This window comes from Curtobacterium sp. KBS0715, from assembly GCF_005938005.2.
GTDB lineage: Bacteria > Actinomycetota > Actinomycetes > Actinomycetales > Microbacteriaceae > Curtobacterium > Curtobacterium flaccumfaciens.
Window position 1 is genome coordinate 57,672 of sequence record NZ_VCCA02000002.1, and the last position, 43,788, is coordinate 101,459.

A 43,788-nucleotide genomic window follows, 5' to 3' on the forward strand; every position below is an offset into this window, starting at 1 on the left:
GAGCTCGCCGCCGTCGTGGCCGTCCTGCAGCGCCAGGCCGACGAAGCCGCAGCGGCCGGACGCGCCGCCGTGGTCGTCGAGCCCCGCACGGGGTGGGACGCGGCGGCCCGCGGACTGCGCCGCCCGCTCGACCACGGGCCGGGCGCCTGGGGCCGATCGCTCCGCTGATGTACCCCTGGTGCGCACGCGACCGGAACGGTTGCAGGGCGCACTTCCCGGTCGGCATCCCCTCACTCGGGGGACACGTTCAGCGGATACGGACCGGAACTGCCGGAATTGTCCCCCATAATGACGACTGACACGCAGCTCGTGCGTGGGCATAGTAGTTGGTGTTCGGTGTCCTTCAACGAAAGACATCGCAGGACGGTGGCCGACTAGGGTACGAAGCCACCGCCCGCTGCGAGGCAGGGCGACATTCGGGTTGTCGCTCAGCCTCGGGTCGTGAACGGGCCGGTCGGTATCCGACCGGCCCGTTCCCCGTTTCCGGGGCGTGTGGCGGGTGCTGCGGCGGTTGCGGGGGCGACACCGAGCCGATGCAGAACGACATGGTCGACGTCGGACGACAGCGACGTGGTCGCTTCCACGCACGCGCCAGCCCGGCGCACCCACGTGACGGCCGGGAGGCCCGTGCCGGGGCCGCCACGGGCCTCCCGGCTGTCCCCCATCGCGTCCACCGCCGCCCGCACGCCCGGCGCACCACGCGCGTCCGCAGCACCGTGCGCACCACGTTCGCGACGATCCACCTGTCGATCACGTGGTGCATCGTCGCAACACGCGCGCAGCGTGCCGCGCTCAGCGTGCGCTACGCCGGCTCGTGCCGCGGGATCTCCAGCCAGAGTGCGACGGAGTCGTCCTCGTCACCGTCGTCGTCGTCCAGCCCCGCTCCGAGCGCCGCGGACTCGCTGGCCGCGCCGTCGAGGCGGAGTCCGACGACGGTCACCGCGGAGTCGGACCCCTCGCCGACCGTCCGCACGATGACGTTGTCGGCGTCACGGGCCTGCCGGAGCGCCTCGGCGACGCGGGCGTGGATGCGGCGGATGTCCGGGGCGTCCAGGTCGTCGAGCCCGCCGTCGTCGTGCAGCTGGACGGTCGCGCCGCGGCGACGCAGGCGCATCACCTCGTCGCGGACGTCGTCGGACAACAGGGACCGGCCCCGGATCTCGTCGCGGATGGCCTGCTCGAGGTGCAGGCACTCGGCACGGTCGGCGTCGTCGAGGTCGCCGCAGGAGTCGATGATGCGCTGCAGCATCGGCAGGGCCATCCGGGTGGTCTGGCTCAGCCGGAACTGCCGCTCGAACACGTGGGCGTCCTGCGCGGCCTGCCAGTCGGCGGTCTCCTGCTCGGCGAGGACGAGCTCACGGGTGTTCCGGGTGGCGCGGCTCATCGCGGCGGCGAAGACCGTGGCGATCGCGACCCAGGCGACGCTGCCGACCACGCCGAGCCCACCGAGCGAGCCGAGACCGGCCCAGGCGACGGTGTAGACGGTCAGGAACAGCACGCCGGCCCATGCGAAGGGTCCGCGGCCGCGCACGACGAGCACCACCATGAGCGTGCCGATGGCCGCGATCCACCAGGTGGCGGAGCCCGGACCGCGACCCTCGACGAGGACGGGGGCGGCGATCACCGGCATCACGATCGCGGTGGCGAGCGAGAAGCAGGCCGTCCAGACAGGCAGGACCCTGCCGGGGACGAACAGTGCGAGGCCGGTGGCCGCGGCGTACAGGACCATGCAGGCGATGATCGGGGCGACCTGGTCGACGCGCGGCAGCGTGGCCGCGGCGAGGACCAGGTGGTAGACGGAGAACAGCGACGCCAGGCCGAGGGCGATGCTCGCCGGCAGGGAGACCTTCATGCGGTCGTCCTCGCGGCCGGCGACCACGTCAGTACGATGCGGGTGCCCTCGCCCGGTGCGGTGTGCACCTCGGCGCGACCGTCGACGGTCGCGACCCGCTCCACGATGGAGCGACGGACACCGAGCCGTTCGGCGGGGATGGCCGCGACGTCGAACCCGCGCCCGTCGTCACCGACCTCGACGAGCACCCCCTGGCCCTGCTGCTCGATGCGGACCCAGCGGGAGACGTCAGCGTCGCCGGCGTGCTGCACGCTGTTCACCGCGGCCTGCAGCGCCGCCGAGGCCAGCGCGTCGGCGACCGACGCGGGCAGGCGGACCGACCCGGTCGGCGTCGGGACGAGGCGGACCGGGGCGGGCAACGCACCCACCCCCTCGCGGATGCGCGCCCGGAGTTCCCCGAGGGCGACCGGCGCGACGTCGCCGGGACCGTCGGTGGCCGCGGCCTCGAGGTGGTCGATCGCGTTCCGGGCCATCCGCGCGGCGAGGGTCTTGGCCTCGAGCGTGTCGGCACGGGCGGCGGAGAGCAGCGTCGTGAGCACGCTGTCGTGCACGATGGCGTCCACCTGGACCCGCTCGACCTCGGTCGCGTGTTCCCGGATGGCGAGCGAGTATCGTCGCACGGCCGTGGACTGCGCCGTGTCGACCGACGTGGCCGCACGCCGCAGCACCACGGCGATGACGAGCACCGCACCGCTGAGCAGCGCCGTGTAGACGCCGTCGAGCAGGACGGCGAGGACCCCGACGTCGCCGCCGAGCGGGCTGAGCCGGATGACGACGTACACCGCCGGAACGAGCGCGGTGTAGACCGTCGCACGCCACGTGGCGAAGCCCATCGCCGCCGCCGTGCAGCCGACCGTGCAGAACCACCACGGCCACGGCTGCTGCGCCGACGGGATGGGCTCCTGCACGGTCGCCGTCCACGTCACGAGCACGACGAGGAACAGCAGCGCGCAGACGATCTGCGCCAGCTGCGCGACCCGCTGCGCGAAGGCCGAGACCCCGATGAACACGAACGACGCCGCGAGGGCGAGCATCAGCGTCGGCCCCCAGAACGGGTCGAGGTACGGCAGCTGCTGCAGGACCGCGGGCGCGTCGACGATGCCGAGGCCGATCGCCGCCATCGCGAGGAGGATCGCGAACGCGCGCTCGACCGACGCCTGCGTGATCGAGGCGCGGACGCTGCGCGCCGGATCGGCGCCGAACGGCGCCGGTTCGACGACCGTCCGCGCCGACTCAGCCGCGGTCGCCATCCGTGTCAGCGACCGTCACCGTCGGGGTCGATGCCCGAGTCGAGCCCGGGGAGGATCCCGTCCTCGACGGCTCGACGCAGCAGGTCGACCTTCGTCGGGGCCGGGCGACCGACCTCGACGTACTTCACGCGGATCCGGTCGAGGTACTCACGGGCCGTCGAGTAGCCGATGCCGAGCTGCTGGGCGGCGAGCTTGAGCGGGAGACCCGAGGCGTAGAGGTGCAGGATCTCGCGCTCGCGGCGGCCGAGCTGGGCTTTGGCGAAGTCGCGGTCGGCGTCGATGGCGCTCGCCCACTCGAGGTTGTTGAGCACGTCACCGCGTGCGACGGTGGCGACCGCGGCCATCACGGTCTTGGTGGCCGAGGACTTCGGGATGACGCCAGCAGCCCCTGCTGCGAGCGCCTCACGCACGTTGGCGACACGGTCCGCGATGGAGTGCACGAGCACCGCCGATCCCGTCCCCTGCACGCCCTTGACGTTCTCCGTCACGGTCGAGCCGTCACCGAGGGACAGGTCGAGGACGACGACGTCGACCTCTCGCCCGTCGAGGTTCTGGACGTACTCGGGCACGCTCGCGGCGGTGAGCACCACCTCGAACCCCTCGTTCTGGCACGCCGCCTGGATCCCGAGTCGGACGGACTCGTGGTCGTCGACGATCGCGACCCGGACCGGCCTGGTGGCCGCCCCTGACGTCTCGGTGCTGGTGGTTGTCGTTCCTGCTGCCACAGTGGCCTCTCGTTCCGATGCGCGACGCCGGCCCCTGAAACCGGAGTGCCATCAACGACCCAGGATACCCAGCCCGGACTCAGGTGCGGGGCTTCTCCGCCGCGCCACGCTGGCCGGTCCGCCGATTGGTGGACACCCCGACACGCAAGGACACGTGGTTGCGCGACCACCCGACCTCAGCGTGCGGGGACCAGGCGCGCGACGGCTTCCAGGTGGTGGGTGTGCGGGAACAGGTCGAAGGCCCGCAGTGCTTCGAGCCGGTAGCCGAGGTCGGCGAACGTCGCGACGTCGCGGGCGAGCGCCACCGGGTCGCACGCCACGTAGACGACCTGCTCAGGCTGGAGCGCGGCGATCTGCACGACCACGTCACGACCGGCACCGGCGCGGGGCGGGTCGAGCACGATCGTGCCGGCGCGGAAGCGGTCCTTCTCGGCGCGCGAGGCGTTCGCCACCGTGTTCGTCAGCCAGCGGTCCACGCGGCCGGTCTCCGCGCGGGCGCCGAGCCACTCGGACAGGTTCTCCTGCGCGTACTCGGTGGCACGGGCGGCGCTCTCGACGCTCGTGATGCGGGCCTTCGGGCCGACCAGGTCGCCGAGGGCGGCGGCGAGCAGGCCGACACCGCCGTACAGGTCCAGGTGGGTGCCCTCGGGGTCGAGGCGGTCGCGGTCGACCAGGTCCTGCACGGCCGCGGTGAGCACGGTCGCCGCGGCGCGGTGCACCTGCCAGAACCCGTTGTCGTCGACCTGGAACGTGCGCTCCCCGACGACCTCGGTCACCACGGTGGGCTTCTGGTCGTCGATGACGAGCCGCGCGCCCTCGGAGCCACTCGGCGCGAGGACGTCGATGACCGAGGAGCCCGGCAGCGCACCGCGGCCGAGCGGAGCACTCTGCTGCACGACGGCGGTCGCGAGCGGCAGGCCGGTCACCGGGATGACGGAGTGGGACCGGGCCGCGAACGGGCCGGCGGTGCCCTGCTCGTCGACGTGCAGCCGGACGCGGGTGCGCCAGCCGAGGCCGTTCGCCGCGTCGTCGCCGGGCGCGGCCTCGACGACGACGTCGTGGCCGAGCACCTCGGCGAGGTCCATCCGTGCGAACCGCGCGAACGAGTCGACGAGGACGTCGTGCTTGAGCGTGCGCTGGTGTGCGAGGGCGATGTGCCCGAACTCGGCACCACCCGGGCGAGTCTCGGGGTCACGCTCGAGCGCGGCCTCGGGCCAGACGTGGTCGACGCGGTGCTCGCTCGGCGTGATGACGCTGACCGTGTCGGCGCGCCAGAACGACTTCTTGCGGTCCTCGGTCACCCGGGCGACGACGCGCTCCCCGGGGATCGCGTCCGAGACGAAGACCACCCGTCCTTCGTGTCGTGCCACCGAGATGCCGCCGTGGGCGATCCCGGTGACGTCGAGTTCGAGCAGCGTGCCGACGGATTCACCCATGGTGAGATGGTCCCATGCGTCTGTACCTCGCGAGTACATCCCCCGCCCGCCGAGCACTCCTCGCCCAGTCCGGGATCGAACCCGTGCTCGTGTCCCCCGGGGTCGACGAGGACGCCGTCGGCGCCGCCGCCGCGGCATCGCTCGGCCGCGCCCTGACCGGGCCGGAGCTCGTCTCACTGCTCGCCGTCGCCAAGGCGTCCGCAGTCGCCGACTCCGCGGTCGCCGGGTCACCGGTCGACGGGGTCGTGTTCGGCGGCGACTCCGCGTTCGAGGTCGACGGGCAGCTGTACGGCAAGCCGCACGACCCCGCGGTCGCCCGGGAGCGCTGGCGGCAGATGCTCGCCGCCGGCGGCGGGACGCTGTGGAGCGGACACTGCGTGATCGATCGACGACGCGACGACCGACACCGGGACCCGGAACCGGCCACGGGACGGCCTGGAGGCGCGGCACCGGCCCGCACCGTGCCTCCCGTCCGGTCCCTGGTCACGTCCACCGCCGGCGTCCCGCAGCTGGGCGACGTCGCGCCCGGCGGGTCGGCGCTGGCCGCCGGCGGCGACCGCGTGGTCGCGGTCGACAGCGCGGTGCTGACCTTCGCCGACGACGTGTCCGTCGACGAGATCGACGCGTACGTCGCGACCGGGGAGCCGCTCGAGGTGGCGGGTGCCTTCACCATCGACGGTCGGGCCGCGGCGTACATCACGCGGATCGACGGAGCACCGTCCGCCGTGATCGGGATGTCGCTGCCGGTGCTGCGATCAATGCTCCTCCGGGGCTTCGGCATCGCCTGGCACGACCTCTGGGCACTGTAGACATCCGCACCTGTTCCGGGTGGTTCTTTGTGGGTGCCAGTCAAAACGCACTCCCGCCGCACGAATACGCTGATGTGTCATGCCCCGTATCAGCAAGGTCCTCATCGCGAACCGCGGCGAGATCGCCGTCCGCATCATCCGCGCGGCCCGCGACGCGGGCAAGGCATCGGTCGCGGTCTACGCCGACCAGGACCGCGATGCCCTGCACGCCCGCCTCGCCGACGAGGCCTACGCGCTGAACGGCACCACGAGCGCCGACACGTACCTCGTCATCGACAAGATCATCTCGGTCGCCCGCCGCTCCGGCGCGGACGCCGTGCACCCCGGCTACGGGTTCCTCGCCGAGAACGCCGACTTCGCCCGCGCCGTCATCGATGCCGGGCTCGTCTGGATCGGCCCGTCGCCGGCGTCGATCGAGCGCCTCGGCGACAAGGTCTCCGCGCGCCACGTCGCCGAGAAGGTGGGCGCGCCGCTCGCCCCCGGCACCATCGAGCCCGTGCAGGACGTCTCCGAGGTCTTCGACTTCGTCGACCAGGTCGGTCTGCCCGTCGCGATCAAGGCGGCGTTCGGCGGTGGCGGTCGTGGTCTGAAGGTCGTCCGCGACCGTGCCTCGGTCGAGGAGCTCTTCGAGTCCGCCACGCGTGAGGCGATCGCCGCGTTCGGTCGGGGCGAGTGCTTCGTCGAGAAGTACCTGGACAAGCCGCGCCACGTCGAGACCCAGTGCCTGGCGGACGAGCACGGCAACGTCGTCGTCGTCTCCACCCGCGACTGCTCGCTGCAGCGTCGCCACCAGAAGCTCGTCGAGGAAGCCCCGGCGCCCTACCTGACGCCCGAGCAGCAGACCGCGCTGTACGAGTCGTCGAAGGCGATCCTGCGCGAGGTCGGCTACGTCGGTGCCGGCACCTGCGAGTTCCTCATCGGCGCCGACGGCACCGTGTCGTTCCTCGAGGTGAACACCCGCCTGCAGGTCGAGCACTGCGTCTCCGAAGAGGTCACCGGCATCGACCTGGTGCGCGAGCAGTTCCGCATCGCCGAGGGTGGCGTGCTCGACTACTCGGACCCCACGCCGCGGGGGCACTCGTTCGAGTTCCGCATCAACGGCGAGGACCCGGGTCGCAACTTCTTCCCCGCGCCCGGCCCCGTGCACGCCTTCAACGCACCGTCCGGCCCCGGTGTCCGTGTCGACTCGGGCGTCGTCTCCGGTGACGTCGTGTCCGGCTCGTTCGACTCGATGCTCGCAAAGCTGATCGTCACCGGCGCGACCCGTGCCGAGGCGCTGGAGCGTTCGCGTCGTGCACTCGCCGAGTTCGAGGTCACCGGTCTGCCGACCGTGCTCCCCTTCCACCGTGCCGTGGTGTCGGACCCGGCGTTCGCGACGGCCGACGACGAGCCGTTCAGCATCTACACGCAGTGGATCGAGACCGACTTCGTCAACGACATCCCGGCGTGGAGCGGCTCCCCCGAGGAACTTCCGGCCCCGGCTGCGCGCGAGAGCGTCGTCGTCGAGGTGCAGGGCAAGCGCATCGAGGTCACCATGCCGTCGATCGTCGGTGGCGGTGCTGCCGGTGCCGGTCTCGCCGGTCGTCGTCCCGCCGGCCCCACCGCTCCCCCGAAGCGCCGTTCGTCGGCCGTCCGCGGGGGCCTGGCGAAGTCGGGGTCGTCCGTCGCGTCGCCGATGCAGGCCACCGTGGTGAAGCTCGCGGTCGCCGAGGGTGACACCGTGGTGAAGGGCGACCTGCTCGTCGTGCTCGAGGCCATGAAGATGGAGCAGCCCGTGCAGGCCCACAAGGACGGCGTCGTCACCGGCCTGAACGCCCCGGTCGGCCAGACGGTCTCGTCCGGTCACGTGCTGCTCGAGCTCGCGTAGCGCGGGCGCTTCTTCTCGCAAAACACCGGTGTTCGCCGGTTGAACACGCGCACACCGCGGTTCGACTCGTGAACACCGGTGTTTTGCTTCATCGAACACGATGCACTCCGGCTGCCTCGAGTGCCACGGGGCCGTTGCCGCCCGGCTCGACATCCGGCCACGTCACGCGGACGACCCTTCGGACGGAGCGGTGCGCACGGAGCCGGTCCTCTCGGAGCTTCTCGTCGATGACGACGCGCTCAGGGGTCCGACCAGCGCGCATCGTCCGGTCGCGGTACTTGACCAGCCCGTCGAACTCCACGACCACGCCGGCGTCCTCGAACCAGAAGTCCACCCGGCCGATCAGGCCGGCCGCATCGCGGAACTCCTGCTGCAGCACCGGCGCCGGGAACCCCGCTTCTGCCCAACACAGCCGCGCCACTGATTCACCCGGCGAGTCAGCAGCCGCGTCCGCGAACTCGATCGCCCGTCGTGCGCGGGTGGACGCTCGCGGACGAGGCTCCCGACTGCGTAGTTCAGCGAGCAGCGCTTCCGGCGACACTCCTCGGGCCAGCACCGCGTCCAACACGACCACCGCAGTGCGGAACGACGCTCGGAGCGCGACGTCGACCCCGGTGACCACGAGGGTCGTGACGGGCAGGCCGCCGACGCTCGCACAAGCGATCGGACGACCCGCCCCTCCGACCTTCTGCAGATGGGCGCGACGTTGGCCGGTGGCTCGACGCGGATCGGTGGCGACGACGTGCTCGGGGAACTCTCCGAGCCACGGGAGTCCGAGCATCGCCACAGCCGACTCGTGGGAGATCACGAGGGCGGGGTGGATGTTCGGCGCGACCGCTTCGACCCGTGCACGATGGCGCTCCGCTGCAGTCGCTGCTTCGAACGCGTCTCGGTCGACGTACCGGCCGGCCGTGAGGCGGATGAGGGTCCCTCGGCGTGCGGCCTCCGCGAGCCGTCGGTGCGCTCTCGGATCGGGATCGCCCGGAGCCGCGCCGAACACCGTGATGTGAGCCATGGCCCCACCGTCACGGCTCTCGCACGGCCCACACGACGACGACCCGCTCTTTGTGATCAGCCCTCGCTCCCCCACCCCCTGTGGAGGAACAGCAAAACACCGGTGTTCGCGCTCTGCACCGCGTTGTGCGGGTGTTCAGAGCGCGAACACCGGTGTTTTGCGGACCGGTGCCCTACGACACCAGGGGGCGCACCGCGGCGGCGAGGGCGTCGACCAGGCGCTGGGCCTCGGCGGGGGTGTCCGCGACCGTGTCGATGTAGACCTTCACCTTGGGCTCGGTGCCGCTCGGACGGACGATCACCCGGGCGGCGCCGGACAGGTCGTAGCGCAGGATGTCCGAGGGCGGGAAGCCCGCCACCCCGTCGGCGTAGTCCGTCACCGTCTGCACGGACAGTCCGCCGAGCGAGGTCGGCGGCGTGGCCCGGAGCGACGCCATGATCTCGCCGATGCGCGACAGGTCGTCGACGCGCGTCGCGACCTGCCCCGAGGCGAACGCTCCGAACTCGGCAGCGAAGGCCTCGAGGTGGTCGGCGATCGTCGAGCCCGACGCGGCGAGCTCGTCGGCGAGGGACAGCAGCTCCAGCGCAGCCGAGATGCCGTCCTTGTCCCGCACGACCGACGGGTCGACCAGGTACCCCAGGGCCTCCTCGTACCCGAACAGCAGCCCGGGCACCCGCGACACCCACTTGAAGCCGGTCAGGGTGTCGCGGTACTCCAGCCCGTGGCGTGCAGCCACCCGGGACAACGCCGGCGACGAGACGATCGACGCGGCGAGGGTGCCGGTCGCGCCGGACTCCGACGCCCGTGCGGCGGCCCGCCACCCGAGCAGCCAGCCGACCTCGTTGCCCGACAGTCGACGGTAGGAACCGGAACCGTCCGGGATCGCGAGTGCGAGCCGGTCGGCGTCGGGGTCGTTCGCGATCACCAGGTCGGCGCCGACGGCGAGGCCGCGGGCGATCGCCAGGTCCATCGCGCCGGGCTCCTCGGGGTTCGGGAACGACACCGTCGGGAACGCACCGTCCGGCTCGATCTGCTCCGGCACGACCGCCGGCTCGGCGAACCCGGCCGCCGCGAACACCGCGCGAGCGGTCTCCCACCCGACGCCGTGCATGGCCGTGTAGACGACCTTCGGCTGCGCATCGCCCGCGAGTGCGGGAGCGGGCACGATCGCGGCCGTGGCAGCCACGTAGGCGTCGACCAGTGCCGACGTCGCGACGGTGTAGTCCGTGCCGCGCGGCAGGTCCGTGACGGACCCTGCGGCGACGGCGTCGATGGCGTCCGCGATCTCGCCGTCGACGGGCGGCACGATCTGCGAGCCGTCGTCGTCCTGACCGAGGTAGACCTTGTACCCGTTGTCCCGCGGCGGGTTGTGGCTCGCCGTGACCATGACGCCGGCACCGACGTCGAGGTGCCGGACGGCGAACGCGAGCACCGGCGTCGGCAGGGCCGAGGGCAGCAGGGTGACCTCGAGCCCGAGGCCGCGCATGACCTCGGCCGAATCACGTGCGAAGACGTCCGAGTTCACCCGGCCGTCGTACCCGATCACGACGCTGCGCGAGCGCCCGGTGTCGATGAGGAACCGTGCGAGCCCCGCAGCAGCCTGAGTCACGACGACCCGGTTCATGCGGAGCGGGCCCCAGCCGAGCTCCGCGCGGAGTCCGGCGGTGCCGAACTGCAGCCTGCCGTCGAACCGCTCGGCGAGCGCCCGGACAGCGGGACCGTCACCGTCGGCCGCCGCGTCGATCGCCGCGGTCAGCTCGTCGCGGGTCTCCGGGTCGGGGTCCTGCGCCAGCCACGCCCGCGCGATGCCGAGCACCTGGTCGAGGTCGAGCTTCACGACGCCGGCTGCCCGAGTGCGGCGACCACGCGTGCGAGCAGGTCGGCGATCACCGGCTCGGCCTGCTTGCCGGCCTCGAGGACCTCGGTGTGCGACAACGGGGTCTTCTGGATGCCCGCGGCGAGGTTCGTGATGAGCGAGAACCCGAGGACCTCCATGCCGGCCTGGCGGGCGGCGATGGCCTCGAGCGCCGTGGACATGCCCACGATGTGCCCACCGATGGTCTTCGCCATCTGGACCTCGGCCGGGGTCTCGTAGTGCGGGCCGCGGAACTGCGTGTACACGCCCTCGTCGAGCGACGGGTCGACCGTCCGGGCCAGCTCGCGCAGCCGCGCCGAGTACAGGTCGGTGAGGTCGATGAACGTCGCGCCCTCGAGCGGGCTGTCCGCGGTCAGGTTGATGTGGTCGCTGATGAGCACCGGCGTGCCCGGGGTCCAGTGCTCCTTGATGCCGCCGGCACCGTTGGTGAGCACCATGATCGAGGCACCGGTCGCCGCCGCCGTGCGGACGCTGTGCACGACCCGACGGACCCCGTGGCCCTCGTAGTAGTGGGTGCGGGCACCGATGACGAGCGCGTGGCGGCCGTCGTCGAGGCGGATCGACCGGATCGTGCCGGAGTGTCCGGGGACGGCCGAGGCGCTGAACCCGGGGACCTGCTCGGCCGGGATCTCGGAAACGGTCTCACCGATGATGTCGGCGGCCTTGCCCCAGCCCGAGCCGAGGGTCAGGGCGATGTCGTGCCGCTCGATGCCGGACTGTTCGGCGATGGCGGCTGCGGCGTCCCGCGCGACCTCGAATGGGTCAGCAGCGGGGTCGTTCAGCGGGTTCTCGGTGCTCATGCCCCAACTCTAAAGGGCGGACGCCCGCCCCAGCGGCCGCCGCCGCGCCCGCCTCAGTGCTCGCCGAGCGCCCGGTCCACCGCCGCCGTGATCTCGCCCTGGTCGAAGTGGTTCGCGATGACGATGACCTCGGCGTAGGTGTCGCCGATCGCCTCGACGAACTCCTGACTCGTCAGGATCACGTTGGCGTCGTCGGAGACGTCCCGCACGGACGCGACGTCCGCTGCGACGACGGACGCCGAGAGCCCGAGGGCGTCGAGCGCCTTCTCGGCGTTCACCTTGAGGATGCCGCTCGAACCGATGCCGGCGCCGCAGATGGTCACGATCTTCACGCGGAGACCCCCATGATCGCGCGGACCTCGTCCGCCGTGGTCGCCGCCGCGATCCGCCCGGTCACGGTGGCGTCGTTGAACAGGTTCGCGATCTCGCCGATCGACTCCAGGTGGGTGCCGACCTCGGCCACCGCGAGCCCGAGCACCACACGGACGGGGTCGTTGTGCGGGTGGCCGAACGCCACCGGAGCAGCCAGCGTCACGATCGCGAGTCCGTCCCGCACGACGGCACCACCCGGCCGGGCGTGCGCGAACGCGAGCCCCGGCGAGATGACGATGTACGGCCCGTGCTCCTCCACCATGCCGATCATGGCGTCGGTGTACTCGTCGGTGGTGGCGCCCGAGGCGACGAGCGCACCGCCGACCAGTCGCATCGCGTCACGCCACGCGGGCGCGTCCGCACCGAGGAGGACGGCGGTGTCCGGCAGCGGTGGCAGTCCCATGCGTCAGGCCTCCTGGTACCCGGCCGTGATGGTGGCGATGATCTCCTCGCGGTCCTCGAGCGGCAGGAACGACCCGAGCGCGGCGTTGATCTGGAACGCGGCCAGGTCGTCGAGGTCGTAGCCGAACGTGCCCGCGAGCAGCGCGAGCTCCTTCGACAGCGAGGTCCCGCTCATCAGGCGGTTGTCGGTGTTCACCGTGACGCGGAAGCCGAGCTGGTAGAGCACGTCGAACGGGTGGTCGGCGAGGTCGTCGCCCCACGCGGCGATCGCACCGGTCTGCAGGTTGGACGACGGCGAGACCTCGAGCGGGATCTCGCGGTCACGGACCCACGAGGCGACCTCGCCCAGGGAGGCCAGCGTCGAGCCGTCCCCGGCGTCGGACAGGGCGACGTCCTCGAAGATGCGGACGCCGTGCCCGAGGCGGAGCGCCCGGCCGTCGACGAGGGCGGACCGGATGGAGGCGAGCCCGTCGGCCTCGCCCGCGTGCACGGTGACGGGGAACAGTTCGGAGGCCAGGTAGTCGAAGGCGGCGCGGTGGTTCGAGGCGGGGAACCCGGCTTCGGCACCGGCGATGTCGAAGCCGACGACCCCGGCGTCACGGTGGCGGACGGCGAGCTCGGCGATCTCGAGCGACCGGTCGGCGTGCCGCATCGCGGTGACGAGCTGGCCGACGCGGATGCGCCCGCCGGCGGCGTCGACGGCTTCCTCGATGCCGGCCTGCACGGCCTCGACCGTCTGGTCGAGGGTCAGTCCGCCCTGCAGGTGCTGCTCCGGCGCCCAGCGGACCTCGCCGTAGACGACGCCGTCGGCGACCAGGTCCTCGACGAACTCGCGGGCGATCCGGGTGAGCTGCGGTGCGGTCTGCATCACCGACGTGGTGACGTCGAACGTCTTCAGGTACTCGACCAGCGAGCCGGAGTTCGACTGGTCGGCGAACCACTGCCCGAGCTCGGCCGGGTCGGTGGTGGGGAGCGACACACCCGCCGCCGCTGCGAGCTCGATGATGGTCGCGGGACGCAGGCCGCCGTCGAGGTGGTCGTGCAGCGAGACCTTCGGCAGGTCGTTGATGACCGCCCCGGCGTCGGGCAGGCGGTAGGTCGGGGCGTCGGCGCTCATGCCCCCAGGCTATCGGTGGTCACGGCCGCCGCGCAGGCACCTGTGCACAACCCACAACCGAAGACACTGGAGGCTCCCCACAGCTGTGCAGGGAGCCTCCGGTCGGTCGGGTCGCCGGGTTCAGGACCCGATGCGCTCGCGCACGATCGGCCCACGTGCCGCGGCAGCGGAGCCCGCCGGGCCGATGGTCCACGCACCCTCGAGCGACTCCAGCGCGCGCGGGATCCGAGACGCGTCGTCGGAGTGCAGCGTCCAGAGCGGCTGTCCCTCGGTCACGGTGTCCCCCGGCTTGACGTGGAGCTCGATGCCCGCACCTGCCTGCACCGGGTCCTGCGCGCGGGCACGGCCGGCCCCGAGCCGCCAGGCCGAGACGCCGAACGGCAGCGCGTCCTGCTGCGTGAGGACCCCCGACGTCCCAGCGGTGACGACGTGCTGTTCGCGGGCCACGGGCAACGCGGCGGACGGGTCCCCGCCCTGCGCCTCGATCATCCGACGCCAGGTGTCCATGGCGCGGCCGTCCGCGAGCGCCGCTGCGGGGTCGGCGTCGGGCAGTCCGGCCAGCGTGAGCATCTCGGTCGCGAGCGCCACGGTGAGCTCGACGACGTCGGCGGGGCCGCCGCCGGCGAGCACCTCGACCGACTCCCGCACCTCGAGCGCGTTGCCGATCGTCAGCCCGAGCGGGACCTCCATGTCGGTCAGCAGCGCCGAGGTCGCGACCCCGGCGTCGTTGCCGAGGTCGACCATGGTCTGCGCGAGCTCCCTGGACGCCTCGTAGGTCGGCATGAACGCGCCGGACCCGAACTTGACGTCGAGCACGAGCGCACCGGTGCCCTCGGCGATCTTCTTCGACATGATGCTCGACGCGATCAGCGGGATGCACTCGACCGTGCCGGTGATGTCGCGGAGCGCGTAGAGCTTCTTGTCCGCGGGGGCCAGCCCGGACCCGGCGGCGCAGATGACCGCGCCGACGTCCTGCAGCACCTGCATCATGCGGTCGTTCGAGATGGACGCCTGCCACCCGGGGATCGACTCGAGCTTGTCGAGCGTGCCGCCGGTGTGGCCGAGTCCGCGGCCGGACAGCTGCGGCACCGCGACGCCGAACGACGCCACCAGGGGTGCCAACGGCAGGGTGATCTTGTCGCCGACCCCGCCGGTGGAGTGCTTGTCGACCGTCGTCTTGCCGAGCGACGAGAACGACATCCGCTCCCCCGACGCGATCATCGCGAGCGTGAGGTCCTTGATCTCACGCCGCTCCATCCCGTTCAGGAAGATCGCCATCGCCATCGCGGCCATCTGCGGGTCCTCGACGTAGCCGCGGGTGTACGCGTCGACGAGCCAGTCGACCTCGGCGGTGCTCAGGGCCCCGCCGGAGCGCTTCGTGCGGATGAGGTCGACGGTGTCGAACGGCTCGACGGCCATGTCAGTGCTCCTGCTGGTAGGTGGCGAGGGTCCGCGGCCCGAAGGCGTCCGGCAGGACCTCGTCGATGGTGCGGATGCCGGAGAGCGTCTCGAGGAGCATGCCCTCGGTCGAGTGCTCGAACAGCAGCTGGCGGCAGCGGCCGCACGGCATCAGGGTGGCCCCGTCTCCGTCGACGCACGTGAACGCGACGAGCTTGCCGCCCCCGGTCATGTGCAGCTGCGACACGAGGGAGCACTCCGCGCAGAGCGTCACCCCGTAGCTCGCGTTCTCGATGTTGCAGCCGGAGACGATCCGCCCGTCGTCGGTGAGCGCCGCGGCGCCCACCGGGAACGACGAGTACGGCGCGTAGGCGCGCCGCATGGCGGCCGTGGCGGCGTCCCGCAGGACGCCCCAGTCAACGTCGTCGGCCGGGAGGCCCGTGGCGGCGTCCGTCGGGTCGGTGGCGGTGACCGCCTGGTCACCTGGTTGCTGCGTGTCGGTCATGTGTCGTGCCTCCAGGCCGTCAGCTCTTGATGTAGGGCTTGCCGGACGCGGCGGGGCCGCGCGACTGCCCGACCAGGCCGGCCACGGCGAAGATCGTCACCACGTACGGCAGCATCAGCAGGAACTCGCTGGGCACGGGTGAGTCGATCGCTCCGAGCGTGTTCTGCAGGTTCGACGCGAAGCCGAACAGCAGCGCCGCGAGCGTCGCCTTGATCGGGTCCCACCGGCCGAAGATGACGGCGGCCAGCGCGATGTAGCCGGCGCCCGCGGTCATGTCCTTCGTGAACGGCCCGACCGCGTCGAGGGTGAAGTACGCCCCACCGAGACCGGCGATCGCACCGGCGAGGGAGACGTTCCAGAACCGGGTGCTCGTGACGTTGATGCCCACCGTGTCGGCGGCCTGCGGGTGCTCGCCGACGGCGCGGAGGCGCAGGCCCCAGCGGGTCTTGAACAGCCCGAAGGTGACGACCGCCACGGCGATGTAGGCCAGGTAGACGACGACCGTCTGCTCGAAGAACACCGGACCGATGACCGGGATCTGGTGCAGCAGCGGGATCTCGACCTTCGGGAACCGGATGCCGATGTTGAGGGTCTCCTCGTTCGGGGAGAGCACCTGCGAGTACAGGAAGCCGGTCAGGCCGGAGATGAACGCGTTGATGACGACACCGACGATGACCTGGTCGACCAGGTACTTGATGCTGAACGCCGCGAGGACGAACGACACGAGCATGCCGGCGACGAGTGCGGCGACGAGGCCGACCCAGGGCGACCCGGTGATCGACGCGACCATCGCGGAGCTGAACGCACCGGCGAGGAACTGGCCCTCGATCGCGATGTTCACCACGCCGACCCGCTCGGAGATGACGCCGCCGAGGGCACCGAACACGAGCGGGACGCTCAGGCTCAGCGCGCCGAGCAGCAGGCCGGGGATCGGCAGGGACGAGCCGGCCGCGGCCCAGGTCAGGAACCCGATGACGAAGACGACCGCGAACACCGACGTGACCCACAGCGGGACCCGGCGGAGTGCCCGCGTCTCGATGAACGCGTACACGGTCAGGATCGCGAGCAGGACGATGACGACGATGCCCGTCCCGAGCGCGGGCAGCGGGACGTTCGGCAGCGCGAAGAAGTCACCGGCGTTCGCGAGACGGAACGTGGTGGTGCCGGAGCGCGGCAGCAGGCCGAACAGCACGATCGCGATGAGCGTGAACACGCCGTACCCGATCGGGAGCTTCCAGCTCCTGGTGGTCTCGACCGGACGGTCCGCGAGCGGCGACGCGGGGGCCGCGGTGGGGCTGATGGTGCTCATGCGGCGACCGCCTTCTTGCTGGTCTTGCTCGTCTTCGTGCGCTTGCGTGCACCCGGCTGCGGGATCCGGAAGATCGCGCGGACGAGCGGCGGCGCCGCGATGAAGAGGACGATGAGGGCCTGGATGACCCCGACGATGTCGATCGGGATGCCGTTGGCGGCCTGCATGGCGTAGCCACCGTTCTTCAGCACGCCGAACAGGATGGCCGCCCAGAACACACCCCAGGGCTTGGAGCGGCCGAGCAGGGCCACGGTGATGGCGTCGAAGCCGATGCCGGCGTCGATGCCCGAGGTGAAGCCCGAGGTGACGGCGCCCTGCACCTGGTAGGCGCCGGCGATGCCGACCAGGGCACCGGAGATCAGCATCACCCAGATGGTCAGCGACGGGACGCTCATGCCGGCCACACGCGCGGCACGGGGGTTCTCACCGATGGTGCGGAACCGGAAGCCGAGCGACGACTTGTTGACGAGCCACCAGACGACGACGACCGCGATGATCGCGACGATGAACCCGAGGTCCACGCCGTACCGCACGCCGAAGAGCTGCGGCAGCAGGGCGCTCTCCTTCGTGGCGGGCGAGATCGGGTTGCTGCTGCCCGGGGCCTGCAGCAGGCCCGGGGTGCGGAGCAGGTAGCTGACCAGGTAGAGCGCGACGTAGTTGAGCATGATCGTGACGACCACCTCGTTCGCACCCGTCCGGGCCTTGAGCACCCCGACGATGCCGCCCCAGACCGCGCCGCCGACGATGCCGGCGAGGATCGTGAGCGGGATGTGGATCGCGGCGGGCCCGTCGAACGAGAACCCGACCCAACCGGCGGCAGCGGCGCCCATCAGGATCTGGCCCTGGCCGCCGATGTTGAACAGCCCGGCGCGGAACGACAGCGCGATCCCGAGCCCGGCGGCGATGAGCGGCACCGAGTAGTCGACGGAGCGCGTGAGCGGCCCGATCGCCTGCTGGAACGAGTCCGCGCCGAAGTTGAACACCGAGCCCTGGAACAGCGAGGCGTACGCGCCGCCGACCGCGGTGCCGACCGCCTGGAGCATGTCCGTCGGGCGGGCGAAGAAGTACCCGGCCGTGGCACGGACGTTCTCGTCCGTCACCGCGATGAGGATGCCGCAGGCGACCAGCGCGAGGACGACGGCGAGCACCGTGACGAGCACGGAGCCGTTCAGGATCCCCTGCAGGGCGGCCTGCCAGCGGTCACCACCGGCACCGTTGCGGCGCTCGGTGTCCTCCGCCGAGTCCGTCATCAGGTGCGGGGTCGACTCGACCTCCTGCAGACGGTCGTCGGTGAGCGGGGCGTCCGCGGTGCCGTGCGCAGCCGGGGTCGGCTGCTGCGTGTTGTCTGGCGGTGGGGTGGTCACGCGGCCAGCTCCGTTCCTTCTGGGATCTCCCCGGCCATCATGAGGCCGAGGACGTCGCGGGGGGTGGTCGCGGGGACGATGCCGACGATGCCGCCGCGGTACATCACGGCGATGCGGTCGGCCAGGGCGACGACCTCGTCGAGCTCGGTGGAGACGACGATGACCGGCACCCCGGTGTCGCGGGTGGCGACGATGCGCTTGTGGACGAACTCGATCGAGCCCACGTCGATGCCGCGGGTGGGCTGCGCGGCGACGAACAGCCGCAGTTCACGGCTCAGTTCGCGCGCCAGGACGATCTTCTGCTGGTTCCCGCCGGACAGCCGACCGGCCGCGGTGGTGCGACCGGGCGTGCGGATGTCGAACTCCGCGATCTTCTCGTCGGCGAAGGCGTCGCGTTCCGCCGACCGGATCGTGCCGGCGCGGACGAACTCGGCGTGGTCGGCCCGGTCGAGCATCAGGTTCTCGGCGATGGTGAACTCGCCGACCAGGCCGTCCTCCTTGCGGTCCTCGGGGACGAAGCCGACGCCCGCGTCGAGCACCTGCTTGACGCTCCGGCCGGTGAGTTCCCTGCCGTCCAGGGTGATCCGGCCGGCGTGGGCGGGCTCGAGGCCCATGATCGCCTCGGTGAGCTCGGTCTGGCCGTTGCCCTGCACCCCGGCGATCGCCAGGACCTCGCCGCGACGCACCGTGAAGGAGACGTCGTCGACGAGCACGATGCCGGACGGGTCCGTGACGGTGAGGTGCTCGACGACCAGGGCGTCGTCGCCACCGGTCGAGGGTTCCTTGTCGACCACGAGCGAGACGGCACGGCCGACCATCAGCGCGGCCAGCTCGTTGTTCGTGGCGGTCGGCGAGGCTTCGCCGACGACCTTGCCGAGACGGATGACCGTGATGCGGTCGGCGACCTCGCGCACCTCGCGCAGCTTGTGGGTGATGAAGACGATCGCGGTGCCGGCTTCGCGGAGCTGGCGCATGATGCCCATCAGCTCGTCGGTCTCCTGCGGGGTGAGGACGGCCGTCGGCTCGTCGAACACCAGGACGGAGGCGTCGCGGGACAGCGCCTTGATGATCTCGACGCGCTGCTGCACGCCGACGGGCAGGTCCTCGACCTTGGCGTCGGGGTCGACGTCGAACCCGAAGCGGTCGGAGATCTCCTGCACGCGCTTGCGGGCACCGGCCAGGTCGAGCCGCCCGCCGAAGGTGGTCTGCTCCTGCCCCAGCATCACGTTCTCGGCGACCGTGAACACGGGCACGAGCATGAAGTGCTGGTGCACCATGCCGATGCCGGCGCGCATGGCGTCACCGGGGCCGTCGAAGTCCTGCACCACGTCGTCGAGCAGGATCTCGCCCTCGTCGGCGTCGTACAGGCCGTACAGGACGTTCATCAGGGTGGACTTGCCGGCGCCGTTCTCACCCAGGAGGCAGTGGACCTCACCCGGCTCGACGGTGAGCGAGATGTGGTCGTTGGCGACCAGGGCGCCGAACCGCTTGGTGATGCCGCGGAGTTCGAGCTTCATGTTCGGGAGTCTATTTCTGTCTCGCGCGCGCCACGCGGGCGCACGGTGTCGCGTGCACCCCGCGGATGCACGATGTGGTGTGCGCCACCCGGGCGCACGAGAACGCGGGCGAGGGATGTTCCCCCGCCCGCGTTCGCCGGGTCAGGACTGGGTCTTGACCTTGATCGAGCCGTCGATGATGCCGGCCTTCACGTCGTCGAGCTCGCCCTGCAGGCCCTTGTCGACCTTGGACTCGAAGTCGTGGAACGGCGCGATGCCGACACCGTCGTTCTCGAGGGTGCCCACGTACGGGTCCTTCGAGAACTTGTCGTCAGCCGCCTGCTCGACGACGTCCTTCACGGCCGGGCGCATGCCCTTCTCGACCGAGGTGAAGGCGATGTCCTTGTAGCGGGGGTCGGCCTCGTAGAGGTCGCTGTCCGCACCGATCAGGACGGAGCCGTTGTCGGCGTCCTTGATGGCCTCGGCAGCGGACTGGTAGATCGGGCCACCGACGGGCAGGATGACGTCGGCGTCCTGGTCGAGGAGCGTCTGCGCGACCGACTTGGCCTGCGTGCCGGCCTCGAAGCCACCGGTGAAGGAGCCCTTGCCGGTGTCGACGTTCCAGCCGACGACCTTGACGTCCTTGTCCTTCTGCTCGTTGTAGTACTTCACGCCGTCCGCGAAGCCGTCCATGAAGATGGTGACGGTCGGGATCTGCATGCCGCCGAAGGTGCCGACGACGCCGGTCTTCGAGTAGGACGCCGCCGCGTAGCCGGCGAGGAACGCCGCCTGCGAGGTGTCGAACGTGATCGGCTTGACGTTCTTCGCGTCGATCGAGTTGTCGTCGATGATCGCGAAGTCGGTGTCGGGGTTCGCAGCGGCCTGCTTCTTCGTGGCGTCGGCCAGGTTGAAGCCGACGGTCACGACGAGGTTGCAGTTCTGGCCGATGAGCTGCTCGATGTTCGAGTCGTAGACGGTGGCGTCCTTCGACTCGGCCTCCTTGTAGGTGGCACCGAGGTCCTTGGCGGCGTCCTTCATGCCCTCGTAGCCGAGCTGGTTGAACGACTTGTCGTCGAACCCACCGGCGTCGGAGACCATGCAGGGGCGGAAGTCGGTCTTCTTCGCCGAGTCGGTGGTGGACGGCGCCGAGGCGCAGCCGGCCAGGACGGCGACGGTGCCGGCGAGCGCGAGGCCGCTGAGGACGACCTGTCGGGTACGAGATGTCACGGGTTGGTTCCTCCGGGGAGCGTGCCCGGACCACGTGCGTTCCGGGCGATCGTGGCGACAGTACACGACCGTCGGGCCGGTACAGGACCCGTTGCGGGGGTCCTGCGGATCGGTTACGGGATCGCGACCCCGCCGAAACGCGCCCGTAACGCAGGGTCGCACACAGACCCCCAGTTCGAGGGGTTTGTCGGTGGAGCGCTACAGGACGTCGCCCCTGCCGCTGATCTTCAGGGCATCCACGACACCCTTCACCCGCTGCGCGTTCGCGCTGGTGGTGACGAGCAGGGCGTCCGGGGTGTCCACGACGACGATGTCCTCGACGCCGATGAGCGAGATGAGTCGCTGACTGTGCGAGATCACGATGCCGCTCGACGAGTCCGCCAGGATGCGGGCACCGTCCCCGAGCACGGCGAGGTTGTTCGGCCGCCCGCCGGACTGCAGCTTGGCGAGGGAGGCGAAGTCCCCCACGTCGTCCCAGTCGAAGTCACCGGGGACGACCGCCATGCGTCCGGCCGCGGCGGCGGGTTCGGCGACCGTGTAGTCGATCGCGATCTTCTCGAGCATCGGCCAGACGGCGTCGACGACGGCGCCGCGGGCCGAGGTGTCCCAGGCGTCGGCGAGTTCGTTGATGCCCGCCAGCAGTTCGGGCTTCGTGCGGCCGATCTCGGCGAGCAGCACGTCGGCGCGCGCGATGAACATGCCGGCGTTCCAGAGGTAGTTGCCCTGCTCGACGTACGAGCGAGCGGTGTCGAGGTCGGGCTTCTCGACGAACGACTTCACCGCGTGTGCGGTCGGAGCACCCTCGATGCCGAGCGCGACGGTGTCGGCGTTGATGTACCCGAAGCCGATCGCGGGTTCCGTCGGGGTGATGCCGATGGTCGTGACGTAGCCGGCGCGGGCGACGGCGACGGCTTCACGGACCGAGCGGCGGAAACCGCGTGCGTCGCCGATGACGTGGTCGGCGGCGAACGAGCCGATGACGACGTCGGGCTCGCGGCGCACCAGGATCGCCGCGGCCAGGCCGATGGCGGCCGTGGAGTCCTTCGGCTCGCTCTCGAGCACCACGTTGTGGTCCTCGACGCCGGGCAGCTGCGACTCCACCGCGACCCGGTGCGCACGGCCGGTGACGACCATGATCCGCTGGTCGCCGGCGAGCGGCGCCAGGCGGTCCCAGGTCTGCCGCAGCAGCGAGGTGCCGGAACCCGTCAGGTCGTGCAGGAACTTGGGTGCGTCCGCGCGCGACAACGGCCACAGGCGCGATCCGATGCCCCCTGCGGGGATGATCGCGTAGAAGTCTTCGAGAGCGTCAGCCACGCGCTCACCGTACCGGTCCCACCGGGCGGATCCTGGGTGGTCTCCGCACGATTCCCGCATGCGGGCTCCCGCAGCGTTGTTCACCCGGCGCGCGCGTCCCGTTCACGTCGTCGGCCCCGCCGGGTCACGTCACGCCCGGAGCATGGGCAGCACCATGAGCGCACGCAGCGTGGAGCGCGGCACGTCCCCCCGGACCGTCGCCGTCGTGACCGAGAGCTTCCTGCCCACCCTCAACGGCGTGACCACCAGTGTCCTGGCGGTCCTCGACCACCTGGAACGACGGGGTCACCGCGCGGTCGTGATCGCCCCGGACACCCCGGGCCTCGCGCAGTTCCGGTCGCGCAGCGCCGTCGAGCGCTACCGCTCCTTCGACGTCCACCGCATCCCCGCCGTCGCCTACCGGCAGTTCCCGGTGGCACTCCCCCACCCGGTGCTCGACACGATCCTCGCCGCCTCCGGCGCCGACGTGCTCCACGCCGCCAGTCCGTTCCTGTTGGGTGGGCGCGCGATCACGGCAGCCGGGAGGCTCGGCATCCCCTCCGTCGCCGTCTTCCAGACCGACGTGGCCGGTTTCGCCCGCCGCAACGGCCTGACCGCGACCGTCCCGTTGGTGCGGAAGATCCTCGGACGCATCCACGCCGGCGCCTCGCTGACGCTCGCCCCGTCGAGCGCGACGGCCGCGATGCTCGCCGAGGAGGGCGTGCCCCGCGTCGCCCGCTGGGGCCGCGGCGTCGACACCGAGCTGTTCCACCCCGCGCGCCGGTCGACCGGGCACGTGCGGGCACTCCGCCGCCGCCTGGCCCCGAACGGCGAGACCATCGTCGGCTACGTCGGACGCCTGGCCCCGGAGAAGGAGGTCGAGCGGCTCGCCGAACTCGGCGGTGTCCCCGGCATCCGGGTCGTCGTGGCCGGAGGGGGTCCGTCGCGGGCGATGCTCGAACGTCGGCTCCGGCACCTCGACGTCACCTTCACCGGCCCCCTGCGCGGCGACGCCCTCGCCGATGCATACGCCGCGCTCGACCTGTTCGTGCACACCGGTCCGGCCGAGACGTTCGGGCAGACCCTGCAGGAGGCCCACGCCTCCGGCCTGCCCGTGATCGCGCCGGCGTCCGGCGGCCCGCTCGACCTGGTGGCCCCGGGACTCGACGGCGAGCTCTACGACGCCGATGCCCCGCAGGCCCTGCGGCACGCGGTCCTGCGGCTGCACCACGACCGCGCGCTGGCGGAGCGGATGGGTTCCGCCGGTCGGCTCCGGGTCGAGGGAACCACCTGGGAGGCCGTCGGCGACCAGCTCCTCGACCACCACGACACGGCCCGCACCATCGGCGCGCCGCCCGTCGGACGGGGCCTCCGGGCCGGTCGGGACGAGAAGGTCAGCGCCCGCGCATAGGATGGGTCGTGTTCCACACGAACACGAACGGCAAGGGCTCGCCGATCGGGCGAGCCCGTCCTATGGAAGGACGAGCTCATGGCTGAGCACACCGGCGGGGGTACGGCGACCGCGGTGCCCGACGTCTCGATCGAAGCCCCGCGGGCTTCTCGGACGCCACAGGGCACGCTCTACCGCGGTTCGATCGGGATGTGGTCGTGGGTCCTCCACCGCATCACCGGGGTCGCGATCTACTTCTTCCTGCTCGTGCACATCCTCGACACGGCGCTCGTGCGGCTCTCCCCTGAGGCGTACAACGCGGTCATCGGCACGTACAAGACCCCGATCATGAACCTCGGCGAGATCGCGCTCGTCATGGCCATCGTGTTCCACGCCTTCAACGGCCTGCGGATCATCCTGATCGACTTCTGGTCGAAGGGCCCGAAGTACCAGCGGGCCATGTTCTGGATCGTCATGGTCCTGTGGGCGGTGGCGATCGCGGGCTTCCTGCCCCGCCAGCTCATGAACCTCGTCGCGGACTTCAACTGAGGGGCACGAACATGACCACGCAGATCGTCGAACCTCCCCGCTCGGCCGCAGCCGCCCGCAGCACCACCAACTGGGAGAAGTGGGGCTGGATCTACATGCGCGCCTCGGGCGTGCTGCTCGTCGTGCTGATCTTCGGCCACCTCTTCGTCAACATGGTGGCGGGCGAGGGCGTCAAGCAGATCGACTTCGCCTTCGTCGCCGGCAAGTGGGCGAACCCCTTCTGGCAGGTCTGGGACTCGCTCATGCTGGTCCTCGCGCTCATCCACGGCTCGAACGGCATGCGCACGATCGTCAACGACTACGTGTCGAAGCCCGGCATCCGCAGGACGCTCCTCGTCGCGATCCTGGCCGCCTGCGTCGTGCTGATCGTGCTCGGGCTCCTCGTCTGCTGGACCTTCGACCCGTGCCCCGCCGGCGCCGCTGCCGCCGACCTGCCGTCCTTCTGCCCGGCGCAGTAGCACCACCACCGTTGCTGCCCGCGTTCCCACCGTCTACGGAAAGACCCCTGTGACCGAGACCACCGTCCACCACCACCAGTTCGACATCGTCATCATCGGCGCCGGAGGCGCGGGCATGCGAGCCGCGATCGAAGCCGGCCCGAAGGCGAAGACGGCCGTCATCTCGAAGCTCTACCCCACCCGGTCGCACACCGGTGCGGCCCAGGGCGGGATGGCCGCGGCCCTCGCGAACGTCGAAGAGGACTCATGGGAGTGGCACACCTTCGACACGATCAAGGGCGGCGACTACCTGGTCGACCAGGACGCCGCCGAGATCCTGGCGAAAGAGGCGATCGACGCCGTCATCGACCTCGAGAACATGGGCCTGCCGTTCAACCGCACGCCCGAGGGAAAGATCGACCAGCGCCGTTTCGGTGGGCACACCCGCGACCACGGCAAGTCCCCGGTCCGCCGGGCCTGCTACGCCGCCGACCGCACCGGGCACATGATCCTGCAGACGCTGTTCCAGAACTGCGTGAAGCTCGGCGTCGAGTTCTACAACGAGTTCTACGCGCTCGACCTCATCATGGTCGACGTCGTCGGTGACGACGGTGTCACCCGCCAGCAGCCGGCCGGCGTCGTCGCGTTCGAGCTCGCGACCGGTGAGCTGCACGTCTTCCACGCCAAGGCGATGATCTTCGCGACCGGCGGCTTCGGCAAGATGTACAAGACCACCTCGAACGCGCACACCCTGACCGGCGACGGCGTCGGCATCGTGTGGCGCAAGGGCCTGCCGCTCGAGGACATGGAGTTCTTCCAGTTCCACCCAACCGGGCTCGCCGGGCTCGGCATCCTGCTGACCGAGGGCGCCCGCGGCGAGGGCGCAATCCTCCGGAACGCCTCGGGTGAGCGCTTCATGGAGCGGTACGCCCCCACCATCAAGGACCTCGCACCGCGTGACATCGTCGCGCGCTGCATGGTGCAGGAAGTCGCCGAGGGCCGGGGTGCCGGACCGAACAAGGACTACGTGCTGCTCGACTGCACGCACCTGGGTGCCGAGGTCCTCGAGACGAAGCTGCCGGACATCACCGAGTTCGCCCGCACCTACCTCGGCGTCGACCCCGTCGTCGAACCGGTGCCCGTGATGCCGACCGCGCACTACGCGATGGGCGGGATCCCGACGAACGTCAAGGCCGAGGTCCTGTACGACAACACCACCGTCGTCCCGGGCCTGTACGCCGCCGGCGAGTGCGCCTGCGTCTCCGTGCACGGTTCCAACCGCCTCGGCACCAATTCGCTGCTCGACATCAACGTCTTCGGCAAGCGCTCGGGCAACAACGCCGCCGAGTGGGTCCAGACCGCCGAGTTCCTCCCCCTGCCGGAAGACCCGGCGGCCGGCGTCCGCGGCATGCTCGACCAGCTCCGTGCCTCGACCGGCACCGAGCGCGTCTCCGCCCTCCGCAAGGAGCTGCAGGAGGAGATGGACAAGAACGCGCAGGTGTTCCGCACGGACGAGTCACTCGCCCGGGTCACCGAGACCCTGCACACGCTCCGCAACCGCTTCATGCAGGTCTCCGTGCAGGACAAGGGCAAGCGGTTCAACACCGACCTGCTCGAGGCCGTCGAGCTCGGGTTCCTGCTCGACCTGGCCGAGGTCGTCGTCTACTCCGCGCGCAACCGCAAGGAGAGCCGTGGCGGCCACATGCGCGACGACTACCCGAAGCGCGACGACGAGAACTACATGCAGCACACCATGGCGTACCTGACGGGCGACCCGCACTCGTCACTCGCCGACGACCACATCACGCTCGACTGGAAGCCCGTCGTCATCACGCGGTACCAGCCGATGGAGAGGAAGTACTGAGATGACCGACACCCTGGTCTCCGACGCACCCCGCACCGACACCGTGCAGGACGCTCCTCCCGGATCCTTCTCCGTCACGGTCATCGTCCGTCGCTTCGATCCCGACGTCGACGACGAGCCCCGCTGGCAGGACTTCGACGTCATGATGCTGCCGACCGACCGCATCCTCGACGCCCTGCACAAGATCAAGTGGGAGCAGGACGGGTCCCTGACCTTCCGCCGCTCGTGCGCACACGGCGTCTGCGGGTCCGACGCCATGCGCATCAACGGCCGCAACCGCCTGGCGTGCAAGACCCTCATCAAGGACCTCGACGTCTCGAAGCCGATCTACGTCGAGGCGATCAAGGGCCTGCCGCTCGAGAAGGATCTCGTCGTCGACATGGAGCCCTTCTTCCAGAGCTACCGCGAGGTGCAGCCGTTCCTGCAGTCCTCGTCGGCCCCGACGCCCGGCAAGGAGCGCGTGCAGTCCGTCGCCGACCGTGCCCGCTTCGACGACACCACGAAGTGCATCCTCTGCGCCGCGTGCACGTCGTCCTGCCCGGTGTTCTGGACCGACGGGCAGTACTTCGGCCCCGCCGCGATCGTGAACGCACACCGGTTCATCTTCGACTCCCGCGACGACGCCGCGAACGTCCGCCTCGACATCCTCAACGACAAGGAAGGCGTCTGGCGCTGCCGCACGACCTTCAACTGCACCGACGCGTGCCCCCGTGGCATCCAGGTGACGAAGGCGATCTCCGAGGTCAAGCAAGCGATCATGCGCGGCCGGGCGTAGTCCCGGCTCCGTCCAAGGCCCAGCACCACGCCGACCGATAGGCTCCCGACCATGACGTTCGCGGACACCCGCCCCATCCTCGACCAGCTCGGCTATACGACCCGGTACGTGCAGCTCCCCGGCGAGACCCTGCACGAACCGCCGGTCGAGGGGGCGCTCCGCATCGTCCAGACCGACGCCTCCGGCTACGCGCTCGAGGTCGTCGACTACGGCACGGCTCGTCGTCTCGCGCAGGCCACGGGCGAGGACGACGCGGTCGAGATGCTGCGCCGGTTCCTGAACCGTCCGTTCCCGGAGCCGCGCGACATCCCCCGCCACGAGCTCGAGGGGCTCCGCGACCGCGCGGCGTCGACCTACCCGCAGCTCGCGCAGCAGGTCGCACAGGCCGGCGAGCAGGGGCTGACCATCCAGATCCCGGCCGGCGTCCCCGTCGACCGCATCGGTGGCCCGGACGGCTACCTGCTGCACCCGCTCGACACCCCGCTGCCCAGCCGGTCGCTGCCCCCGCACGTGACCTCGTCGCCGGAGACCCACCGGTACGTCGTCGACCGGCCGTTCCTGGTGAACGTCCGCTTCGTCCAGCCGTGGTTCGAGCAGCCGGGCGGGGCCCTGCGCTTCCAGATCGCCGACCCGTCGGCCACCGTGCGTGACCTGGTCGTCGACGGTGCGCTCGTCCGTCTCCGGGTGGTCTGAGCCCTCCGACACACGAACAGCCCGCCCCACGCTCGACGCGTGGGGCGGGCTGTTCTGGTCCGTGGAACTACCGCAGGTCGGGGCGGTCGTACTGCGCGCCGGCCGGGCTCGACGGCAGGCAGCCGAACACGATCGCGGCGGCGCTGACGAAGAGCGCGATGAGCCAGAACGGGCCTGCCAGGTTCGCATCGTGCACGCGACGCCAGCCCAGGGCGATGCCCGGCACGATCGTGGCGAGCCACCAGAGGAAGTAGAGCCCGAGCAGCACGAAGGCGAACGGCGACGGCGCGCTGCTCCCCGTGGGGTTGCCGTACTCGTCGACGGCGCCATTCGCCCCGACCGTCGCGAAGAGGACGGCGTAGAACCCGCCGAACAGCACGATGGTCACGATGGCGTTCGCGAGCACCGCGTACCAGAACTCACTCCGGCTGGCGCGGCCGTCGAACCGGGCGTACTTCTTGAAGAACCGGGTGAACGCGTCGAGGAACCCGATGCCGTACCACGGTGCCCAGAGCGGCGGGACCCCGTCGGGACCGAGCGGGATCGGCTGCGCGAACTGCGGGTACGGGTCGGCGTACGGCTGCTGGTACGGCTGCTGTCCGGAGCCCGGCTGCTGCCCGTACTGCGGCTGTTGCCCGTACTGCGGCTGCTGCCCGTATCCCGGCTGCTGCCCGTACCCAGGCTGCTGCCCGTGGCCCGGCTGCCCCTGCGACTGGTCGCCGTCCGGCTGGCCCCACTGGGGCAACCCGCCGTTGCTCATCGGTTCGTCTCCGGCCGGTCGTACCGTGCGCCCTGCGGGTTCGACGGCAGCAGGCCGAAGACGATGCCGGCGACGCCGATGAACAGCGCGATGATCCAGAGTGCCCCGGAGAGGTTCGCATCGTGCAGGCGTCGCCAGCCGAGGGCGAGCGACGGCACCAGGGTCGCGAGGCCCCAGAGCGCCAGCAGGACGAGCAGGACCCAGAAGACCGGCGGGACCGGATCGACCACGGTGATCTCGTTGCCGTAGTAGTCGACGGTCCGGCTGTTGAGCGTGGCGAGGCGGATGACGGTGCCGATGGCCACGAGTGCGCCGGTGACGATCGTGTTCGCCAGGAACCACCACCAGAACTCGCTCCGGCTCGCACGGCCGCTGAACGTGGCGTACTTCGCGAAGAAGCGCGCAACTGCCTTCGGGAACGAGATCCCGTACCACGGGGCCCATCGCGGCGGCGTCCCCGCGGCGTCGGTCTGCCGACCGGGCTGCTGCGGGGGCGCCCACTGCTGCGTGCTCTCGGTCATCGGGCGCCCTGCGGACGGTCGAAGCGCGCACCCTGCGGGTTCGAGGGCAGCAGGCCGAAGACGATGCCGACGATGCCGACGAAGATCGCGATGATCCACAGCGCGCCCGTCAGGTTCGCGTCGTGCAGGCGGCGCCAGCCGAGGGCGAGCGTCGGGACGATGATCGCGAGGCCCCAGAGCAGGAACAGGATGCCCGAGATGACGAACAGCGCGGACGGCTCGGTGACGGTGGACTGGACGCTGGCCGACGTCGAGGACGACATCGACACGGTCGAGCGCTCGGACGTCGCGAAGCCGATGCCGTACAGGATGCTGAGGACGATGCCGACGATCGCGTTGGCGAGGTACCACCACCAGAACTCACTCCGGCTGGCACGACCGCTGAACGTCGCGTACTTCTTGAAGAAGCGGCCGACGGCCTTGCCGAACGAGATCCCGTACCACGGTGCCCAGAGCGGCGGTTCGCCGTTCGGTCCGGTCGGCGGCTGCTGGCCGTACTGCGGTGTTCCGCCGTACTGCGCTGCGCTGCCGAACTGGGCGTTCGGCTGGTTGTTCGGATCCTGCGGGTACTGGTCGCTCACGTGGTCCCCCTCGAGTGTTGGCCGATGTTCACGGTCAAGTGAACCAGAACTCCTGAGGGGCCGTCAGAACCGGTACCGCGCGTCAGCCCTGCAGCGGACGGTCGTACTGCTGCCCCTGCGGGTTCGACGACATCAGGCCGACGATCAGCGAGAACAGGATGCCGATCGGCGGGATGACGAACACCAGCGCGAGCAGGCCGCTGAGGTTCACGTCGTGCAGCCGTCGCACGGTCAACGCGATGAAGCCGAGCGCGCAGGCCAGGCTCCAGAGGCTGCCGAGACCGTCCGAACCGTCGTCGACGAACGGCAGCACGTTGAACCCGTTGCCGATGATGCCCGCTGCCACCGAACCGATGAGGTACCAGAGCGCCCAGAACCAGTACTCCGACTGGCTGGCCCGGCCGTCGAACCGCACGTACTTCTTCCAGAAGCGCACGAAGGCCTGGGGGAACGGGATGCCGTACCAGGGTGCCCAGAGCGGCGGCTCGGACCTGCCGCCGCTGGGCCGGCCCGGACCGGGCTGCGCGGACTGGGCGTACGGGTCCCGGGTCGGGTACTGGTCGCTCATCGGTGGGTTCCTTCCGGCTGTGGCTGTCGGTCCACACAGAGTGTGGCACTCCCCCGAGCCGGCGAGCGTCATCCGTGCGGACGACTCCTCTCCCGACCGTGCACCTGACCCGACCGTGCGGTCAGGGCAGGAGCGCGAGCTTGCCACCGGGGTGCCCGGACTCGAGCAGTTCCGCCGCCGCCTTCGCCTCAGCCAGCGGGAAGGTCCGCGCCACCGGGACCTCGAGCTGTCCGGCGCCGGCGAGGTCGATGAGCCGCTGCCGCACCGAGTCACGGAACGCCTTGCTGGCCGGCTGTGCGCCGCCCACCGCGGCGATGCCGTCCGATGCGGCCCGCGCCTGCGCGGCGATCGTCACGATCCGTGACCGGTCCGCGACCAACGCGAGCGAGACGTCGACGGCCTCGTCGGTGCCGACGCAGTCCAGTGCCACGTCGATCCCGGACGGTGCGAGGTCACGGACACGCGCCTCCAGGCCGTCGCCGTACGCGACCCATTCGCCACCGAAGCGTCGCACGACGTCCGCACCACGTTCCGACGCGGTGCCGATGACGCGGGCGCCGAGCAGCCGCAGCTGCTGGAGCAGGCTGACGCCGACCGCGCCCGAGGCGCCGTGCACCAGGACGGTGTCGCGCCCCTCGGCGCGGGTGACGCGGAGCATGTCGGCGGCGGTCGAGCCGGCGAGGAGCAGGTTCGCGGCCTCCGGGAAGCCGAGCGACGCTGGTTTCGCGAAGACGTCGGCCGCGGGCACCGTGACCGACTCGGCCCAGCCACCGCTGATGCGGAACGCGAGGACCTCGTCACCGACCGCTCCCCCGCCGGACGCGATCTGCGTGTCGGGGCCGACGGCGGACAGGACGCCGGCGACCTCGTACCCGACGGCGATCGGCAGGTCCGCGGGGTCGCCCTGGCGGGTGTGCTTGGTGTCGGCCGGGTTCATGCCGGCGGCGCGGACGGCGATCGTGACCTCGCCGGGGCCGGGCGCCGGCACCTCGGTGTCGACGGACTCCAAGACTTCGCTGCCGCCGAACCGTGGGGCCACCCAGTGCTTCGTCATGCGGTCGACGGTACGCGTCGCGACCCCGGAACGGACAGGAGGCCCGTCACCAGCTGGTGACGGGCCTCCTGTTCGTGGGTGCTGACGTCGTCAGGCGCGCGCGGACCGAATCCGCTCGGTGAACGCGGCGTGCAGCGGGTGTTCCGCAGCGAGACCGGTGATCTGCGTGGCCACGTCCGCGTCGGACGCATCCGACGCCAGCAGCGCCTGCAGTTCGACGCTCTGCTCGTCGTCCGCGACGTCGAAGCGGAGCGCCGCGGCCATCGCGTCGAGGAGCGCCGTGGGCTCGGTGCCGTCCTCGGCCAGCGCGGCGGCGGGCGAGACGAACCGCTCGTCGCGCGACAGCTTGCGGAGCGGCTGGCGCCCGACGCGGGTCACCGTGTCGGGCAGGTGCGGGTTCTCGAACCGGCCGATGATCGCCTGCACGTACGCGCGGTGCACCTCGGGGTCGAGCTCGTGCCGGCGGATGAGCAGGTCGCTCGTCTCGGCGAGCACGGACTCGAGCTCGGAGCGCACGGCGGGGATCGCGATGGCGTCCGAGATCTTGTCGGCCCCGGCGACGAAGCCGTGGTACGCGACCGTGGCGTGCCCGGTGTTCACCGTGAAGAGCTTGCGCTCGATCGACGCGGCGAGGCCGTCGACGTAGTGCGCGCCGGGGATCTCCGGCTCGTTCCCACCGAACGGCGTGCGGTCGATGGCCCACTCGAAGTAGGTCTCGACGGTCACGTCGAGTCCGCCACCCTCGGGCTGCGCGGGCACGATGCGGTCGACGGCGGTGTTCGCGAAGACGGCCTTGGCCAGGGCGGCGTCGCGGCCGTCCTCGGGCAGGGCGGCGACGATGAACTCGCGCAGCCGGTCCGTGGCGTTCAGCGCGTTCTCGCACGCCATGACGGCGATCGGTGCGGCGTCCGCGTCACGGGCGACGAGCGCGCGCGCGATGACCGGGGCGATGAACTTCAGGACGTTCGGGCCGACGGCACACGTGACGATCGCTGCGGTCGCGATCTCGGCGACCACGCCGTCCTCGTCCTGCGCGCTGTTCAGTGCGCGGAAGTTCGTGACCTCGTGGTCCTGGGCACCGGCCCCGACCTCGTGCACGGTGTACGAGTCGGCCGCTGCCAGGGCATCGATGAGCGGGGCGGCGACGTCGGCGAAGACGACCTCGTACCCGGCCTCGTGGAGCAGGAGCCCGACGAAGCCGCGGCCGATGTTGCCGGCGCCGAAGTGGACGGCGGTGCTGGTGCTCACTCGTTGACCTCGCCGAGGATAGACAGGATCGCAGCGGTGTCGGCGGCGTCGGTGAGCTTCTGGACCTCGTCCTCGTCGGAGAACACGATCGCGATCTTCGACAGGATGTCGAGGTGCTCGTTGTTCACACCGGCGATGCCGACGACGAAGCGCACGGGGTTGCCGTCCCAGTCGATCGGGCTGGCGTAGCGGATGAACGACAGGGCGGACGACTTGATCGCGTCCTTCGCGTCGTTGGTGCCGTGCGGGATGGCGAGGAAGTTGCCCATGTAGGTGGACACGCTCTTCTCACGCTCGAGCATGGCCGGGTAGTAGTCGGCCGTGACCGCGCCCGCAGCCTCGAGGATCTCGGCCGCCTCCTTCATCGCTTCCGACTTGGTCGGCGCGGTGTCCTCGGTGTGGATGCGGATCTGGCTCTCCTGCAGGACGGGCATCGGGGGTTCTCCTTGTGTTGAGGACGAGATGGAGGGGACGGGTCAGCCCCGTCCCCTCCGATACTGCACTTCGTTACTGGTTGTGGCGTTACTGGTTCTTCAGCTGCTCGACGACCTGGTCGTACTGCGGAGCGTTCATGAAGTTGCCGACCGACACGTGCTGCGCGTTCGGGTTCTTCTGCTTCGCGCGGTCCGTCAGTTCTTCCTGCGTGATGATCAGGTCCTCGTCACCGGACAGGTTCGCAATCGCCTTGTTGGAGACCGTGACCCCTTCGATGCCCGCCTTCTTGATCTTGTTGCGCAGGACGCTGGCGCCCATCGCGCTCGAGCCCATGCCGGCGTCGCAGGCGAAGACCAGGTTCTGGACCTTCGTCGCCGTCGCCGTGCTCGCCGAGCCGACGCCGCCGAGGGAGGCCTCGGCCTCTTCCTCGTTGGCCGGGGAGTTGTTGCCGAGCAGGCCGGCGGTCGCCGCGTTGACGTCGCGGCCCTTGTTGGCCTGGAGCTTCGCCATGGCGGCGCTCATGTCTCCGTCGTTGCCTGCGGCGCGGTCGCGCTTGCGGGTGGCGAGGAGGAAGAACGCGGCGACCGCGAACGTCACCGCCGCCGAGAACACGACCGACAGGATGACGCCGACGAAGCTGTCACGGGGCGTGTTGCCGAGCACCGCGATGATCGAGCCCGGAGACGCCGGAGCGGTCAGGCCCGAGTTGAAGATGACGTTCGTCAGCACGCCGGTGCCACCACCGAGGATGACGGCGATGAACAGGACCGGCTTCTGCAGCACGTACGGGAAGTAGATCTCGTGGATGCCACCGAAGAACTGGATGATGATCGCGCCGGGAGCGGTCGAACGGGCGATGCCCATGCCGAAGAAGGAGAAGGCGAGCAGGATGCCGAGGCCCGGACCGGGGTTCGCCTCGAGCAGGAAGAGGATCGACTTGCCCGACTCCTTGACCTGGTCGACGCCGAGCTGGTCGAGCACACCGTGGTTGATGGCGTTGTTCAGGAAGAACACCTTGGCCGGCTCGATGAAGACACTGGCCAGGGGCAGGAGGGAGTGCGTGATGAGGAACTCCACCGCGACACCGAGCGCGTCGGCGATACCGGTGAAGACCTTCGACAGCCAGAAGAACCCGGCCAGGAACAACCCGAACCCGAGGATGCCCGCGGAGTAGTTGTTGACCAGCATCTCGAAGCCCGGCTTGATCTTGCCGTCCCACAGACGGTCCATCTGCTTGACCAGGTAGGCACCGAGGGGGCCACAGATCATCGCGCCGAGGATCATCGTCGTGCCGGAGCCGAGGATGACACCCATCGCGAAGATCGAACCGACGACGGCACCGCGGGTCTCGTAGACCATGCGGCCACCCTGGATCGCGATCGCGAGCGGGATGAGGTACGTCAGGATCGGGCCGACGACGCCGACGACGCTCCCGTCGCGGGAACCGCCGAGCGCCGCGACCGGCGTCCAGCCATCCGGGATGAAGAAGGCCGTGATGATGCCCCACGCGATGAAGATCGCGATGTTGGGCATGACCATGCCGGAGAGGAACGTGCCGAACTTCTGAACGGCGACGCGTGCGCCGCCCCGCGACTTCGCGGGTGCGTCGGGCGCTGCAACGGACGACGTTGTCATGTGCGGTGACTTTCTGTGTGGTGGAGCTGCTGCGTGGTGATGGGAGGGGTGGTGCTGGGGGTGGTGGCTCAGGCGGCGTGCACCGCGGACGCGGCAGCGGACTTCGCGGCCGCCGCCGTGCTCGCGGCGAGTGCCGCCGTCGCCATCTCGCGGGCCTGTTCGAGCGTGTAACGACCGAGTTCGGCGCGCACGTCGGCCAGAGCCGCGGGGGTCATCGACAGAGTGGTGGCGCCGAGACCGACCAGGACGACGGCGAGCAGCGGGTCGGCTGCTGCCTCACCGCAGATCCCGACGGCCTTGCCGGCGGTGGCGCCCGCGGTGCCGAGCTGCGCGACGAGGCGCAGGACGGCGGGGTGCCACGGGTCCTGGTAGGACGCGACGGTACCGAGCATGCGGTCGGCGGCCATCGTGTACTGGGTCAGGTCGTTCGTGCCGATCGACACGAAGTCCGCGTTCTGGAAGACCTGCTCGGCCATCAGCGCGAGCGACGGCACCTCGGCCATGACACCAGCGGTGCGGATACCGAGTTCGCGGGCGAGGGTGACGAAGTACTCGGTCTCCTCGGCGTCGGCGACCATCGGGGCCATGACCCAGAGGTCGGCCTCGGTCGCGGCGTCGGCCTGCGCGAGCGCGGTGAGCTGGTCACGCAGGACCTCGGGGTGGTTCCGCAGGGCACGCAGGCCGCGGCGCCCGAGGGCCGGGTTCTCCTCGTCCTTGTCGGTGAGGAACGGCAGGGGCTTGTCGGCGCCGGCGTCGAGCGCGCGCACGACGACCTTCTTGCCGGGGAACGCCGCGAGGAGTTGGCGGTACGACTCGGTCTGCTCGTCGACCGTGGGGGCCTTCGGCGAGTCGAGGAAGAGGAACTCGGTGCGGAAGAGCCCCACGCCCTCCGCACCGAGAGCAACGGCGCCGGCGGCGTCGGCGGGGCTGCCGAGGTTCGCGAGCAGGGGCACGACGTGGCCGTCGGCGAGCGCACCCGCGGTGAGCGGTGCTGCTGCGGCGGCGAGGCGGTCGGCGATGCGCTGGTCGACCTCGGCCACGAGCGCGTCGGACGGGTCGGTCGAGACGGTGCCGGCCACGGCGTCGACGACGACGTGGACGCCGTCGGCCAGGTCGTCGGCGCCGGTCACACCGACGATGGCGGTGATGCCCTTTGCACGGGCGAGGATCGCGGTGTGCGAGGTCGGGCCGCCGTCACGGGTGACGAGCGCCAGGACCTTCTCGAGGTCGAGCAGCGCGGTGTCCGCCGGGGCGAGGTCGCGGGCGACGAGGACGAAGGGGGTGTCCGACTCGGGGACACCGGGGGCGTGCACGCCGCGGAGCTTGGCGATGATGCGCTGGGCGACGTCGTCGAGGTCGGCCGCGCGCTCCCCCATGTAGCCGCCCATGCCGACGAGCAGTTCGCGGAACTGGGCGAACGCCTCGTACACGGCGCGCTCGGCGTTGGTGCCGCCGTCGATGCGGGTGTGCACGTCGTCGAGGAGCGTCGGGTCCTGCGCCATGAGCGCCTGGGCCTCGAGCACGGCCTGTGCGTCGCCACCGGCCAGCTGCCCGCGCTTGTTGAGGTCGTCCGCCACGGCGGCCAGCGCGTCGTGCACGGCCTGCTTCGCGTCGTCGGCCGAGCCCACCAGGGCGTCCTTCGACGGTTCGCCGAGCGGGTCAGCCATCCGGAGCACGGGGCCGTGGGCAACGCCACGGCCGACGCCGGTGCCGAGCAGTTCGGACATTCGAGACTCCTTCATCTCACACGCGCTTGCGGTGGGGTGGATCGTTCGGTGCACACGACACGGGAACGGACCACGCCCGTGCGGCTGAGCAGCACACTACCCCGCTTCGCGTTGACAAACAAACACATCCGGGGATAAAAATACAGAAACAGATGCCCGTTTGCGTCTGGCGGATCGAACGCAGGGGACGACATCGCGGATGTCGTGCCCGAGCTTGTCCGTTCCGTTCCGACCCGAGACGACGAGGTCCGATGTACGCACCAGAACGCCACCAGCGCATCGTCGAGCAGGCGCGCGCGCATGGCCGGGTGGACGTCAAGGACCTGGCCGAGTTGCTCGCCGTCACGCCCGAGACCATCCGCCGCGACCTGACGAGCCTCGAGCGCCGCGGCCTCGTCCGTCGTGCGCACGGCGGTGCGATCCCCGTCGAGCGGATCACCCTGCACCCCGGCGTCGGCGACCGTGGCGGCATCAACCAGACCGAGAAGATGGTCATCGCCGAGGCCGCCCTGGCGGAACTGCCGGAGAACGGCTCGATCATGATCGATGCCGGCACCTCGACCATCTGCCTGGCCGAGCTGCTGCCGACCGACCGCGGGCTGACCGTCGTCACGCACTCGCTCCCCGTCGCCACCGCCGTCGCGAACCGCCCGGGCATCGACCTGCACCTGCTCGGCGGCAACATCCGCAGCGACTCCCTGGCCGGCGTCGGCACCTGGACGCACCAGCTCATCGGCATGGTCAGCGTCGACGTCGCCTTCATCAGCATCAACGGCATCACGCCGGAGCGCGGCCTGACGACCCACAACATGGCCGAGGCCGCCGTGAAGAGCGCGATGATCAAGTCCGCACGACGGAGCATCCTGCTCGCCGACCACACCAAGTTCGGCCGCGAGGAGTTCGGTCGCGTCGCCCCGCTCGCCGCGATCGACACGATCATCACCGACCCCGCCGTCAACCTCGACCTGGTCCGCGAGGTCGAGGCCGCCGGCACCGAGGTCTTCTGGCCCGGCCGACCCTGACCGCACCCCGTTCCCGCCCACCCAGCGCTCGCTAGCATGAGCCAACCACCCATCGACAGGAGTACATCGATGTCCGAAGCCACCCGCACCGTGACCGTCGCCAGCGCATCCGGCCTGCACGCTCGCCCCGCATCCCTCTTCGTCCAGACCGTGACGGCGTCGGGGCACCAGGTCACGATCGCCAAGGGCGACAAGTCCGGGAACGCCGGCAGCATCCTCGCCCTGCTCGGGCTCGGCATCGAGAACGGCGACGAGGTCACCCTCACCGTGTCGGGCGACGACGCCGAGACCACGGCGGACAGCCTCGTCGAGTTCCTCAAGACGGACCACGACGCGGCCTGATCGCGCAGGTCGCGTCCTGCACGCGACCACAGAGCGGACGGGAGGCACGGTGCCAGCTGGCACCGTGCCTCCCGTCCGTCCTTGGGGGCGTCCAGGGCTGTCGGCACCCGCCGATAAGGTGTTCTGCATGACACGCCTGCGCCTCGCATCCGTCAACGTGAACGGCGTCCGCGCCGCCTTCCGCAAGGGCATGGGCGACTGGCTCGCCACCCGCGACGTCGACGTGCTCGCCCTGCAGGAGGTCCGCGCGTCGAGCGACGACCTCGCCGGTCTGCTCGGTGACGAGTGGGACGTCGTGCACGACCCGGCGACCGCGAAGGGCCGGGCCGGGGTGGCGATCGCCTCGCGGCACTCCGCGCAGATCCACCGCGTCGCACTGGGCGCCGACGACTTCGACTCCGCCGGCCGCTGGCTCGAGGCCGACTACGAGATCGGCGGGACGACCGTCACGGTGGTCTCCACGTACGTGCACTCGGGCGAGGTCGACACCCCCAAGCAGGACGAGAAGTGGAAGTTCCTCGACGCGATGACCGAGCGGCTGCCGGCGCTCCGCGAACACAACCCGCTCGCCGTCGTCGTCGGGGACCTGAACGTCGGGCACGACGAGCGCGACATCAAGAACTGGAAGGGCAACGTCAAGCGAGCCGGCTTCCTGCCGCGTGAGCGCGCCTACTTCTCGCGGTTCTTCGGCGCCGACGGCGAACCGGTCGAGGGTGCCGACGGCTCCACGGGCCCCGGGCTCGGATGGGTCGACGTGGGCCGCGCCCAGGCCGGCGACGTCGACGGTCCGTTCACGTGGTGGTCGTGGCGCGGTCAGGCGTTCGACAACGACACCGGCTGGCGCATCGACTACCAGATGGCGACGCCCGACCTGGCCGCCAAGGTCACGGAGTACACGGTCGACCGCGCCGCGGCGTACGACCAGCGATGGTCCGACCACGCCCCCGTGGTCGTCGACTACGAACTCTGACCCTCTTCTCTCGCTTCACCTGACGCACCGGAGCACCACCATGACCAAGACCCGCATCTTCTCGGGCATCCAGCCGTCCGCCGGATCGCTGCACCTCGGCAACTACGTCGGGGCGCTCATGCAGTGGAGGACCCTGCTCGACGACTACGACGCCATCTACTGCGTCGTCGACATGCACGCGATCACCTCACCCCAGGACCCGGCCGAGCTCCGCGCGAACACCCGGGCCACCGCTGCGCAGTACATCGCGTCGGGCATCGACCCGTCCAAGGCGACGCTCTTCGTGCAGTCGCACGTGCCCGCGCACGCCGAACTCGCCTGGGTGCTGAACACCCTGACCGGCTTCGGCGAGGCGAGCCGGATGACCCAGTTCAAGGACAAGTCGGCACGCCAGGGTGCCGAGGCCGCGTCGGTCGGGCTCTTCACATACCCGATCCTGATGGCCGCGGACATCCTGCTCTACGACACCAGGGTCGTGCCGGTCGGCGACGACCAGCGCCAGCACGTCGAGCTCACGCGTGACCTGGCCGGACGCTTCAACTCGCGGTTCGGTGACACCTTCGTCACGCCCGAGGCACGGATCCTGACCGAGACCGCGCGCATCTACGACCTGCAGGACCCGACCAGCAAGATGAGCAAGTCCGCAGTGTCGGACAACGGCCTCATCCGCCTGCTCGACGACCCGAAGCGCACCGCCAAGAAGATCAAGTCGGCCGTCACCGACGCCGAGCGCGAGATCCGGGCCGACCGCCAGGCCAAGCCCGGCGTGACGAACCTGCTGTCGATCCTGTCGGCGTTCACCGGCACCTCGATCGCCGCGCTCGAGGAATCGTTCGCCGGCAAGGGCTACGGCGACCTGAAGGGCGAGGTCGCCGACGCCGTCGTGGCCGAGCTCGAACCGGTCCGCGCCCGCACACTCGAACTCCTCGACGACCCGGCGGAGCTCGACCGGCTGCTCGCCGTCGGCGCCGATCGCGCCGAATCGATCGCGCAGGAGACCCTGGCCCGCGTCTACGACCGCATCGGGTTCGTCCCGCGGTCGCGCGGCTGACCGTGCAGCCCGTCACGCTCGAGTCGGCGCGGGTCCGGCTCGACCTCCCCACCCGCGCCGACACCGCGGCGATCACCGAGGCCTGCCAGGACCCGGAGATCGTCCGGTGGACAACGGTGCCGACGCCGTACCGCGAGCAGGACGCCCGCACCTTCGTCGACGCCCTGGTCGGACCGGGGTGGGCCTCGGACCGCGAGTACACGTGGGCGATCCGACCGGCCGGTTCGACGTGGCTGGCGGGCATCATCAGCTACCGCACGGCCGGTCGTGACCTCGGGTTCTGGCTCGCACCGTCCGCGCGCGGTGCCGGGCTCATGCACGACGCCGTCCGGCTCGTGGTCGACTGGGCGTTCGAGCAGGGCGCGCCGGACGTCTACTGGGAGTGCTACGAGGGCAACACGGCCTCGGCGGCGGTCGCCCGCGCGGCCGGGTTCTCGTACACCGGCCTCGGCGCAGCCCGGGTGCCGGACCGGGACGGCGGCCCGACCACGGCGTGGACCGCACTGCGACGCGCCGACGGTGTTCCCACCTCCGAGCTCCCGTGGCCCAGCGCCTGAACGCGCTCACAACCGTGGTGACGTGTCACCCAACCACCGCCGGTAGGCTCGGCCCGTGAGCGACACGGCACGACCCACCGAGGTCCGGGCGATGCGCCGCGGGCTCGAACTCGCGGCCCTCGGGCCCGCCGTCGGCGACCACGCCCGCGTCGGCGCAGTGATCCTCTCGCCCACCGGTGAGGTTCTCGCCGAGGGGTGGCACAAGGGCGCCGGCACCCCGCACGCCGAGGTCGACGCGATGGCCAAGGTCGATCCGGCACTGCTGCGCGGCGCGACGGCGGTCGTCACCCTCGAACCCTGCAACCACGTCGGGCGCACCGGACCGTGCGCCGTGGCACTGCTCGACGCCGGGATCGCCCGGGTCGTCTACGCGATCGACGACCCCGGAGCCGACGTGCACGGCGGCGCCGACCGACTCCGCGCCGCCGGGGTGCAGGTCGTCTCCGGCGTCCTGGCCGACCAGGCCGAGGCGTTCCTCGAACGGTGGCTGCTCTCGGTCCGGCTCGGCCGACCGTGGGTCACCGTGAAGTGGGCCTCCAGCCTCGACGGGCGCGCCGCCGCTGCCGACGGCACGAGCAAGTGGATCACCGGCGCCGCCGCACGACAGCACGTCCACGAACAGCGCGCCGCCCACGACGCGATCCTCGTCGGCACCGGCACCGTCCTGGCCGACGACCCGAGCCTGACCGCCCGCGGGGACGCCGGCGAACTGCTCGCCGACCAGCCGCTCGCCGTGGTGCTCGGTGACCGCCCGGTGCCGGCCGACGCCGCGGTCCGTCGGCACCCGCGCGGGCTCGTCACCCTGCCCGGACACGACCTGGCCACCTCGCTCGGTGCGCTGCGCGGGCACGGCGTGCACTCGGTGTTCGTCGAGGGTGGCCCCACGGTCGCCTCGGCGCTCATCGCCGCCGGACTCGTCGACGAGTACCTGGTGTACCTCGCCCCGGTGCTGCTCGGCGGACCCCGTGTCGCCCTCGACGACCTGGGGGTGGGAAGCATCTCCGACCGTCGGCGGTTGGACGTACTATCGACCACCAGCCTCGGCCCCGACCTGCTGGTACGAGCCCGACCGCACCGTCCGCAGCACCAGAACCAGCACCAGCACGACCGCCAGCAGCAGCACGACGCGACACCCGGGCTCGGGAACGACGGGCCCACGAACGACCGGAGCACCCCATGACCGATGCGCTGACCTCGCCCACGCCGGGAAGCCCGGTCAAGTTCGAGGTGTCGACGAACGTGCCGACCACCCACGGCACCTTCCAGATGCGCGCCTACCGCGACCTCGTGACGAGCGCGGAGCACGTCGCGATCATCGGCACCCTGCCGGACGGCTCGATGCCGACCGACGGCGCGCTCGTCCGGGTGCACTCCGAGTGCCTGACCGGTGAGGCCTTCGGGTCGCTCAAGTGCGAGTGCGGCCCCCAGCTCGACGCCGCGCTCGACACGATCGCGGCCGAGGGCGGTGTGGTCATCTACCTGCGCGGGCAAGAGGGCCGCGGCATCGGTCTCATCAACAAGCTCAAGGCCTACCGCCTGCAAGAGGACGGTCTCGACACCCTCGACGCCAACCTCGCGCTCGGCCTGCCCGCCGACTCCCGCGCCTACGGCGGCGCCGCGGGCATCCTCGCCGACCTCGGGATCACCCGCGTCCGGCTGCTGTCCAACAACCCGGAGAAGCGCCGCCAGCTCGAGGAGCACGGCATCACCGTCGACTCCCTCGTGCCGCTCGTCGTCGGCATCTCGGCACAGAACGCCGGGTACCTCGACACCAAGCGCGACCGGATGGGCCACCAGCTGCCCGAGCACCTCGAAGCGGGTGCCGGCGCGGGCGCCTGAGCACGCGCCGGCAACGGACGCTGCAGCCAGCTGACTCTGGGCTGATTCGCAGGCAGACGACATCTGTCGTATGATCGGGCTTCCGTCACAAGCGGCCCCCCCTCAGCCGAACGCACCCGATCGGTGCCCGCGCCACCCCGCGCGAACCGATCGGTGTCCGCCGTTTCGGATCCTCGTGTTCCCCGTCGGGAGCACGCAGCACGGAAGACCCCGCACTGTCATGACCGCCGCCCCGGCACCCGCAACCCCCACCTCCGCTCCGGCACCCGCCGGCAACCCGCGCTCCCGCGTCGTCATCGCAAGCCTCGTCGGCACGTCGATCGAGTTCTACGACTTCTACGTCTACGCGACCGCCGCGGTGCTCGTCTTCCCGACGCTGTTCTTCCCGAACGAGGACCCGACGGCCTCGCAGCTGTCCTCCTTCGTCACGTTCGCCCTGGCGTTCTTCGCCCGGCCGGTCGGGTCGATCGTCTTCGGACACTTCGGCGACCGGATCGGCCGCAAGACCACCCTCGTCGCATCGTTGCTCGTGATGGGCACCGCCACGTTCCTGATCGGCTGCCTGCCGACGTTCGACACCATCGGGGTCTGGGCCCCGGTCCTGCTCGCCGTGATGCGCTTCGCCCAGGGCGTCGGGCTCGGCGGCGAGTGGTCCGGCGCGGCCCTGCTCGCGACCGAGAACGCGCCGAAGGGCAAGCGCGGCGTGTTCGGCTCGATGCCGCAGCTCGGTGCCCCGATCGGCTTCCTGCTCGCGAACGGCCTGTTCATCGCGATCAACGCGGCGATGCCCGCCGGCGCAGACGGGACCCCGAACGCCGACTTCCAGGCGTGGGGCTGGCGCATCCCGTTCCTGCTCTCCGCCGTGCTCGTCATCATCGGCCTCTACGTGCGCTTCAAGCTCGTCGAGTCGCCGGTGTTCCGCGGTGTGCAGGAGTCCGGCACGGTCGCGAAGGTCCCGCTCGGCCGGGTGTTCCGCACCTCGTGGCGGGCGGTCATCATCGGCACCTTCGGCATGGTCGCCACCTACGTGCTCTTCTACTTCCTGACGACCTTCACCCTGCAGTACGGCACCACCGGCACCGAGAACAGCCCGCTCGTCCCGAAGGTCGGCCTCGGCTACACCCGTGGCGAGTTCCTGACGCTGCTCATGATCGGCGTCGTGTTCTTCGGCATCTTCACCCCGATCGCCGGGCTGCTCGCCGACAGGTTCGGCCGCCGCAAGACCCTCATCCCGACCACGATCGGCATCGCGCTGTTCGGCCTGACGTTCCAGTTCTGGTTCGCGGCGTCGAGTGGGCCGATCACCGTGGTGACGTTCCTCGTCGTCGGGCTCTCGCTGATGGGGCTGACCTTCGGTCCGATGGGTGCGCTGCTGCCCGAGCTGTTCCCGACGAACGTCCGGTACACCGGCTCGGCCATCGCGTACAACGTCGCGTCGATCCTCGGTGCGTCACTCGCCCCGACCATCGCGTTGGCACTCTGGAAGCCGGACGGCAACATCTTCCTGGTCGGCCTGTACCTGACGATCGCCGCGGTCGTGACCCTGGTCGCGCTGCTCTTCGTGCGCGAGACGAAGTCGAAGGACTTCGCCGACGCCTGATCGGCGACCACCTGACGGACGGGAGGCCCGGTGCCAGCTGGCGCCGGGCCTCCCGTC

The 43,788-nt window shown here is 70.8% G+C and carries 42 protein-coding genes and 1 pseudogene (1 of these 43 cut by a window edge); 17 read left to right on the top strand and 26 right to left on the bottom strand.

Annotation, left to right across the window (positions count from 1 at the left end):
• On the top strand, window positions 1-168 hold the 3' portion of the coding sequence (locus FFG40_RS16720) for an acyl-CoA carboxylase subunit epsilon (protein ID WP_051596908.1). It extends 87 nt beyond the left edge of the window; only the last 168 of its 255 coding nucleotides appear in the window; the start codon falls outside the window, past its left edge; it ends in the stop codon at window positions 166-168.
• 634 nt (window positions 169-802) lie between these two features.
• On the opposite strand, the gene FFG40_RS16725 is transcribed toward FFG40_RS16720, so the two are convergent.
• The 4 genes from FFG40_RS16725 to FFG40_RS16740 all read right to left on the bottom strand — a co-directional run bounded on the left by FFG40_RS16725 (window position 803) and on the right by FFG40_RS16740 (window position 5,263).
• Window positions 803-1,852 carry a hypothetical protein gene (locus FFG40_RS16725; RefSeq protein WP_138804025.1) on the bottom strand — a complete coding sequence of 350 codons (1,050 nt, stop codon included), beginning with the start codon at window positions 1,850-1,852 and terminating at the stop codon, window positions 803-805.
• Entirely contained in the window at window positions 1,849-3,102 is a 1,254-nt protein-coding gene (locus tag FFG40_RS16730) for a sensor histidine kinase (protein ID WP_138803770.1), read from the bottom strand. Before FFG40_RS16730 ends, FFG40_RS16725 begins: the two co-directional genes overlap by 4 nt.
• Before the next feature lie 5 nt (window positions 3,103-3,107).
• Window positions 3,108-3,827, bottom strand: coding sequence for a response regulator transcription factor (locus tag FFG40_RS16735; protein WP_017888757.1), 720 nt, complete (start codon window positions 3,825-3,827; stop codon window positions 3,108-3,110).
• 176 nt (window positions 3,828-4,003) lie between these two features.
• Window positions 4,004-5,263: a class I SAM-dependent RNA methyltransferase gene (locus tag FFG40_RS16740; RefSeq protein WP_138803771.1), complete on the bottom strand. Its 1,260-nt coding sequence runs from the start codon at window positions 5,261-5,263 to the stop codon at window positions 4,004-4,006.
• A gap of 14 nt (window positions 5,264-5,277) precedes the next feature.
• Here FFG40_RS16740 and FFG40_RS16745 point away from each other — a divergent pair, with 14 nt between their 5' ends.
• On the top strand, window positions 5,278-6,072 hold the full coding sequence (locus FFG40_RS16745; RefSeq protein WP_138803772.1) for a nucleoside triphosphate pyrophosphatase: 795 nt from the start codon (window positions 5,278-5,280) through the stop codon (window positions 6,070-6,072).
• A gap of 79 nt (window positions 6,073-6,151) precedes the next feature.
• Entirely contained in the window at window positions 6,152-7,939 is a 1,788-nt protein-coding gene (locus tag FFG40_RS16750; RefSeq protein ID WP_138803773.1) for a biotin carboxylase N-terminal domain-containing protein, read from the top strand.
• Between the two features lie 88 nt (window positions 7,940-8,027).
• On the opposite strand, the gene FFG40_RS16755 is transcribed toward FFG40_RS16750, so the two are convergent.
• From FFG40_RS16755 to FFG40_RS16815, 13 genes are all read right to left on the bottom strand, one after another.
• Window positions 8,028-8,954 carry a hypothetical protein gene (locus tag FFG40_RS16755; protein WP_138803774.1) on the bottom strand — a complete coding sequence of 309 codons (927 nt, stop codon included), beginning with the start codon at window positions 8,952-8,954 and terminating at the stop codon, window positions 8,028-8,030.
• 172 nt (window positions 8,955-9,126) lie between these two features.
• Window positions 9,127-10,791 carry a phospho-sugar mutase gene (locus tag FFG40_RS16760; RefSeq protein ID WP_138803775.1) on the bottom strand — a complete coding sequence of 555 codons (1,665 nt, stop codon included), beginning with the start codon at window positions 10,789-10,791 and terminating at the stop codon, window positions 9,127-9,129.
• Complete coding sequence (locus tag FFG40_RS16765) at window positions 10,788-11,630, bottom strand: purine-nucleoside phosphorylase (protein WP_111056107.1); 843 nt, start codon at window positions 11,628-11,630, stop codon at window positions 10,788-10,790. Before FFG40_RS16765 ends, FFG40_RS16760 begins: the two co-directional genes overlap by 4 nt.
• Window positions 11,631-11,683: 53 nt before the next feature.
• Window positions 11,684-11,962, bottom strand: coding sequence for a PTS sugar transporter subunit IIB (locus tag FFG40_RS16770; RefSeq protein WP_027466460.1), 279 nt, complete (start codon window positions 11,960-11,962; stop codon window positions 11,684-11,686).
• On the bottom strand, window positions 11,959-12,405 hold the full coding sequence (locus tag FFG40_RS16775; protein WP_138803776.1) for a PTS sugar transporter subunit IIA: 447 nt from the start codon (window positions 12,403-12,405) through the stop codon (window positions 11,959-11,961). Before FFG40_RS16775 ends, FFG40_RS16770 begins: the two co-directional genes overlap by 4 nt.
• 3 nt (window positions 12,406-12,408) lie before the next feature.
• Entirely contained in the window at window positions 12,409-13,521 is a 1,113-nt protein-coding gene (locus FFG40_RS16780; RefSeq protein ID WP_071244264.1) for an adenosine deaminase, read from the bottom strand.
• A 120-nt stretch (window positions 13,522-13,641) separates the two neighbouring features.
• The gene (locus FFG40_RS16785; RefSeq protein WP_138803777.1) at window positions 13,642-14,940 is read right to left on the bottom strand and encodes a thymidine phosphorylase; all 1,299 of its coding nucleotides are present in this window, start codon (window positions 14,938-14,940) and stop codon (window positions 13,642-13,644) included.
• Between the two features lies 1 nt (window position 14,941).
• Window positions 14,942-15,424 (bottom strand): cytidine deaminase, encoded by a 483-nt coding sequence (locus tag FFG40_RS16790; RefSeq protein WP_138803778.1) that lies wholly within the window; start codon window positions 15,422-15,424, stop codon window positions 14,942-14,944.
• 19 nt (window positions 15,425-15,443) lie between these two features.
• Window positions 15,444-16,733 (bottom strand): ABC transporter permease, encoded by a 1,290-nt coding sequence (locus tag FFG40_RS16795; protein ID WP_111056109.1) that lies wholly within the window; start codon window positions 16,731-16,733, stop codon window positions 15,444-15,446.
• Window positions 16,730-18,097 carry an ABC transporter permease gene (locus tag FFG40_RS16800; RefSeq protein WP_173034510.1) on the bottom strand — a complete coding sequence of 456 codons (1,368 nt, stop codon included), beginning with the start codon at window positions 18,095-18,097 and terminating at the stop codon, window positions 16,730-16,732. The genes FFG40_RS16795 and FFG40_RS16800 overlap by 4 nt, the downstream gene beginning before the upstream one ends.
• On the bottom strand, window positions 18,094-19,614 hold the full coding sequence (locus tag FFG40_RS16805; RefSeq protein ID WP_138803779.1) for an ABC transporter ATP-binding protein: 1,521 nt from the start codon (window positions 19,612-19,614) through the stop codon (window positions 18,094-18,096). Before FFG40_RS16805 ends, FFG40_RS16800 begins: the two co-directional genes overlap by 4 nt.
• A 141-nt stretch (window positions 19,615-19,755) precedes the next feature.
• Window positions 19,756-20,820, bottom strand: a complete 1,065-nt coding sequence (locus tag FFG40_RS16810; protein ID WP_027466452.1) for a BMP family protein — start codon at window positions 20,818-20,820, stop codon at window positions 19,756-19,758.
• Window positions 20,821-21,018: 198 nt separating this feature from the next.
• Window positions 21,019-22,134 (bottom strand): mannose-1-phosphate guanylyltransferase, encoded by a 1,116-nt coding sequence (locus FFG40_RS16815; RefSeq protein ID WP_138803780.1) that lies wholly within the window; start codon window positions 22,132-22,134, stop codon window positions 21,019-21,021.
• Window positions 22,135-22,288: 154 nt separating this feature from the next.
• Between FFG40_RS16815 and FFG40_RS16820 the strand changes: the two genes are divergently transcribed.
• The 6 genes from FFG40_RS16820 to FFG40_RS16845 all read left to right on the top strand — a co-directional run bounded on the left by FFG40_RS16820 (window position 22,289) and on the right by FFG40_RS16845 (window position 27,821).
• Window positions 22,289-23,524: a glycosyltransferase family 1 protein gene (locus tag FFG40_RS16820; RefSeq protein ID WP_231495703.1), complete on the top strand. Its 1,236-nt coding sequence runs from the start codon at window positions 22,289-22,291 to the stop codon at window positions 23,522-23,524.
• A 78-nt stretch (window positions 23,525-23,602) separates the two neighbouring features.
• Entirely contained in the window at window positions 23,603-24,052 is a 450-nt protein-coding gene (gene sdhC, locus FFG40_RS16825) for a succinate dehydrogenase, cytochrome b556 subunit (RefSeq protein WP_017888739.1), read from the top strand.
• An 11-nt stretch (window positions 24,053-24,063) separates the two neighbouring features.
• On the top strand, window positions 24,064-24,510 hold the full coding sequence (gene sdhD, locus FFG40_RS16830; protein WP_138803781.1) for a succinate dehydrogenase, hydrophobic membrane anchor protein: 447 nt from the start codon (window positions 24,064-24,066) through the stop codon (window positions 24,508-24,510).
• A gap of 49 nt (window positions 24,511-24,559) precedes the next feature.
• Entirely contained in the window at window positions 24,560-26,353 is a 1,794-nt protein-coding gene (gene sdhA, locus FFG40_RS16835; RefSeq protein ID WP_027466445.1) for a succinate dehydrogenase flavoprotein subunit, read from the top strand.
• Window position 26,354: 1 nt separating this feature from the next.
• On the top strand, window positions 26,355-27,128 hold the full coding sequence (locus tag FFG40_RS16840) for a succinate dehydrogenase iron-sulfur subunit (protein ID WP_071244286.1): 774 nt from the start codon (window positions 26,355-26,357) through the stop codon (window positions 27,126-27,128).
• A 51-nt stretch (window positions 27,129-27,179) separates the two neighbouring features.
• On the top strand, window positions 27,180-27,821 hold the full coding sequence (locus FFG40_RS16845) for a TNT domain-containing protein (RefSeq protein ID WP_071244287.1): 642 nt from the start codon (window positions 27,180-27,182) through the stop codon (window positions 27,819-27,821).
• 67 nt (window positions 27,822-27,888) lie between these two features.
• Here FFG40_RS16845 and FFG40_RS16850 read toward each other — a convergent pair whose 3' ends face one another.
• From FFG40_RS16850 to ptsP, 9 genes are all read right to left on the bottom strand, one after another.
• A complete protein-coding gene (locus FFG40_RS16850) occupies window positions 27,889-28,581 on the bottom strand; it encodes a DUF805 domain-containing protein (protein ID WP_138803782.1) in 693 nt (230 codons plus the stop codon).
• A complete protein-coding gene (locus FFG40_RS16855) occupies window positions 28,578-29,102 on the bottom strand; it encodes a DUF805 domain-containing protein (RefSeq protein WP_138803783.1) in 525 nt (174 codons plus the stop codon). Before FFG40_RS16855 ends, FFG40_RS16850 begins: the two co-directional genes overlap by 4 nt.
• Window positions 29,099-29,683: a DUF805 domain-containing protein gene (locus FFG40_RS16860; protein WP_138803784.1), complete on the bottom strand. Its 585-nt coding sequence runs from the start codon at window positions 29,681-29,683 to the stop codon at window positions 29,099-29,101. Before FFG40_RS16860 ends, FFG40_RS16855 begins: the two co-directional genes overlap by 4 nt.
• A gap of 82 nt (window positions 29,684-29,765) precedes the next feature.
• Window positions 29,766-30,251: a DUF805 domain-containing protein gene (locus FFG40_RS16865; RefSeq protein ID WP_138803785.1), complete on the bottom strand. Its 486-nt coding sequence runs from the start codon at window positions 30,249-30,251 to the stop codon at window positions 29,766-29,768.
• Between the two features lie 121 nt (window positions 30,252-30,372).
• On the bottom strand, window positions 30,373-31,305 hold the full coding sequence (locus tag FFG40_RS16870) for an NADP-dependent oxidoreductase (protein WP_138803786.1): 933 nt from the start codon (window positions 31,303-31,305) through the stop codon (window positions 30,373-30,375).
• 90 nt (window positions 31,306-31,395) lie between these two features.
• Window positions 31,396-32,553 carry a mannitol-1-phosphate 5-dehydrogenase gene (locus FFG40_RS16875; RefSeq protein ID WP_138803787.1) on the bottom strand — a complete coding sequence of 386 codons (1,158 nt, stop codon included), beginning with the start codon at window positions 32,551-32,553 and terminating at the stop codon, window positions 31,396-31,398.
• On the bottom strand, window positions 32,550-32,987 hold the full coding sequence (locus FFG40_RS16880; RefSeq protein WP_071244331.1) for a PTS sugar transporter subunit IIA: 438 nt from the start codon (window positions 32,985-32,987) through the stop codon (window positions 32,550-32,552). Before FFG40_RS16880 ends, FFG40_RS16875 begins: the two co-directional genes overlap by 4 nt.
• A gap of 88 nt (window positions 32,988-33,075) precedes the next feature.
• A complete protein-coding gene (locus FFG40_RS16885) occupies window positions 33,076-34,623 on the bottom strand; it encodes a PTS mannitol transporter subunit IICB (RefSeq protein WP_027466425.1) in 1,548 nt (515 codons plus the stop codon).
• 68 nt (window positions 34,624-34,691) lie between these two features.
• Window positions 34,692-36,350, bottom strand: a complete 1,659-nt coding sequence (gene ptsP / locus FFG40_RS16890) for a phosphoenolpyruvate--protein phosphotransferase (RefSeq protein ID WP_138803788.1) — start codon at window positions 36,348-36,350, stop codon at window positions 34,692-34,694.
• A gap of 251 nt (window positions 36,351-36,601) precedes the next feature.
• Here ptsP and FFG40_RS16895 point away from each other — a divergent pair, with 251 nt between their 5' ends.
• The 8 genes and pseudogenes from FFG40_RS16895 to FFG40_RS16930 all read left to right on the top strand — a co-directional run bounded on the left by FFG40_RS16895 (window position 36,602) and on the right by FFG40_RS16930 (window position 43,731).
• Window positions 36,602-37,372 (top strand): DeoR/GlpR family DNA-binding transcription regulator, encoded by a 771-nt coding sequence (locus FFG40_RS16895; protein ID WP_138803789.1) that lies wholly within the window; start codon window positions 36,602-36,604, stop codon window positions 37,370-37,372.
• Between the two features lie 69 nt (window positions 37,373-37,441).
• Window positions 37,442-37,714 (top strand): HPr family phosphocarrier protein, encoded by a 273-nt coding sequence (locus FFG40_RS16900; protein WP_022905912.1) that lies wholly within the window; start codon window positions 37,442-37,444, stop codon window positions 37,712-37,714.
• Window positions 37,715-37,841: 127 nt separating this feature from the next.
• Window positions 37,842-38,684, top strand: coding sequence for an exodeoxyribonuclease III (locus FFG40_RS16905; protein WP_138803790.1), 843 nt, complete (start codon window positions 37,842-37,844; stop codon window positions 38,682-38,684).
• A 40-nt stretch (window positions 38,685-38,724) separates the two neighbouring features.
• A complete protein-coding gene (trpS, locus tag FFG40_RS16910; RefSeq protein WP_138803791.1) occupies window positions 38,725-39,735 on the top strand; it encodes a tryptophan--tRNA ligase in 1,011 nt (336 codons plus the stop codon).
• Between the two features lie 2 nt (window positions 39,736-39,737).
• The gene (locus FFG40_RS16915; RefSeq protein ID WP_185974250.1) at window positions 39,738-40,292 is read left to right on the top strand and encodes a GNAT family N-acetyltransferase; all 555 of its coding nucleotides are present in this window, start codon (window positions 39,738-39,740) and stop codon (window positions 40,290-40,292) included.
• Between the two features lie 91 nt (window positions 40,293-40,383).
• A complete protein-coding gene (ribD, locus tag FFG40_RS16920; RefSeq protein WP_250898861.1) occupies window positions 40,384-41,472 on the top strand; it encodes a bifunctional diaminohydroxyphosphoribosylaminopyrimidine deaminase/5-amino-6-(5-phosphoribosylamino)uracil reductase RibD in 1,089 nt (362 codons plus the stop codon).
• 29 nt (window positions 41,473-41,501) lie between these two features.
• Window positions 41,502-42,131, top strand: a pseudogene (gene ribA, locus FFG40_RS16925) (GTP cyclohydrolase II); the annotation flags it as partial.
• Window positions 42,132-42,351: 220 nt separating this feature from the next.
• Complete coding sequence (locus FFG40_RS16930; protein WP_138803794.1) at window positions 42,352-43,731, top strand: MFS transporter; 1,380 nt, start codon at window positions 42,352-42,354, stop codon at window positions 43,729-43,731.
• Window positions 43,732-43,788 lie beyond the last annotated feature (57 nt).

Excerpts from the sequence above, each read along its gene's own strand:
- sdhC (WP_017888739.1), top strand. The coding sequence starts at position 23,603 with ATGGCTGAGCACACCGGCGGGGGTACGGCGACCGCGGTGCCCGACGTC.
- FFG40_RS16905 (WP_138803790.1), top strand. The coding sequence starts at position 37,842 with ATGACACGCCTGCGCCTCGCATCCGTCAACGTGAACGGCGTCCGCGCC.
- FFG40_RS16865 (WP_138803785.1), bottom strand. The coding sequence starts at position 30,251 with ATGAGCGACCAGTACCCGACCCGGGACCCGTACGCCCAGTCCGCGCAG.
- sdhD (WP_138803781.1), top strand. The coding sequence starts at position 24,064 with ATGACCACGCAGATCGTCGAACCTCCCCGCTCGGCCGCAGCCGCCCGC.
- FFG40_RS16775 (WP_138803776.1), bottom strand. The coding sequence starts at position 12,405 with ATGGGACTGCCACCGCTGCCGGACACCGCCGTCCTCCTCGGTGCGGAC.
- ribD (WP_250898861.1), top strand. The coding sequence starts at position 40,384 with ATGCGCCGCGGGCTCGAACTCGCGGCCCTCGGGCCCGCCGTCGGCGAC.
- FFG40_RS16740 (WP_138803771.1), bottom strand. The coding sequence starts at position 5,263 with ATGGGTGAATCCGTCGGCACGCTGCTCGAACTCGACGTCACCGGGATC.
- FFG40_RS16790 (WP_138803778.1), bottom strand. The coding sequence starts at position 15,424 with ATGACCGACACGCAGCAACCAGGTGACCAGGCGGTCACCGCCACCGAC.
- FFG40_RS16855 (WP_138803783.1), bottom strand. The coding sequence starts at position 29,102 with ATGACCGAGAGCACGCAGCAGTGGGCGCCCCCGCAGCAGCCCGGTCGG.
- FFG40_RS16730 (WP_138803770.1), bottom strand. The coding sequence starts at position 3,102 with ATGGCGACCGCGGCTGAGTCGGCGCGGACGGTCGTCGAACCGGCGCCG.
- FFG40_RS16900 (WP_022905912.1), top strand. The coding sequence starts at position 37,442 with ATGTCCGAAGCCACCCGCACCGTGACCGTCGCCAGCGCATCCGGCCTG.
- FFG40_RS16880 (WP_071244331.1), bottom strand. The coding sequence starts at position 32,987 with ATGCCCGTCCTGCAGGAGAGCCAGATCCGCATCCACACCGAGGACACC.
- FFG40_RS16895 (WP_138803789.1), top strand. The coding sequence starts at position 36,602 with ATGTACGCACCAGAACGCCACCAGCGCATCGTCGAGCAGGCGCGCGCG.
- FFG40_RS16765 (WP_111056107.1), bottom strand. The coding sequence starts at position 11,630 with ATGAGCACCGAGAACCCGCTGAACGACCCCGCTGCTGACCCATTCGAG.
- FFG40_RS16750 (WP_138803773.1), top strand. The coding sequence starts at position 6,152 with ATGCCCCGTATCAGCAAGGTCCTCATCGCGAACCGCGGCGAGATCGCC.
- FFG40_RS16885 (WP_027466425.1), bottom strand. The coding sequence starts at position 34,623 with ATGACAACGTCGTCCGTTGCAGCGCCCGACGCACCCGCGAAGTCGCGG.
- FFG40_RS16870 (WP_138803786.1), bottom strand. The coding sequence starts at position 31,305 with ATGACGAAGCACTGGGTGGCCCCACGGTTCGGCGGCAGCGAAGTCTTG.
- FFG40_RS16845 (WP_071244287.1), top strand. The coding sequence starts at position 27,180 with ATGACGTTCGCGGACACCCGCCCCATCCTCGACCAGCTCGGCTATACG.
- FFG40_RS16805 (WP_138803779.1), bottom strand. The coding sequence starts at position 19,614 with ATGAAGCTCGAACTCCGCGGCATCACCAAGCGGTTCGGCGCCCTGGTC.
- FFG40_RS16780 (WP_071244264.1), bottom strand. The coding sequence starts at position 13,521 with ATGAGCGCCGACGCCCCGACCTACCGCCTGCCCGACGCCGGGGCGGTC.
- FFG40_RS16755 (WP_138803774.1), bottom strand. The coding sequence starts at position 8,954 with ATGGCTCACATCACGGTGTTCGGCGCGGCTCCGGGCGATCCCGATCCG.
- FFG40_RS16745 (WP_138803772.1), top strand. The coding sequence starts at position 5,278 with ATGCGTCTGTACCTCGCGAGTACATCCCCCGCCCGCCGAGCACTCCTC.
- FFG40_RS16785 (WP_138803777.1), bottom strand. The coding sequence starts at position 14,940 with ATGGCCGTCGAGCCGTTCGACACCGTCGACCTCATCCGCACGAAGCGC.
- FFG40_RS16820 (WP_231495703.1), top strand. The coding sequence starts at position 22,289 with ATGAGCGCACGCAGCGTGGAGCGCGGCACGTCCCCCCGGACCGTCGCC.
- FFG40_RS16725 (WP_138804025.1), bottom strand. The coding sequence starts at position 1,852 with ATGAAGGTCTCCCTGCCGGCGAGCATCGCCCTCGGCCTGGCGTCGCTG.
- FFG40_RS16795 (WP_111056109.1), bottom strand. The coding sequence starts at position 16,733 with ATGAGCACCATCAGCCCCACCGCGGCCCCCGCGTCGCCGCTCGCGGAC.
- FFG40_RS16850 (WP_138803782.1), bottom strand. The coding sequence starts at position 28,581 with ATGAGCAACGGCGGGTTGCCCCAGTGGGGCCAGCCGGACGGCGACCAG.
- trpS (WP_138803791.1), top strand. The coding sequence starts at position 38,725 with ATGACCAAGACCCGCATCTTCTCGGGCATCCAGCCGTCCGCCGGATCG.
- FFG40_RS16840 (WP_071244286.1), top strand. The coding sequence starts at position 26,355 with ATGACCGACACCCTGGTCTCCGACGCACCCCGCACCGACACCGTGCAG.
- ptsP (WP_138803788.1), bottom strand. The coding sequence starts at position 36,350 with ATGTCCGAACTGCTCGGCACCGGCGTCGGCCGTGGCGTTGCCCACGGC.
- FFG40_RS16930 (WP_138803794.1), top strand. The coding sequence starts at position 42,352 with ATGACCGCCGCCCCGGCACCCGCAACCCCCACCTCCGCTCCGGCACCC.